Genomic DNA, 57,504 nt, shown 5'->3' with positions numbered 1-57,504 from the left:
CTCGCCGAAGCAGTACAAGCCTTCGATCTGGTTCACGGCGCTGCGCACGTAGTCGGCGAAATCGAGCGCGCGTTCGGCCATTGCGTAGCCGTTCAGCGCAAGCTGGCGGCGCGCCGTATCGAGCGACGCGAGCAGGATATACGAGGTGGACGTCGTCGTCAGCATGCTGATGACCGTCTGCACCCGTTTGGGGTTGATGTACCCGTTTCTCGTGTTCACGTTCAGCACGGAACTTTGCGTCATCGAGCCGCCGAGCTTGTGCACGCTCGTCGCGGCCATGTCCGCGCCCGCCTGCATGGCCGACAGCGGCAGCTGGTCGTGGAAATGGATCAGCACGCCGTGCGCTTCGTCGACGAGCACCGGTACGCCGTAGCTGTGCGACAGCGCCACGATCTGCTGCAGGTCGGCGCAGACGCCGTAATACGTCGGATTGATGACGAGCAGCGCTTTGGCGTCGGCATGCAGCTTCAGCGCTTTGCGCACGGAGCTTGTGGTGATGCCGTGGTCGATACCGAGGTTGGTATCGCGTTCCGGCGCGATGAACACCGGCTTGGCGCCGGCGTAGATGATTGCGCCGAGAATCGATTTGTGCACGTTGCGCGGCACGATGATCTTGTCGCCCGGCCCGCAGACAGACAGGATCATCGTGATGATCGCGCTGCTCGTGCCCTGGACGGAGAAGAAGGTGTGGGTAGCGCCGAAGGCGTCCGCAGCCAACTGCTGAGCTTCTTCGATCACGCCGGTCGGCTGATGCAAATCGTCGAGGGGAGCGATATTGATCAGGTCTATGGAAAGGGCGTTTTCCCCAATAAATTCACGAAATTCCGGGTCCATCCCCATTCCTTTCTTGTGGCCTGGAATGTGAAACTGTACCGGATTTTGGTCCGCGTGCCGTTTGAGGGCGGTAAATAGCGGAGTACGAGCATGATCCATTAGGGTTGTCACAACCTTTCGTGTGCGTAGAGTATGTTGAAGCACTTATGAAAAAATCAAACAAATTGAGTATAGCAAAACGAGGCGGGATTGCAAGGATGCATTTGGCAGGACCTTCAATGCGGGGGCGGCGCGGGAAAAAGACGTCTATCGATCGGCGGGCCCGTTAGACTTCCCGAGGGTTCAGCCGATATAATGGCAGAAGATCGATAGAGACAGACCGAACAGGCGGCGCCGCTCGGGCGCCGCGCGTGGAGAGGCCGACTGCTTTAGGAAGGCGGACGGCTCGAAAGGGGAATATGATGAAAGAGCGGTTAATCGTCCCGCAGTCCAAGCCCAAATTTTTTTCGTTGTTTTCCTGCTTATTCATTATCGTCTTTTTGACCGAATTCGTAAAAGGCGCTTTGTTCGTCACCGTGCTGCCCGTCTACATGAACGATGCGCTGGGGCTTCCGGCCCTTACGATCAGCCTGGCCTTTTCGCTCCAGTACGTGGGCGAGAACGTGCTGCGCAGCCCCGCCGGCTGGATGGCCGAGCACGTCGGACTGCGCGGCACGATCGCGGCCGGGCTGCTGCTGTCGTGGGCAGCCGTCGTCGTGATCGCTTTCTCGATGACCGGCCCTTCGCTGATCGTCGCCTGCACGCTGCTCGGAATCGGCACGGCGCCGATCTGGCCGGTCGTCATGAGCACGATCAGCATGGAAGCCGAAGCGACCGGTGATACCGGCTCGCGCATGGGCATCATCCAGATCGCCACGCTTGCCGGAACAGGAGCGGGGCCGCTGATCTCGAACCTGCTGATCGGCGATTCGTACCGGGTCATCTTCTGGGTGCTGGTGTTCGTCATGGCGCTCGTCACGTCCGCCGCGCTGCTGCTGCCGCGCAGAATGCGCAGCGTCGCTCCGCGGCTCGCGCGCCGTCCGCGCATCCATCTGTCGATGCCCAGCCGCGTCCGCCGCGTCGTGAAGCGCCGGGCAATCCGCTCGGTCTATTCCGTCCGCAAAGTGATCCGGGCGCTGCTCGCGCTCAAGCTCACGCCGCTGCTGTACCCGGCGATGTTTCTCCAGTCGTTCGCAATCGGCATCCTGTCGCCGGTCATAGCGATGTATATCCGCAACGAACTCGGCATGACGGCCGGGCAGTTCAATCTGCTGCTGATCGTGGGCGGAGGCGTCGCCGTCGTCGGGCTCATTCCGGCCGGCAAGCTCGTCGACCGGTTCGGCACCCGCTGGTTTTTGCATATCGGCTTCTTGATGGCCGTGATCGCGCTGGCCGGCCTCGCTTCGACGCACACGATGTCGCTCGTCTGGTGCTTCGTCCTGACGGCCGGCGTCGGCTTCGCCATGATTCTGCCCGCCTGGAACACGCTGCTCGCGCAGCTCGTGCCGGAGAAAGAGCGCGGCGCGATCTGGGGCGTCTTCCTGACGCTGCAGGGCGCGGGCACCGTGCTCGGCCCGCTGGCCGGCGGCTGGACCTGGGACCATATCGGTCCGCAGGCGCCGTTCTGGGCGAGCGCCATTTCGATGGCGCTGCTGCTCGTTATCCATGCGCCGATCGCCTGGTCGTCGCGCCGGGCGCGGACTGTCTGAAGGCGGAGCGGGGGCGAGAGCGGACAGGGACGGATAGGCTTGGCAGCGCCGGCATTCGGCAGATCGCGCCGTCCGCGCCGGCCGCGCGGCCTAACGAATCCTCTTATCGCTATTTGCCGCTATTAGGCCTTTTTCGCGATCTAACGAATCGTCCTATCGTTATTTCCCGTTTCGGGGCCGTTTTTGGCCGATTTTGCGCCAATAGCGCTGCGACGATTCGTTAGATTGCCCAAAAGCGCCTTGGGACGCAAATAGCGTGATACGGATTCGCCCGACCCGCCGAAGCCGCCCTTTCAGGGCGGCTCAACGTGTCGAGAAAGTCCGATTCTGAACAAAGTGAGGAGGCGGAGGGAGAAATTCAGTGTAGGAGCGCCAGCGTTCGCCTTTGAAAATCAGGAAAATCCCATTCAAATTTGATCCGTTTTCCTGATTTCAACACGCGACCGGAACGAATTTCTCCCGCAGTCGACAAGCTTCTCATACGTATAGGACTTTCTCGACAGCCGAAGCCGCCCTTTCCGGGCGGCTTTTTTTGCGCGGCCCCGCGGCCCTACGGCTATGTCTCCCCGCGGCCCGCCGCGGATTAAAATCGCGCCAAACGGTTAAAGTAAGAAAGGTGAAAGCAAACACGAAGAGGAGGCAGGCGGCATGCAGTTGAATTTGCAAAACAAAGTCGTAATCGTAACGGGGGCAAGTTCGGGCATCGGCCTGGCGACGGCGAAGCTGTTTCTCGAAGAAGGAGCAAACGTAGTCGGCGCGAGCCGTCATCCCGAACGGATCCGCGAGCTGGGCGAAGAAGACCGGGTGCTGGCCGTGGAAGCGGACCTGAGCACGGCGGAAGGGCCGAAGCAGCTGGTCGAAGCGGCGATCGCGAAGTTCGGGCGCATCGACGTGCTCGTCAACAACGCGGGCATTTCCCATTCGCGGCTGGACGGGTTTCTCGGGACGACCGACGAGCAGTGGGAAGAGACGTATCTCAACAATCTGATGAGCATGGTGCGCACGTCCCGGGCGGCTATTCCGCATATGGCGCAGCAGGGCAAAGGGGTCATTCTCAGCGTCGCTTCGGAAGACGCGCGCCAGCCGCAGCCGATGTCGGTCGACTATTCCGCGTTCAAGGCGGGGCTGCTCAGCGTGGGCAAAGCGCTGTCGCTGGAATTCGGCGAACAGGGCATCCGCGTCAACACGGTCTCCCCGGGTCCGACGCACACGAACATCTGGGATCAGCCGGGCGGGATGATCGACGCGATCTCGGAAAAGTTCGACAAGCCGAAAAACGAAGTGATCGACTTTTTCGTGGACGAGGTGCGCGAGCTTCCGGTCGGCCGGATCGGGCAGCCCGAAGACATCGCGTCGATGATCGTCTTTCTGGCTTCGGACCGGGCGGAATACGCGTCGGGCGCGGAATATCCGGTCAACGGCGGTTCGTTCAAAGGCATGTAAGTTCGCGCAATAAAGCAGGGCAGCGCACGAAAAAGCGGCTTCCGTCCATGTATCCCATGAGCGGAAGCCGCGGTTCGCCGATTTTCTTTTTTATCCTATCCAAAAGGTCAAAAAGCCATCCGGTACAGCGGCAGCAGCGTCTCGAACGTGTCTTCGACCGTCCGCGCAAGGGTGCCGCCGTCTTGGAGCCTTGGATCGTCCTTTTGCAAAAAGCGGCCGCACAGCACTTCGGACTGCTTGACGGTCGCGAGGCGGTCGGCGATCAAGCGCAGTCCTTCGCGGCCGAGCTCCGAATGCTTCACGCCGCCCGGCTTCGTATGATCGACCGACCAGTAGAATTCGCTCTGCATTCCGGCCGGGACGAGGTTAAGCACTTCGCTCTCGTTCGCGGGCAGCGCCCGGGACAGCACCGTTTTGTTCGGGCTTTCGTAGATAACGGCCATGACGATGAACAGATAGTCGGCGAACAGCCCTACCTGAAAATGCGGCAGCGCTTTGTAACCCCGTTTGCTCGTCGCCCACGCGACCCACGTATCGTTCGGCGGGTGAACGGTGCGGCGGGCGTGCTTGGCGACATGCGGGTACATCTCTTCGCCGCACTGCGCGGACAGGAACGGCGCGATACCGCGGCCCAGTTCGTCCAGCTTCGGCCGCACGTTCGCGATCAGCGCGTCCATGCGGGGCTGCAGCCCCTCTATTTCGAATACGGCAAAATCTTTTTCGAGAAAACCTTGAACGTTCATGTTGTGGCTCCTTTCGTCGGACGGTTCCCGGAGGAACCCGCAAGCGATTCAACGGCCATTATAGCACGAGCTTGAAGGCTTCAAGCAAGCGGAACACATCATGAAGGCTTGATGAAGGGGAATTCCGAGGACTTCACTTTACTAAACAAAACGAGTACAATGAAAATTATTGCAACCCTATTTCATACGCAAAGGATGGAGAACCTAAAATGTCGAAACAGCAAATTGGCGTAGTCGGCCTTGCCGTCATGGGCAAAAATCTGGCGCTCAATATCGAAAGCAAAGGTTTTACCGTCTCGGTATATAACCGCTCCCCGCAGAAGACCCACGATCTGGTCGAGGAAGCCAAAGGCAAAAACCTGGTCGGTACGTTCTCGGTGGAAGAATTCGTTCAATCCCTCGAAGTGCCGCGCAAAATCCTGATCATGGTTCAAGCAGGTCCCGCGACGGACGCGACGATCGAGCAGCTGATTCCGTTCCTGGATCAGGGCGACATCATCATCGACGGCGGCAACGCCTACTTCCCGGACACGCAGCGCCGCAGCGAAGACCTTGAAGGCAAAGGCTTCCGCTTTATCGGCACGGGCGTATCGGGCGGCGAAGAAGGCGCGCTCAAGGGCCCTGCCATCATGCCGGGCGGACCAAGAAGCGCTTATGAGCTGGTCGAGCCGATTCTGACCGGAATCTCGGCCCATGTGGACGGCGAACCTTGCTGCACCTACATCGGACCGGGCGGCGCAGGCCACTACGTGAAGATGGTGCACAACGGTATCGAGTACGGCGACATGCAGCTGATCGGCGAAGCGTACCACCTGCTCAAAGACGTGGTTGGCGCCGATACGGACGAACTGCACGACATTTTCAGCGAATGGAACAAGGGCGAACTCGACAGCTACCTGATCGAGATCACGACCGACATCTTCTCGCAAAAAGATCCGGACACGGGCAAACCGATGGTTGACGTGATCCTCGACTCCGCCGGCCAAAAAGGCACGGGCAAATGGACAAGCCAAAGCGCGCTCGACCTCGGCGTTCCGCTGTCCATGATTACGGAATCCGTGTTCGCGCGTTTCCTGTCCGCCATGAAAGACGAGCGCGTAGCGGCAAGCAAAGTGCTCAGCGGACCGAAGACCGAAGCGTTCTCGGGCGATCGCGCCGAGTTTATCGAGAACGTGCGCAAAGCGCTGTTCGCGAGCAAAATCGTCTCGTACGCGCAGGGCTTCGCGCAGATGCGCGCCGCTTCCGACGAATACGGCTGGGATCTGCAGTACGGCAACATCGCCATGATCTTCCGCGGCGGCTGCATCATCCGTTCGCAGTTCCTGCAAAACATCAAGGACGCGTACGAGAAAAACGGCGAACTCGCGAACCTGCTGCTCGACGATTACTTCAAGAACATCATCGAGAACTACCAGGATTCGTGGCGTAAAGTGATCGCTTCGGCGGTCATGAACGGCATTCCGGTTCCGGGCTTCGCAAGCGCGCTGGCGTACTACGACAGCTACCGTACGGAGCGCCTGCCGGCGAACCTGCTGCAAGCGCAGCGCGACTACTTCGGCGCCCACACGTTCAAGAGAGTGGACAAAGAAGGCGTCTTCCACCACGAGTGGCTCGATCTCGACAACGGCACGCTCGACCTGCCGGGCACGAAAAACCAATAATCGTTCGCAAGCGCCCGCAAGGGCATTTGCCCGATAAACAAGCGGCGCAGGGCCGTCTCTCAAGACAGCCCTGCGCCGCTTTTGTTGTACATAAGCCCAATAAGTGTCGAACATAAACCTAATAAGGCCGTATCCGGCCAAATTGGATATTTTAACGCTGCACAGCGTCTAATTGTTGAACGACAACAAGCGACCGTGGTATAGTAGACAAAAAAGGAGCCCGAAGGCTCCTGCTGGATCGTCGATCTATTCTTCGTTCCAGGCGAGCATGCCGCCGGACATGTTGACGACCTTGTCGAATCCGGACTGCTCCAGATATTCGCAGGCGCGTTCGCTGCGGTAACCGCTGCGGCAAATAAAGACTGTCTCGCGATCGGGGTCGAGTTCGTCCAGTCGTCCGGCCAGTTGGCCGAGCGGAATATGAACGGCGCCGGGGATCATGCCCTGGGCCACCTCTTCGGGTTCTCGCACGTCGATCATCAGCGGGGCTTCGCCCCGTTCGACCCGCTCGCGAAGTTCCGAAGGTTCGATCTGTGCAATGGGATTCATGGCTTTCCTGCCTTTCGGTTGGGATATGTTCATGATAGCCAATATCAAAAACTTGTGTCAAATCCAAATAGACAAGCCCGGAGGAGAATGGTTATGGACGTGATTGTCAGACGCACCGAGAAACTGGAAGGCGCGATCGAAGCGCTGTCTTCCAAAAACTATACGACCCGTTACCTGCTCGCCGCCGCTTTGGCGGACGGCACCAGCACCGTGCGCTTTCCCGCGCACAGCGAAGACAGCGACGCGATGCGCCGCTGCATCGCGGAACTCGGAGCCGAACTGCAAGAAGACGACGAGAAGATCGTCATTACCGGCTTCGGCCGGAATCCCAAGCGGACAGCCGAACTGAACGTCGGCAACGCCGGCGCGGTGCTGCGCTTCCTGCTGGCGATCTCCGCGTTGTCGGAGGATGTACATTTCGTCAATACGTATCCCGATTCGCTCGGCAAGCGTCCGCATGACGACCTGATCGAAGCGCTGCGCCAGATGGGCGCGCAGGTCGACGATAACGGCGGCCGGCTGCCGATCACCGTCAAGGGACCGGTCCGCGGCGGCGCGATTACCGTATCGGGCGAAGTCAGCTCGCAGTATCTCAGCGCGCTGCTGTTCCTGACTCCGCTGCTCGAAGAAGACAGCGAGATTACGGTCACCGGCGACCTGAAGTCCAAAGTCGTCGTCGGCCAGACGCTCGAAGTGCTTGAGCAGTCCGGCATTACGGTCGAAGCCAACGCCGACTACTCGTTGTTCCGCGTGCCGGGCGGGCAGGCTTACCGGGCCGGCGACTATGCCGTGCAGGGCGATTACCCCGGCTCCGCCGCGATCTTGTCCGCGGCTGCCGTGCTGCCGTCCGACGTGACGGTGCGCCGCCTGGCGGTGCACAGCAAGCAGGGCGAACGCGCCGTCGTCGACGTGCTGCGCCTGATGGAAGCGCCGCTGACGCACGAGCACGATATCGCGGTCGTACGCGGCACGGGCACACTTCAAGCCGTCGAATTCGACGGCGACGCGGCTACCGACGCGGTGCTGGCGATGGTGGCGGCGGCCGTATTCGCGGAAGGCACTTCGCGCTTCTATAATGTGGAAAATTTGCGCTACAAGGAATGCGACCGTATTACCGACTACCTGAACGAGCTGCGCAAAGCGGGCGCGGACGTGGAAGAGACGCAGAGCGAGATCATCGTGCACGGACGTCCGCAGGGCGTGGCCGGCGGCGTTCGCATCGACTCGCATTACGATCACCGCGTGATTATGGCGCTGACGATCGTCGGCCTGCGCGCCGAGCAGCCGATCACGATTACCGACGCGCACCACGTCGCCAAGTCGTATCCGGGCTTCTTCGATGACATGATCGCGCTTGGCGCGAACGTGGAATGGGTAAAAGAATAAGCGAAAGCTTATCCCAGGACCCAAGGAGGACAACCCCATGCCTTTTCAAAATCCAAGCCGTGAACAGATCGGCACGCTGCTGCAAGCAGCGGGCAATATCGCGGTCGTCGGCCTGTCCGACAAGCCGGACCGGACCTCGTACATGGTGTCGCACGCGATGCAGTCGCGCGGCTACCGCATCATCCCGGTGAACCCGGCCGCCGCCGGGCAGCAAATTCTCGGCGAGACGTGCTACGCTTCGCTTGCCGACGTGCCCGATCCGATCGACATCGTCGACGTGTTCCGCCGCAGCGAGTTCTGCGCCGACGTCGCCCGCGAAGCCGTCGAAGCCGGCGCCAAGACGCTGTGGCTTCAGTCCGGCGTGTTCAGCGACGAAGCGGCCGCTATTGCCGGCGACGCCGGCCTGACCGTCATCATGGACCGCTGCATCAAGGTCGAAGACGCCGTAACCGGCGCCGGCTCCCGCCGCTGAGCTTGTTCGTTGCGGACGCGCAAGGGCGCGCAAAGTTCGGACAATGCGCCTTGGCCGCGCCCGGCAGTCTGACCTCTTCTTATGCGGCTTGTATCCAAAACGGTGCCCGGCGATCCAAGATCGCCGGGCACCGTTTTTCTCGTCTGTGCTTCATCTCTGCATGATCCGGCTTGCCGGGCGCAGCGAGCGGTCGCGGCGAACTTCTCCCCGCCGTTTGCACAAGCTTTTCCCCGAAGAGGAACGCCCGGTTCCAAAGGCTTTTCCGTTCTATCGGAAGAGCTTTTTCGCACGGCGAAAAAACGCCCCGAATCCTTTGACAAACCTTTCTTCAAAGCTTACCATTTGAAAGAAGAGAGGAGAGGGGCATCTTTGAATTGGTTAGGTTCGCTTCAACAGCTTGGACGGGCCGTGATGATCCCGACGATGGTTCTGCCCGCTGCGGCCATCCTGCTCAGCGCGGGCAGCCTTCCCTGGGGAGCATGGGGGCTTCCGGGCGTGTCCGAAGCGTTAAACGTGGCCGGATCGGGCGTACTGCTCTATCTGCCTTATCTATTCGCCGTGGGCGTGGCGCTCGGGCTCGCCAACCAGGCGGGCTATGCCGGTCTGGCGGCGCTGATGGGCATGACCATCTACGAGCGCGTCGTCGATCATTTCGCGAGCGGGCAGATTCAGCCGACGACGCTGATCGGCATCCTGCTCGGCGTAATCGCCGGGGCGCTGTACAATCGCTTCAAGGATCTCAAACTTCCCGAAACGATCCAGTTTTTCGGCGGATCGCGCTTCGTCCTGCTGTTTATGGGACTGCTGTCGGCGCTGTTCGCTTTTGCCATGCTTGCGATTGGGCCGCTGCTGCAGGCGCTGATCAATCTGATGCATCTCGAAGTCCAGTCGACGGGCGGGTTCGGCCTGTTCGTCTACGGCATCTTGTATCGGGTATTGTCGGCGTTCGGCCTGCATCATCTGCTGAATAATGTCGTCTGGTTTCAGTTCGGTTCGTACGAGACGGCATCCGGCATGGTCGTACAGGGCGATCTGCCGCGCTTTTTCGCCGGAGATCCGACCGCGGGGCTGTTCATGGCGGGCTTGTTCCCGATCATGATGTTTGCGCTGCCCGCAACCGCGATGGCCGTCATTCACGAAGCGCGCGAAGACTTGAAGCCCAAAGTGCGCAAAACGTTTGTCCGCGCCGCGCTCGTCTGTCTGCTGACCGGCGTGTCGGAACAGATCGAATTCGCGTTTCTGTTCGCTTCGCCGTTTCTGTTCGCGCTGCATGCCGTGCTTGCGGGCTTCGCCATGTGGCTGACGTACGCGCTCGATATTCATCACGGCTTCTCGTATTCGGCCGGCCTGATCGATTTCGTGCTCAATTTCCATCTGTCCACGAACGGCTGGCTGCTGATCCCGATCGGTATCGTGTACGGCCTCGGCTATTACGTGCTGTTTCGCTGGGCGATCCGCAAATTCCAGATTCCGACGCCGGGCCGGGAAGAAGGCTCGACGCTCGAAGACTGGGCCGGCAATATCCCGTACCGCGCGCCGCTCATTTTGCAGGCGCTCGGCGGCCGGGATAACATCGTGCAGGTACAGGCCTGCATCACCCGCCTGCGCCTGACGGTCAAAAGCGACCGGAAGATCGACGGACACGCGCTCAAATCGCTTGGTTCCGCGGGCTTGATCCGACTCGGCGGCGGCAACGTCCAGGTCGTGTTCGGCACTTATTCCGAGCTGATCCGCGAAGAGATCAACAAGCTGATCGACCGCGAGCTGGACCATGTGCTGTTCGCTTCGCCGGTGCAGGGCCGGATGATTCCGCTCGACGAAGTGCCGGACCAGATTTTTGCCAAAAAACTTGTCGGCGACGGCGTCGCTTTTTTCCCGGAAAAAGACGAGCTTGTCTCGCCGGTGGGGGGCACGGTGCTGCATGTGTATCCGACGCAGCACGCGCTCGGCATCCGGACGAACGAAGATATCGACGTGCTGCTGCATGTCGGCATCGATACGTCGCATATCGAAGGAGCGTTCAAAGCGTTCGTCGAAGTCGGCGACATCGTGGAACCCGGCCAGCTGCTGATCCGTTTCGATCTGCCGCTGCTGCGGGAAAAAGCGAAATCGCTCGCGACGCCGATGCTGATCACGAATCCGGACCGCGTCCGTTCCTGGAGTTTCGCGCCGTTCAAAGCGGTCAAAAAAGGCCAGGCGTCGGTCATGTCGGTCGTGCTGTACGATAAAGATAGAGAAACGGGAGGGGGAGGACGATGATTACCTGTATCGGGGCCGCGCCCGGCGTAGCGATCGGGAGAGCTTTCGTTCTGCCGACATGGGAATGGGACGTGCCGGACCAGAAAATGGACGTGGTCGATCTGACGCGCGAATTCGAACGTCTGACCGAAGGCATCCATACGTCCCGCTGCGAGATCGAAGACATGAAAAAAGAGGTCAAAGAAATGGTCGGACCGGAAGAATCGAGCATTTTCGATGCCCATCTGGCCATTCTCGAAGACCCGGTATTCATGAGCGAAATCAAAGGAATCATCGAGCGGCAGTACAAAGCGGCGGAAGTGGCGGTCAAGGAAGCGATCGACCACTTCGTCACCATGTTCGACCTGCTCGACGACGAATACATGAAAGAGCGCGCGACCGATATCAAAGACGTGGGCAACCGCCTGCTCAAGCATCTGCTCGGCGCGCCGGAGATCAAACTGCCTTCGGACACGCAGCCGTACATCCTGGTCGCCAAAGAGCTGTCCCCGTCGCAGCTCGTGCATCTCAATCCGCAGCATGTGCTCGGGATCGTGACGCTGATCGGCGGCAAAACGTCGCATTCGGCGATCATGTCGCGGGCGATGGGCATCCCGCTCGTGGCGGGCCTCGAAGGCAAGCGCGAAGAAGCGTTCCAGACGGGCGAGCTGCTCGTGATCGACGGAGACGAAGGCGTCTTGTTCATCGATCCGGACGAAGAGACGCAGCGCGTATACGCGGACAAACAGCGCAAGCTTCAGCGTAAAAAAGAGCAGCTGCAGCTGTTGGCCGAAGTCGATGCGGTAACCCGCGACGGAGAGCATCTGACGCTTGCCGCTAACATCAGCTCGCTGCGCGAACTGGAAACGTCGCTCAAGCACGGCGCCCAGGGCGTCGGGCTGTTCCGGACCGAGTTCCTCTACATGGACCGGTCGGAATTCCCGAGCGAAGACGAACAGTTCGACGTGTACCGCCGCATAGCGCAGCGGGCGTCCGGCCAGCCGGTCGTTATCCGCACGCTCGATATAGGCGGCGACAAGCAGCTCGATTATTTCGCGCTGCCGGAAGAAGACAATCCGTTTCTCGGCTACCGGGCGATCCGGATCAGCCTGGACCGGCCGGATCTGTTCCTGACGCAGCTGCGCGCGATTTTGCGCGCCAGCGCTTTCGGCGACGTGCGCGTGCTGTATCCGATGATCTCGTCGGTGGACGAAGTGCTGCAGGCCAAAGAACTGCTGAAGCGGGCGATGGGTCAGCTAGGCGACCGGGGAGAAGCGTATAACGCGGATATTCCGGTCGGGATCATGATCGAAGTGCCGGCGGCGGCCGCTATCGCGGACCTGCTGGCCGAAGAAGTCGACTTTTTCAGTATCGGCACGAACGATCTCGTGCAGTACGTGCTGGCCGTCGACCGGATGAACGAGCAGATCGCGCATATGTACCATCCGTACCATCCGGCCGTACTGCGCATGCTGCGCATGACCGTGAACGCGGCGCGCGACCGCGGCATCGAAGTGAGCGTCTGCGGCGAATTGGCCGGCGACGAGCGGGCGATCCCGATCTGGCTCGAACTCGGCGTCAGCAAGCTCAGCATGTCGCCGCAGTCGCTGCTGCGCGTGAAGCACCGCGTGCTGAACACGTCGGCCGCCGAAGCGCGCGACACGGGCCGGCAGTGTTTCCGGCTCGGCCGTTCCGGCGAGATCGAGCGCCTGCTGTCCGCGTACGTCACGCCGGTAAGGTGAAGGCCCTGCGGCGGTATTGACGCTGCGCGGCCGACACGACAAAAACCGCCCCCGATCCGGGGGCGGTTTTTTTGCATACCGAAAACCGAAAATCAAAAATTGAAAAACGAAAATCGAAAACCGGATCAGGACGAAGCGCCGCTCATTTCCCGGCTGCCGAATTCGCCAGCGCGTCGCAGAACGCGCGTCCGTAAGGCGGCAGATCCGGCGGTCTGCGGGCCGAGATAATATGGCCGTCGACGACGACCGGCTCGTCTTGCCAGATCGCGCCGGCATTTTCCATATCGTCGCGAATGCCCGGCGTCGACGTGACCGTCACGCCGTCCAGAATTTTGGCCGAGATCAGCACCCAACCGGCGTGACAGATTTGCCCGATCGGTTTTTTGGCTTCGTGCATCTCCCGAACGAGCTGGAGCACTTTCGGGTAGCGGCGCAGCTTGTCCGGCGCCCAACCGCCCGGCACGAGAATGCCGTCGTAATCGGCGCTGTCCAACTCGTCGAAGCCGTATTCCGCTTCGGCGGGAACGCCGTATTTGCCGATATACGTTTTGCCTTTTTCCGCGCCGGCCAGATGAACTTCGGCTCCTTCTTCGCGTACCCGGTAAACGGGCACCCACAATTCCAGATCCTCGAATTCTTCGTCGACCAGAGCGATCACTTTTTTTCCGTCAAGACGCATGAAGATTCACCGATCCTTTCCGTAAGGGTCTATGCGGTCCAATAACCTCTTTCATTGTAACAGGACGGAAGGTCGGCCGCAAAACGGACAAAGAAACGTAAAACGTTTTATTGAAAGCGCTTAATTAATTTGGAAAACAAGCAGGAATTTGCGTGACGCGCAGCGAATCTATTTGCAGAAGCCTTTCTTTTGCCGCCTACCGCGCATGGGCAGGCTTTTACGCCGGAATACGGTGAATATCATATCCAAGGTGGAGGGATTGTTGGATGCTGGAGCATTGCGGATGCGGACAAAGATACGACCTGGATTTTCGACTCGTCGATTACAAACAGCATGTCAGCATTGACAACGTGCCCGTTCTGATCTGCCCAAAATGCGAGCACGAAGAAGTGCTGCACTGGGTGAAGCGCGACCTGACCACGCTGCTGGAGAGCCTGCCGCTGGACGGAGACCGTTACGGATTGGACTACACGGATTTTAACGAGCTGGCCCACATCGTGTATACGATCTTTACGTGCAGCGAAGTGGATACCAAAGACGCGTTCAAGGCGGAGATTACGGAAACGTGCATGATCCGGATCAATGCGCTGCTGGATTTGTACCGCTGCGCGGCGGGAGTCGGGGACCGGTCTTGGATGACGGAGATCGAATGCAGCCTGGCCCAACTGACGGAGAAAGTCGTCGTGGACGGACAGGAGCTGCGGTTTTCGCCGGCTTGAAGGAAGCGGTATGTTTTGAGCACTTTTGACTTCGATTTCCCCTATTGATACACTGAAAATTGACACTTGTATGGACAATGACAGGTGCCCAGATTTGCAGAACCGGGAGGAGACCGCATCATGCCTACTTTTAACCAGATCACGACCAGCGAGCAGCTGGAAGCCGTTATTCGCGAGTCGCAGGAGAAGCCGGTGCTGCTGTTCAAGCACAGCACGCGCTGCCCGATCAGTGCCGGAGCCTATGCGCAAGCGCAGAGCTATTTGAAAGGTTCGCCGAATCCGGACGCTGCCTACGCGCTGATCCATGTCGTGGAAGACCGTCCGGTATCGCTTGAAGCCGCGGACCGCCTCGGGGTGGAGCATGCGTCGCCGCAGGCGATTTTGCTCAAGGAAGGCCGGGCGGTTTGGAACGTTTCGCATTCCCGCATCACTTCTTCCGCTTTGCAGGAGGCGCTGTCCTAGGACAGCCGCCTTTTTTGGAAAAAAGTGAAGCGTTAACATTGCGCACTAAGCAAATTTATCGTATCATGGTACTAATGAAAGCTTGAATGTAATTCATTGAAACATGATTGAAAAATTTACTGGCAATGGAGAGAACAGATGTGACGGTAACTATTTATGATGTGGCACGCGAAGCAGGCGTATCGATGGCCACCGTTTCGCGGGTCGTAAACAACAACCCGAACGTAAAGCCGCAGACCCGCAAGAAAGTCTACGAAGCGATCGAACGTTTGGGCTATCGCCCGAATGCGGTTGCACGCGGCCTTGCAAGCAAGAAGACGACGACGGTCGGGGTAGTCATTCCCGATATTTCCAATTCGATTTTCGCCGAGATCGCGCGCGGCATCGAAGATATCGCCAACATGTACCATTACAATATCATTTTGTGCAACGCCGATAAGAAAAAAGACAAAGAGATTCGCGTCATCAACACGCTGCTGGAGAAACAGGTCGACGGCCTGCTGTTCATGGGCGGAACGATTACCGAAGATCATGTCCAGGCTTTCCAGACAGCTTCGGTGCCGATCGTTCTTTGCGCAACCAAAGATGAAAACGGTACGATTCCGGCTGTCGACATCGACCACGAAGCGGCGGCTTTCGACGCGGTCAGCACCCTGGTCCGTCACGGGCACCGCGAAATCGCGATGATCAGCGGCACGCTGCAGGATCCGGCCAACGGTTACTCGCGCTTCCAGGGGTACAAACGCGCGCTGGAAACGGCGGGTATCGAGTACCAGGAAGATCTGGTCCGCATCGGCAACTACCGGTACGAATCGGGCGTGGAAGCGATGAAATATTTCCTCGGCCTCAAACGCAAACCGAGCGCAATCTTCGCCGCAACGGACGAGATGGCGATCGGCGCGATCCACAGCGTGCAGGACGAAGGCTATAAAGTGCCGGACGACTTCTCGATCATCAGCGTGGACAATATCCGCATGGCTTCGATGGTTCGCCCGCAGCTGACGACCGTCGCCCAGCCGATGTACGATATCGGCGCGGTCGCGATGCGCCTGCTGACGAAGCTGATGAAAAAAGAGAACGTCGAAAACGCGCAGGTCATTCTGCCGCACGAAACGATTCTCCGTCTGTCCGTCGCCCGCTTGAACGACTAGGCGCCGATGGACAACACGATCCGTCCGATCGCCCTGATGGGCGCGATGGACGAAGAAATCAGGCTTCTGCTTGACGAAATGCAGCATGCCCGCAGCCGGAAGGCGGCGGGCATTATGTATACGGAAGGCATGTTCCGCGGCCGGCACGTCGTCGTCTGCCGCAGCGGAGTCGGCAAAGTCAACGCCGCGGCCGCCGCGCAGATCCTGATCAGCGAGTTTCGCGTGCAGGCGCTGATCTTTACCGGCGTGGCGGGAGCGCTGCATCCGGAACTCCGGATCGGCGACATCGTCGTGTCTGCCGACAGCCGGCAGCACGATATGGATGTGTCGCCGCTTGGCTATGCGCCGGGCGAGATTCCGTTTCACGCCGAATCGATCTTTCCGGCCGACCGCCGGTTGATCGAGCTGGCCGAACGATCGTGCCGGGCGGAAGGCGCTTCTTTCCGGGTAGGGCGGGTGCTCTCGGGCGACCGCTTTATCGCGGATCGCGACGACGTCCGGCGTCTGCGCGACGACTTCGGCGGACTCTGCACCGAAATGGAAGGGGCGGCGGTCGGCCAGGTCTGCCGTATGAACGACCTGCCGCACGTCATTCTGCGTTCGATGTCCGATCGGGGCAACGGCGAAGCGCCCGCAAGCTTCGCCGAGTTCACCCGGACCGCTTCGGCCCGTTCGTTCGCGATCGCGGCCGGCATCCTCGAACGTTGGGAAGAGGCTTGATGCGGCGGACAAGATCGGCGGGCTGAAGAGGTAGCAATTCGATTGGACGAGAGATAGCGAGCGAATAAGGCAGTGAGCCGCCTTGCGGCCGGCAGGCGCCGGCTGCAACGCGCATAACAAAACCCCCGGATACCGCTGCTGCGGTATCCGGGGGTTTTTGCGTTCGTGTTTTTGCGTTCGTTTGGTATTCATATGAAGGGAAAGGAAGCAGGAGTGAAGCTTGCTCCTGCGGCCGGGCAATCGCAGCCGGTCCGTTACGGACTGGCCACGCTCACGGCCGCGGACTGGGCCGACTCGCCGGCTTCGTTGGAAGCCGACACTTTGAACCACGCCGCGTACGGCGCCTCCAGCGTGTAGGAGAACGAAGCCGAAGCCGTCGTTCCGATTACGTTGTACGGGCCGCCGGCCGACGTGCTGTAATACACGGTGTAGGAAGTCGCGCCTTCCGACTTCTGCCAACCGAGCCGTGCTCCGCCGGCCGAACCGTTGCCTTGAAGCTGGCGCGGTTCTACCGGAGGCGTAACAGCGGCCGGCACTTCCGGCTGCTCGGCTTCCGCAGGCGGCGTCTCGGCTTCGGCCGGCGCTTCCGCCGGCACTTCCGGTTCGGCCGTGCCGTCTCCGAGTTCGCCGATCGGCTGTTCTTCTTCGATCGGCTCTTCCGGCGTCTCGGCCGCCGGTTCTTCGATCACGTCGTTCGGCACGACGATGCCTTCGACCGCTGCGCCTTCTTCCGGCACGCTCGGTGCCGGTTCCGGCGTATCGTTCACCGGCGGAGGCGCCTGGACGGCTGCTCCGACGATCCGGCTCGGCGACGATTCGTTGCCCGAGACGTCGACTGCCGCCACGTAATGCGTAGCGGAACTTGGCGAGATACGGAACTGCAGGAATTCGCCCGTGCGCACGCTGCCCGCGCGCTGGAACGAACTGCCGCCGTCCCAGGAGCTGTACAGCCGGTAGCCGACAACGTCGTTTTCCGGATTCGCGGTGAACGCGATCTCCGTGCCGGAGTTATCCATCCAGACGTTGACCGGAGCGGAAGGGGCATAGCCGTCGTCCGTTCGCGGGTCGACTTCTTTGGGCATGTCGACGCCGGCATCGGCGGGAATATAATAATCGAGCGATTGGCCGTTGCTCATCTTGGAGAGCGCGTTCTGCAGCTCCAGAATCAGCTCGTTGATCGGCTTCTCGCGGTTTACGGTCACTTTGTCCAGCACCATATCGTCCGGCGTTTCCGCGTGCGGCACGTAGTTGACGCCGTTATAGACGATATATTGCGCCTGGACGAGACCGTCGTCGTAATCGGTCGGCACGAATTTTTCGTTGAAAATGTCCGTGACCAGTTTGCCCGACTGCACCGTCAATTCGGTCGGAAGCTTGCCGCTGAAGCCGGATACGGTCTGGGTGACGATCCCTTCGGGTTCCGCGAACGCCTTCGTCGGGAACAGCTCCGGCTTGCGCGCGTTGACTTCGTTCATGATCGTCGCCCATAGAATCCGGGCACGGCCTTTGTCGTCGTTCATCGTATTAACCGGCTGGTTGTAGCCGGCCCAGACGCCGAGCGTCAGGTCGGGCGTATAGCCCATGAACCAGACGTCGCCGTAATCCTGGGTCGAACCCGTTTTGCCGGCTACGGCGATCTCTCCGTACGAGTTGAACAGCTCGGGAATGCTTCCGTTCGAAGCGTCGCCCGTGCCGTCGCTGACGACGCTCTCCAGCATGTCGGTCATCAGATAAGCCGTCTGCTTGGAGAAGACCCGATCCGGACTGACCTGATGCTTGTAGACGATATTGCCTTTGGAGTCGACAATCTTCTCGATCATGTACGTCGGATTGAATTCGCCGCCGTTGCCGATCGCGGCGTAGGCGCCGGTCATTTCCTTGACCGTGACGCCCTGGCTCATCCCGCCGAGCACGCCGGTCTGCGCTTTGTAATCACTGTCGGCGATCGTGGTGATGCCCAGCTTCTTGGCGAAAGCCCAGGCTTCTTTGATCCCGACCTTTTCGTTGAACAGCTTGAGCGCGATCGTGTTCAGCGATTGGTTCAGCGCATAACGCGCCGTAACCAGTCCCTGATACCGCCCGTTGGCGTTTTTCGGAATATGGAACGTCGAGCCGGTCGCCAAAATGATCGGCGCGTCGTCGACGACGCTCGCTGGCTGGATCGTGCCGTTGTCGAGCGCCGGCAGATAAGCCGCGATCGGCTTCATGGCCGAACCCGGCTGCCGCTTCATCTGCGTGGAGAGGTTCATCTCCAGCGTGTCGAAGCTGCGGCCTTCGATCATGCCGAGCACCGCGCCGGTCTTCTGGTCGACGAGGCTGGCCGCGAGCTGCTGCGGCAGCCCGCCCGGATCGGCGGCGCCGAAGTTGGCCGGATTCTCCGCCACGCCGCGCATCGTTTTGTAGATGTCTTTGTCGATCGTCGTGTAGACGCGGTAGCCTCCGGTCAGCAGCAGTTGGTTCGCCGTCTCGTAGGAAGAACTGCTCTCGCCCGACGAAGCGTCCCCGCCCGGATTTTGCAGCGTCATGATGATCTTCGTCGCTTCGCGTTCGACTTCGGCCATCAGGTACGGATACGTCGCGTACGCTTTCGGCATTTTGCCCGACAGCGAGCCCTGCAGATCGAAAGCGAGCGCTTCGTCGTATTCGCCCTGCGTGATCTTGCCGTCTTCGAGCATGTTCGCCAGTACCCGATGCTGGCGGCTGACGGCGTTATTGAACCCTTTTTCGTTGAATCCGCCCCGGCTGTCAAAAGCGGAATACGTCGTCGGCAGCTGCGGCAGCCCCGACAGGTAAGCGGCCTGGGCCAGATTCAGCTGCGACGGATCGCTGAGGCCGAAGATGCCTTTGGCCGCCGCCTTGATGCCGAACAGATTGTAGCCGGCGGACCCTTTGCCGAACGGCATCTTGTTCAGGTAAGCCGTCATGATCTCTTCTTTGGACAGGAAACGTTCCATCCGCAGGGAGAGCAGAATTTCCTTGATCTTGCGGTCGTTCGTTTTGTCGAGACTCAAAAACACGCGCCGCGCGAGCTGCTGCGTCAGCGTACTGCCGCCGGTTTGGACCGACTCGTTCAGCAATTTTTGCTTGACTGCGCGCAGCGTGCTTTTGGTATCGATACCGGGATGTTCATAGAAACTTTTGTCTTCGATCGAGACCAGCGCGTCGATCGCGCTCTGCGGAATCTGTTCGTACACGACCGGCCTGCGGTCTTCGTCGGTACGCAGCTGGCCGATCGGCGCGCTGTCCCGGAAATAAGCGAAGCCCGTGATGGCGTTCTCGTCGATCGCTTGTTCGATCGAAGCTCGGGAGCGAACAGGCTCATCTTTGAGAATGGAGGTCACATACCCCGCTGCCGCGCCTCCGCCAAACAAAAGGATCGCAAATCCGAGAATGACGACCCACTTGAAAAAGGTCAGCGTTTTGCGGAAAAACGATCTTTTCTTGACGGAAGGTTTATTTTCGGGCGTTTTGTTTTCGTCTGCCATTGGCGTATCTTCCTCCTTTGAACAGGGCTTATTATAGCATAAAAACAAGAAAAACAGCACAAAAAATGGGGAGGAGGGCCAAGGAAGAGGAGGTGCTGCGGCCGGAGAGAACAGGGGCGAAGATCGACTTGCGCATAAAAAAATACCCGCAAGCTGCAAAGCTTGCGGGTATTGGGGCCGGACTTCCGATTAACGGTTGTAGAATTCGACGATTTGCTTCTCGTCGATTTCTTGCGACAGTTCGGCACGCTCAGGCAAACGGATGTATTTGCCTTCTTGAGCGGCTTCGTTGTACTCGACGTAAGCAACGAGGTGCGAACGGTTTTCGACAGCTTCTTTGATCGAAGCCATACCGCGGCTTTTCTCGCGAAGACCGATTACGTCGCCGAGGCTTACCGCGTAAGACGCGATGTCGACTTTTTTGCCGTTAACCGTTACGTGGCCGTGAGCAACCAGCTGACGCGCGCCTGCGCGGGAGTTGGCGAAGCCCAGACGGTACACGAGGTTGTCCAGACGGCTTTCCAGCAGGAACATGAAGTTCTCGCCGGCGATGCCTTGCATTTTTTGTGCTTTTGCGAACAGCGTGCGGAACTGCTTCTCGCCCAGGCCGTACATGTGGCGCAGCTTTTGCTTTTCTTGGAGCTGCATGCCGTAGTTGCTTTGTTTTCTGCGTTGGTTAGCGCCGTGCTGACCCGGAGGGAAGTTGCGCTTGAGATCTTTGCCGTTACCGCTCAGGGAAATACCGAGGCGGCGGCTGAGTTTGAATTTTGGGCCTGTATAACGTGCCATATTGGAAAAACTCCTTTGTCATGTGTAATGGCCGGGGAACCGTGTGCGCCGTATTTTGTTTCGCGTACGCAGGCCGGAGACGTTCTTCTCTATATAGAGAGAAACGAATCAACGTACTCATATCGGGAGAGTTCAGCCGCTGTCCCGATAGCAACAAAACGCGTGAGGGTGACGCACCGTTACACCCGGATACGTAGGTATCCGGCGTTCATACATCACTAAATTCTAAAGGATAACTCTTTAACCGTCAAGCTTAAAAAGCAAATAAATCCACACTATTTTCAAACAAAAAAAGGCTTGAGCCGAAAGACCCAATAAAAGGCGGAAATTCAAGAAAAATAGGATGCAAAACTGGGGCGAAAAGAGTAGTATAGGAGGAAGGTATTTGGAAGAAGCGAATAGGCCCGGCTTTTGCATGCGCTACGTATTCGGTTTGCGGAACCCGGGCTTTGCAATGCGGCAGGTATTGTTTTCGGCAAAGGAGAGAAATTATGTCCGAGCACGCAGGGAAGAACCCGGTGGAAGAAATTCGGCGCGACGAGGTCGGAGAAGCGCTGTTTCCCGTCGTATCCCGCGGCGACCAGTCGTTCTGGATTCAGTCCGTGGATATAGGCACGGCCGATTTCCCTTATATAGAACCTTTGCTCAAAGAAAGTTTTGCCGAATGGCAGGCCCAGAGCGCCGGATCGGCGCCGGGAGCGGAATGGTTTTTGTTCAGTCACGAAGGCGAAGCGGCCGCGGGCAGTCCCGAGCTGATTCTCCGTCTCAAGGAACAATCGGAGCATGCCGGCTGGATGTCGCTTGCGCGCCGGGAACCGGTGCAGGTGTCCGGCGATCGCCATCAAGGCGCCTATATGCGGGAACAAGCCTGTTTTGCCGTTCCGGTGTTTACGCGCAGCGGCGGCGAAGTGTTCGCCGTGCTCGGCTGCGCGGTACCGCAAAACGAAGCCGCCGGCATGCTGCGGGTCGTCGAAATGGCGGCCGCCCATTTTCGGACATGCTTTTACCAGCGGCTGGAGTATTCGTTCATCTACGACACGCTGTACACGCGGCAGGCCGGAGCGTCGGAGCTTGGCGGGGATTCGGCACTGTTTCGCATGGTTCGCAGGCTGTACGACAAATTTAACGTCGACGGCGTGCTGGAGGAACTGCTGCGCATCGTGCTCGTTCTGCATCCCGCCGCCCGCTGCAAGCTGCTCATGACCCAGGATTACCAGAGTTCGAATCCGCAGCTGCAGGCGTTTTTGCTCAATCAGCACGACTCGGACATTTGCACCAAAGCGTTCATGAAAGGCAGCGTGGAAGTGGCCCGTATTCCCGCGCCGAACTATTCGGAGCGGATCGAAGCGGCGCTCCCGCTTGCCGGGCATCAGGGCATTTACGGCGTGTTTCATTTTACGCTCGATTTCCCGCCCGACCGGCTCGATACGCGCCTGCTCGGCATGATCGCGGATACCGCGGGCAAAGCGTTCGAGAACGCCAAGCTGTACGAACAGTCGAATCTGCTCATCCGGGAACTGCTGCTGATCAACGAATTGACCAAGCGGCTTAACCAGAATCTCCAGCTCAGCGACGTGTTTTCTTTTGCGATTCAGGAATTGGTCGGCATCTTCCGCGCGGAGTACTGCTGCATCATCAAGGACAATCCGGCGGAGCAGCGCTTCGACGTCGTGGCCTGCAGCCTGCCCGAGCTTGAAGGCGCCTCGTTCAGCCGGGATTACGGCTTCGGGGGCACGGTGCTTCGCACCCAGGAACCGCTGATTATCTCGGACTACCTGGAATCGGATATGCCGTCGCGCTTCATGGAGCTGGTCGAAGCGCGTTCGATGATCGCCGCTCCGCTGATCTCCAACGGCAAGGCAATGGGCGCGGTGCTGCTGGCCCAGCGGGAACACCATTATTTTTCGTACGAAAATTTCAAGCTGCTGCAAATGCTGTCGACGCATATCGGCCTCGCCGTCAGCAACGCGACGCTGCATGCCGAGCTTCAGCGCATGGCCAACCGCGACGCGCTGACCGGCCTGCACGTGCGGCGGCATCTGGACGAGCGCATTCATGCGCATCAGCTCGAAGGGTCCAAAGGTTCGCTGCTCGTAATCGATATCGACCGCTTCAAGCAGGTGAACGATACGTACGGCCACCAGATCGGCGATTCCATTCTCCAACAGGTGAGCGGCATCGTCGTGCATTCGATCCGCGAGACCGACGTTTCGGCGCGCTGGGGAGGCGAGGAACTCGCCGTGTACTTCCCCGAGACGGCGCTTGAAGAAGCGCTGATCGTGGCCGAGCGGATTCGCTGTACGGTGGAAGAAGAGACCCGGCCGGGCGTGACCGTATCTTGCGGCGTCGCCGAATGGGCGCGCGAAGATGCGACGATCAGCGTCGAGTCGCTGTTCTACCGGGCGGACATGGCGTTGTATCAAGCCAAGAACAGCGGCCGCAACCGGATTCGCACCGCCGTGGCCGAATAAAGTTTCCGGCTCCATGCACGAAAATGTCCCGTACGGCTGCCGCCGCTCGGGGCTTTTTTGTGCCGAAAAGAAAACGAGCGCGATGACTTCAAGCGGGGGAAGTGCTACAATGGGAGTGCTATCGGCGGCGCTTTTGTTGACCGTCGTTCAATTCAAGCGGGCTGCGGGTGTTACGCCCGTCCCCGATCCCCGGGAGGAACAGACAGCATGCGTGATCCTAGAGTACAGAAATTGGCGAAAACGCTGGCGGGCTATTCCGTCAACGTCCAGCCCGGAGAGAACATCCTGGTCGAGATGATCGGCCCCGAACGCGACCTGCTTCAGGCGGTGGTCGAAGAGATCAGCGCTTTGGGCGGCAACCCGTTCGTGCAGCTGACGGACAAAAGGGTGCAGCGCACGCTGCTCATGAACGCGACCGAAGAGATGATCCGCACGTGGGCGGATACGGACCTGAACCGGATGAAGCAGATGCAGGGCTATATCGGAATCCGCTCGGGCGAAAACGTCAACGAATTGGCGGACGTGCCGGAAGAGAAGATGAAGATGTACAACGCGCTCTACAACCATCCGGTCCATAGCGAGCAGCGCGTCAAGCGCACCAAGTGGGTCGTCATGCGTTATCCGAGCGCCAGCATGGCCCAGTTGGCCAATATGAGCACGCAGGCGTTCGAAGACTTCTACTTCGACGTATGCAACCTCGATTACGCCAAAATGGACCGCGCGCAGGATTCCCTGCAGAAGCTCATGAACGAGACGTCGAACGTCCGCATCGTCGGGCCGGGCACGGACCTGAGCTTCTCGATCGAGAACATCCCCGCGATCAAATGTTCCGGTACGGCGAACATTCCGGACGGCGAGGTGTATACGGCGCCGGTACGCAATTCCGTCAACGGAACGATTGCCTATAACGCGGCAAGCGTCTATAATGGCATCACGTTCGAGAACGTCACGTTCCGCTTCGAGAACGGCCGTATCGTGGAAGCGACCGCGAACGACACGGACAAGCTGAACAACATTCTCGACTCGGACGAAGGGGCACGCCATATCGGCGAGTTCGCGATCGGATTCAATCCGTATATCCTGACCCCGATGAAGGACACGCTGTTCGACGAGAAGATCGCGGGCAGCCTGCATTTTACGCCGGGACAAGCGTACGAAGTGGCCGACAACGGCAACCGTTCGTCGATCCATTGGGATCTTGTGCTGATCCAGCGGCCGGAGTACGGCGGCGGCGAAATTTATTTCGACGACCGTTTGATCCGCAAAGACGGCATCTTTGTCGTGCCCGAACTGGAATGCCTTAATCCTGAAAATTTGAAGTAAGTTTCAAAAGTGTGGAAAACGGTTGATAAGAAAGCGGATACAAGTTATCATGAAACATGTGAGAACCAAGCATTCATTCAGATTTGGACGGAGGGATACAAATGGCCAAGAACAACGCAGCAGTTGTCGAAATCGCGCAGACCGCATCCCGCTTCTCTTCTTCGATCGTTCTGCAGGCAGAGAACAAGTACATCGACGTTAAGAGCATCCTCGGACTGTTCACGACTCTCGTGAGCAACCAACAGTATGAGCTTCACGTAATCGGCCCCGACGCCGAAGAAGCCAAGGCGGCAATGATCGAAGTGTTCGAGAGACACGGACTGAACGTCGTCATCGCTCCGGAATAATTCAAGCGAGCGACAAGCCGGGCACCGCACTTCCTAACGGATGCGGTGCTTTTCCGCGTGCTCGTTTACATTTTGTTAGCCGCTTCTTGTATTACCTTTTAAATTCGTCTAATATTAGAGTAGAAACGCCGGCCACACTTTCAGGCATAGGGGGGAGAAAATATGACTTCATCTGATGTGCAAGAGCAATTTCAAATCAAGGCAGCCAATCTTCTTCAAGAAGATGCAGATAAAATCGAGAAGTTGATAGAAGTACAGATGGAGAATCTGGCGACCCGCTACTGTCCTCTCTATGAGGAAGTGCTGGATACGCAAATGTACGGGTTTTCCAGACAGGTCGATTTTGCGATTCGGGCGGGCCTCGTCGGCGAGTCCGAAGGCAAGCAGATCGTAAGCAAGCTGGAACGCAATTTGGCGGTTCTCTACGAAGCCCTGAACAACAAGGAATAGCGGACCTGCCGCCCCTTTCGGGCTTCGACATAACAAAAGCGCGCACGGAGCTTTCGCTCCGTACGCGCTTTTTTTTGCGTCCTGCCAAGTTCTTGCGCCAAGTGCTTAATGGACCATGAAGAACGACACGCCGAGAATAATATAGACGGCGATCAGCAGCAGGCCTTCGTACCAGTTGGTCTCGCCGTCCTGAATGATGGACTTGGCGACGAACACGGATACGGCGATCGCGACGATCTCGATCGTCGAGAACACGATATTCATCGTGCCGCTCAGGCCGCCCATGAAGAAGCTGATAAAGATCAGCACCGGCGCGACGAACAGCGAAATTTGCAGGCTGCTGCCGACGGCGATTTCGACCGACGTGCCGATCTTGTTCTTCATCGCGAGCATGATCGCGGCGCTGTGCTCGGCGGCGTTGCCGACGATCGCGACGACGAAAGCACCGACGAACAATTCGCTCAGCCCGAACTGCGTCGTGAACGTCTCAAGCGTGCCGACGAGCCATTCGCTGACGAACGCTACCATGACGGTCGCGACGACGAGGTACAAAATGGAACGCTTTTTCGACCAGGCCGGCGCATGTTCGTCAGGCTCGCCGGCATGCGGCGCGGAAGCCGGAGCTGCCTGGGCGCTGCCTGCCGGAAGACCGCTTCCGACCGTGGCCGCCGAAGCGGCAGGCGATTCCGAAGGTTCGGACAGATACTCTTTGTGCGTGATCATCGAGAAGACGAGCCACGCGAGATAAGCGGCGATCAGGATGCCCGCCACGATCAGACTCAGCGTATTGATCTGGAGCCCTTCGATCGAATGGGTGTTGAGGAATACGGCCGGCACGAACAGCGCGATAACGGCTACGATCATCAGCGATCCGTTCATGCCCGCAAGCGGCACGTTGAAGCGCTGCACCTTGAACTTCACGCCGCCCGCGAACAGGCTGAGACCCAGCACGAGCAGCAGGTTGCCGATGATCGAGCCGGTCAGGCTCGCTTTGACCATGTCGAACAATCCTTCTTTGACGAGCAGGATGGCGATAATCAATTCGGCCGCGTTGCCGAACGTCGCGTTCAGGAAGCCGCCGAGCCTCTGCCCGGCGTAATGGGCGACGCTTTCGGTGGCGCGTCCGAGAAATCCGGCCACGAAAATGACCGAGATCGCGGAAAGCACGAACTCGAGCGTCGAATTCCAATGCAGCAGATGTCCGGCCGCGCTGAGCAGGAACGTGACGATCAAGAGGATGGGGGACAGCATTTTTTTCATACGATCAGGCCTCCGTTGAGAAATTCGGCTTCATTCGTTCAGTTATGTAAAGATGAAGATAAGAAGTCCATTCTCAATATACGCCACTTCGGGCATCCTTGAAACGATTTACCGATCACGGAGCGAAAAAAAGACAAAATCGGCATTTGCGCTGCAAGGGGGTTAGCCCTTAAAATAGAGGTATGAAGTAAGGAGGGATGGTCATGTCCGAACAAGTTCAACTGGACAATGGGAATGTACGAATCGCAAACGAGGTCGTAGCCAAAATAGCGGGAATGGCCGCGCTCGAAACGCCGGGAATCGCTGCGATGTCCGGCGGATTGTCGGAAGGCTGGGCCAAGCGTCTGAGCGGGAAAAACGTGCAAAAAGGCGTCATCGTCGAAGTCGGCCAGCTGGAGACGGCGATCGACCTGCGCATTATCGTGCTGTACGAGACGCCGATTCACGAAGTCTGCCGCATGCTGCAGCAAAACGTGCGCGAAGCGGTGGAGAACATGACCGGCCTGAAAGTGATCGAAGTCAACGTCAAAGTCGAAGGCGTCGCCTTCAAAGACGACATTTCGATCGAAGAGCCGTCCCGCATTCGATAAAGCGAGCTGCGGCGCACGCGGCCGATCCGCCGCGCCGCACGCAAAAAGGTTCTCCCGGACATACCGGGAGAACCTTTTTTGTCGTGCGGCAACTTGGCCTTCGCGCATCAGCGGGAACGGTACAATGCTGGGCGGCGTTCCGATAAGCTGACCGTCTCGGTCGTCTGTCCTTTGACGGCCGGCGCGGCTTTTTTGGAATCGCGCGAGATGCTGAGCAGGATGCCCATGCTGAACAGCGTGATCAGCAGCGACGTGCCGCCGTGGCTGATAAACGGCAGCGTGACGCCGGTCAGCGGAATCGTGTTCGTGACGCCGCCGATATTGACGAATGCCTGGATACCGATCAGCCCGACGATGCCGACGCCGGTCAGCGTGCCGAAAATGTCCGGGCAGCGCAGCGAAATGAGCAGTCCTCTCCACAGGAAGTAGAGGTAGAGCAGCAGGAACGCGGCCGTGCCGATAAAGCCGAATTCTTCGCCGATAATGGCGAAAATGAAGTCGTTGTGCGGGTTGGACAGGTAGGACAATTTCTGCACGCTTTGTCCGTAGCCCGCGCCGGTCGCCCCGCCTTCGCCGATCGCGATCAGCGAGTTCAGCAGGTTCTGCGTCGACCCTTTCGGATCGGCGAACGGATCGAGGTAAGCTTCGATCCGGTCGGCTTTGTAGCTGGAGCTTGCGCTGGCTTCATCCGCGCTTTTGGGTGTCAGCAGCTCCCGTCCGCCGAGGAACAGCGCGAGTACCGTGACGAGGATCAGCGCCGATCCGAGCAGATGCTTGACGCTGGCCCCGCCGGCATAAATGACGAGCATGCAGGCGGAGACGAGCACGAGGCAGGAGCCCAGGTCCGGCTGCAGCATGACGAGTCCGGCGATGACCGCGACGATGACGATGACCGGCATGAAGCCGGAACGCAGGTCGCGGAAACGGTCGCCTTTTTTGGAGATGAGCGCCGCCAGATACAGAATCGTGCTGATCTTCGCCAGTTCGGTCGGCTGAAGCGTGAGCGGGCCAATCCTGATCCAACTGTGCGCCCCGTTGATCGCGGGCGTGAACAGCACGACGATCAGCAGCAGGAAGGTCAGTAGGAACAGCGGAACGAACAATCGCTTGAAATTTTTGTACGGGATATTCATGACGACCAGCATGACGACGATGCCGAGCAGCGCGTATTGAAACTGGGGCAGCGCAAAATAAAACGGATCGTTGTCGAATTTACTGCCCAGCAGCGTAAAGCTGGAACTGGCGCTGAAGACCATCAGCAGGCCGAAGCCGGTCAGGATCAGGGTCAGGATCAAAAGTTGAAAATCGGGCGGCGCTTTGGGCGATCTTGTCTGCGTCTTGGTGCCGGTACGGCCTGTCCCATTCTTTTTTACTGTGCTCATGTAAGTTCAATCCTTCGGCGGACGCTGCAAGAGCGCCGTTTATGTGTGCAAAGAGTCGGGCAAGGCGCAAGGCCGGCTGCGGTGTTCGAACAGGCGTCAAAACTTCATCTTTCATCATAGTCGCTTTGAAAGGGAGGTGCAAGACCTCTCATAACGATGGGCTTCGCTTTTGTTTTTTGCTACAATGACGAACAGGCGGGACAAGCAGGCGGTCCCCATTTATAAACGGGCGAGCTTGAGGCCACACGGAAAGGACCTGAAAAGATGAACGAAACGGTGGAACACGGATTCGCGGAGATGGTGGAATGGCGCAGGCACCTGCACCGCCATCCGGAATTGTCTTATAAGGAACAGGAAACGGCGGACTTCGTCGCCGGCAAGCTGGAGGCGTTCGGGGTCGAAGTCCGGCGCGATCTCGGCGGGCACGGACTGATCGGCACGGTGCGGGGCGCGCTGCCGGGGCGCACTGTGGCGCTGCGCGCGGACATGGACGCGCTGCCGATCGAAGAAGAAGGCGGCGCGGACTACGCGTCGACGCGCAGCGGCGTCATGCACGCCTGCGGCCATGACGGGCATACGGCGGCGCTGCTCGGCGTCGCGCGCTATTTCGCGCAGCGCCGCGCGGCGCTGCGCGGGGAAGTGCGGCTGCTGTTCCAGGCTTCCGAGGAAGTGTGCCCGGGCGGCGCCAGGCCGCTGATCGAGCACGGCGCGCTGGATGGCGTGGACGCGGTATACGGCGTGCATCTGTGGACGCCGCTTCCGGTCGGAACGGTCGCGTCGACCGGGGGACCGATGATGGCGTCAACAGACGAATTTTTTATCGACATTACGGGACGCGGCGGCCACGGCGGCATGCCGCACGAGACGGTGGACAGCATCGTCGCCGCTTCGGCGCTCGTCATGCAGCTGCAGACGGTCGTCAGCCGTTCGGTCGATCCGCTGCGGCCCGCGGTGCTCAGTATCGGAACGATCAACGGCGGCTTCGCGCAGAACGTCGTGGCGGAGAAGACGCGGATCACCGGCACGGTGCGCACGTTCGACGAAGCGACGAGAGCGCTGATTCGCCGGCGGATCGAAGACATGAGCCGGCAGGTGGCCGAGACGTACGGCGCTTCGGCGGAAGTGGATTATTTGGTCGGGTATCCGGCCCTTGTGAACCACGAGTCCGAAGCGGAGCGGTTTTTCCGGGTTGCACCCGCGGCGCTGCCCGGCTTTGCGGTCGAAAAGGCGGTTCCGCTCATGCCGGCCGAAGATTTCGCCTATTACGTACGCGAGCGTCCGGGCTGCTTCATGCTCGTCGGAGCGGGCAATACCGAAAAGGGATTCGTGTATCCGCATCATCACCCGAAATTCGATTTCGACGAATCGGCGATGAAAGCGTCGGCTGCCCTGCTGATCGCTATGGCCGAATCGGCGCTGGCCGACGAATCGTAAACAAACGGCGGATTCGGCGAGTTCGGGAGAGACTTTTTGTAACTCATCCTCTTCTGTTAAAGGCTTACATCCTGTACGGGGTTATGCTATGATATTCGTACCTGCCCTTCCCGGGTGGGAACGGGCAGAGTTTGCGTATAGAAGCGAGATGACCTAATGAGCGTATCGGAGATTGAGACAGTCGACATGGCCCGCGTGCTCATGAACGCATATGATTTGGGCGATATGATCAACGGTTCCGTCGAAGTTGCTGATTATTTATATTGGCGCGAACGGATGCAGGAGCATCCCGAAGTGCGGCGGCTCATCGTGGAGTTGAACGCCAGAAAAGAATTGTTCGAAGAAACGCAGCGGTTCGGGCATTTCCATCCGAACTACCACGCGGCAAAAGAAGAAGTCGAACAAGTGGAGCGGGCGATGGAAGAGATCGAAGCCGTAGCCCGGTTCCAGGCCGCCGAAAAAGCGCTGGACGATCTGCTCTTTGAAATGTCGGAGACGATCGCGTATTCCGTGTCTTCGAGCATCAAGGTGCCGGGCAACAACCCGCTGCCGAAATCCGGCTGCGGAAGCGGCGGCTCGTGCGGCTGCGGCTGAGAAGCGGTACCGTTTTATTTACAGAAAGAAGGTGCAGCATGATGGTTCCCGAACGAATCGGCTATATCGTATGGGTCAACGACCTCAAAGCGGCACGCAATTTGGAGAAGTACGGAACGCTCCATTACGTATCGCGCCGGATGCATTACGCCGTCGTCTACCTCAACGCCGACCGGGCGGAGGAGACGGCCAAACATATGCGGAGACTCTCTTATGTGCGCAAGATCGAAAGATCGCATCGCACAGACCTCAAGACGGATTACGGCAGCAAGATTCCGGAAGAGCTGGAGACGGACCTTCCCGATTCCGAAGCGTTGACGAGCTGAGTACGGGCTCCGCGCGCAGGCAAAAAGAAAAAGCGGCCCCAAGCGGGCCGCTTCTTCTATAGCTTGTATCCAAAGCTGGTCTCCGATTCATTGGCTTTTTTTGAATCGCTTGTATAAATTAGAGGCATGATGTAGTATACCGGGTATATATACATAGATATAAAGACCTACGGCCTATCCGGCCGACTCTTCGGCTGCCTGAACCCCGGTTAAGCCGAAGCTTGCCGGATAGGTCCAAAACAGACCAAGTCGAGTCTCTGGAGAGTGATAAACGGTGCGGGATAAGGCGACGGAACGATGGAGCACTTACGAACCTTTTTTCATCGCTCTCGGTGACAAAAAGGTGGCGGATATCGTCATTACGAATCATGCCAAAGGCCGCTACGGCGATCGCGTGGACAGCGGGCATGAAGATGCGGAAGAGATCGCGGCCTGGTTGTGGGAATGTCTCCAGACCGAGCGGATCGTTCCGTATTATCGCAAAGAAGAAGACGTCTACCTGATCGACGACGACATCGTCATGGTGGCGGAATTCGGCGAGCTGACCGGACCTTATCCGGTCGAAAGCGGACCGCTGCACAAGATGATCGTAGTGACTTTTCTGGGCCGAATGTCGGAAACTATCGAACTGCGCGATTTGAAATCGTACTATTCGTGGCTGCGGCATTCGCGAAGAATGACGTTGATGAAGAACAACCGCAAGAAACGGTAGCGCGCCCGGGTACAAAGCGGGGCGCTGCCGTCAACCGAATACGAAGAAAGCCTGGCATGGAAATTTATTTTCATGCTTTTTTTTGCGAGGAGGATTCCGATGGCGCTCAATTTCCACCAGCTTCATATTTTTCATACCGTCGCCGAAAAAGGCAGTTTTTCCGCGGCGGCCGTCGCGATGCACATGACGCAGCCGGCGGTGACGATGCAGGTCCAGACGCTGGAAGAATATTTCGGCACCAAGCTGCTTGACCGTTCCACCAAAAAGATCGCGCTGACCGAGTCCGGCCGCATGCTGCTGCCGTTCGCGCGGCGCAGCATCGAATTGATGCGCGAGACGGAGAGCGAGATGACGCGGTTCACGCACAAGCTCGAAGGCCGTCTGCAGCTCGGAGCCAGCAACACGATCGGCGAATACGTGCTGCCGCCCCTGCTGGTCCCGTTCGGCCGCCAGCACCCGGATATCACGATCTCGCTCAAAGTGATGAACACGACGCAAATTTTGGACGAAATCGCCCGGCATACGCTGAATTTCGGCCTGGTCGAAGCGCCGGTCGTCCATCCCGATATCATCAGCGAATCGGTCATGCACGACGAACTTCGGCTGATCATACCGGCCGGCCATCCGCTCGAAGGCCGCCAGACGGTCACACTGGAAGAAGCTTCGGCGTATCCGTTCGTGCTGCGCGAAGAAGGTTCGGGTACAAGGCAGGTGATGGAAGACGAATGGAGAGCCAAAGGCATGGACCCGCGCGCGCTGCAAACGGTCATGGAACTGGGCAGCACCGGAGCGGTCAAATCGGCGGTGGAAGCGGGACTCGGCCTGACGATGCTGTCGCCTTCGTCGGTCAAGCATGAATTGGCGCTCGGTCTGCTGCATGCGGTTCCGATCGAAAATGCCTCGTTCAAACGGCAGTTTTATTCGGTTCGGCTCAAATCGACGCTGCTGCCGCTGGCTGCGGTCGCTTTTTTGAATTTTTTGCGGGAAAGAACGCTTGGCGAGAGCGGAGAAGGGAGCGGGACGTTATGACGAATCCGGAAAAAGAAAACGGACGGTACGACCTGCATATGCACAGCACGTCGTCCGACGGGATGAATACGCCGTCGGAGCTTGTCGGACTTGCCGCCGGGCGCGGTCTGGCGGGGATCGCGCTGACGGATCACGACACCGTCGCGGGCGTTGGCGAAGCGGCGGAGGCGGCCGCGCGCGCCGGGCTCGACTTCGTGCCGGGCGTGGAGATCAGCACCCGCGCGGGCAGCCGGGACATCCATATGCTCGGCTATTTCTTCGATCCGGCGGACGCGCGGCTGCGGCAGCGCCTGGCCGGCCTGCGCGACGTGCGCGATGTACGCAACGACCGCATCCTGGAGCGGCTGCGCGAACTCGGCGTAGACATTACGCTGGCGGAAGTGAAAGACCGCGGCGGGCGCCCGCTGCAGCCGGGCGAGAGCGTGGGCCGTCCGCATATGGCGGACGTGCTCGTGCGCAAAGGCTATGCCGTCGACCTGCGCGACGCGTTCGACAAGTATTTGGCGGAAGGCGCGGCGGCGTATGTCTCGCCGCCGCGCGTCTCGCCGGTCGAAGCCGCGGCTTGGATCCGGGAAGCGGGCGGCGTGCCGGTGCTCGCGCATCCGGGCCTGTACGGCGACGACGCGCTCGTGCGGCAGGTGCTCGCCGAAGCGAAGCCTGCCGGAATCGAAGTCCGGCACCCGGACCACGATCCGGCAGCGGAAAAGCGTTACCGCCGCTTGGCCGCGGAATACGGGCTGCTGACGACGGCCGGGTCGGATTACCACGGGATTCGCCAGGGGAAAGTCTTCCACGGGGAACTCGGCGGGTATACGGTGGAAGAAACCCGGGTAGCGGCTCTGCGCGCCGCCGCTTCGGCTCCGAAATCCGGTTAACGGTTCGGGATTGGGGTCCGACGATTCGACCGGACCCGATTTGACCCAATCCGATTCGACCCAAACCGATTCGACGCGGCCCGGTTCAATCCGGCCAGATCCGACCTGCGGCAGCAGCGTCAAAAAGCCGGCTTTCCCATTCGCGGGAAAGCCGGCTTTTGGCGTATACAGGTTTATAAGAAACTTGTTCGATCGGGCATTCGCCGCCGCGAGCTGCGCCGGGATTCAGCCGTTCTTGACCGCGCTCGGCAGCGCCTTGATCAGGTCTTCGTCGGGCGTGACGAACAGCGTCTTCTGGTGATCGTAGATAACGAAGCCGGGCTTGGAGCCGCTCGGCTTGCGCACATGCCGGATCTGCGTCGTGTCGACCGGCACGCTGCTGGAATGTTTGGCCTGACTGAAGTAGGCGGCGAGCTGGGCCGCTTCGTTCAGCGTCGCTTCGCCGTATTCGGCGCTGCGGATCACGACGTGCGAACCCGGAATGTCTTTGGTATGCAGCCACGTGTCGCTGGAATGCGCCAGACGGTTCGTGATGAACTCGTTTTGCAGATTGTTTTTGCCGACGTAGATCTCGATGCCTTCCGACGACGTGTACAGATGCAGCGTCGGTTTGTCGTTCTTTTTTTTCTTTTTGGCACCGCGGGGAACCCGGCTGCGGACATAACCCTGTTCCGCCAGCTCCGCCCGAATCTCGTCGACGTCGCGCAGCGAAGCGTCGTTCAGCTGCTGGAGCAGGCTGTCCATGTAGGCGATCTCTTCGTGCGTCTTCTTGATCTGTTCGTCGATAACGACCAGGCTGTTTTTGTATTTGTTGTACTTTTTAAAATAGCGCTGGGCGTTATCGGACGGGTTGATCAGCGGATCGAGCGCAATCTTGATCTCGCGCTGTTCCTCGTCGTAGAAATTGACGACCTCGATTTCCTTCATGCCTTTTTTCAGCAGATGGAGCGAAGCGAAAAGCAGTTCGCCCTTGATCCGGTACTGCTCGGCATCCTGCGCTTCTTCGAGGTCTTTGTCCAGGTGAACGAGCTTTTTGACGTTTTTGCCGCGCTCGTTCTGCAGGAACTTGATCAGGTCGCCGACTTTTTGCTTGACCGTGTCGCGGTCGGCTTTGTCGCCGTAATAATGCTCCATGCAGAAGCTGATCGAATCGAACGTGCGGCGCTCGTCTACGATCAGCTTCAGCGGAACGGCCGAGAAGACCAGCTTGCCGCGCGCGTTGAGTCCGGTGCACGGAGCGAAGCGCCCTTCGCGCACATCGGTCATCAGGGCGTCGAACGCCTGCCAGATCGCGGACACGTCCGGCTCGCCGGCCGAATGGTCCGTATCCGCGGACCCGCTCGCCCGGTGCAGCACTTCCTGGGCGATCAGCGGGCTGAGGCCGGTATACGCTTCGACCAGCCGGTTCACGGGCGTGTCCACGACATTCTCGTTCCATTTTTGCTTGAACAATTCTTCGCCCGTCTCCAGCGGATTCAGCTTGTGCTGCTGCGGCGGCTCCTGGTATTGGAAACCGGGCATGATGATGCGGTAGCTGCTGATCGCCGGCGTGACGTGGTGGATGCCGTCGAGGATGGCGTCCGTCGCGGCGTCCAGCAGGATGATGTTGCTGTGGCGGCCCATCAGCTCGATGACGAGTTTTTTGAGCGACACGTCGCCCACTTCGTCGCGCTGCCGGATCCAGAAATGCAGGATGCGTTCCATGCCGACCTGTTCGATCTTCTCGATCACGCCGCCTTCGCAGTGTTTGCGCAGCAGCATGCAGAACATCGGCGCTTCCGGCGGATTCATGTACGATTGTTCCGTGAATTGAATCCGCGGATACGTCAGGCTGGCGGACAACAGCAGTTTTTTGTTGCCGGCGCGGGAGCGAATCTGGAAAATGATATCGCTGCCCGAAGGTTGGTGGATTTTGCCGATCCGGGCACCTTGAAGCGATGCCAGTTCGTCGGCGATTGCGCGTGTGACGATTCCGTCCAATGCCATCTATAACGACCTTCTTTCTGTATGCGTCCGGGTGGATTACGGTTCGCCGCGCGGAAAAACACAAAGTTTCACGCAGAAAATCAATAGCAATCGCGCGGAGGTTCGGGTATCTTAGTTAATGTAGCTTTCGCGGAGAATCCGCGCTAAAGCCCGATACCCGAGGCTGCCGCGGGCGGGCTTCCGCAAACGGACGCGGCAAGATCTATATTGAGCGAAACCGGCCCTTTCGTCAACTTTTCGCGGCGCGGGAAGCGGGCGAAGCGCCGGTCTCGAAACCGATAAGGAGTGGAATGCGTGATGGAATTTACGAAAATGCACGGCTTGGGCAACGACTTTGTTATCGTGTACGGAGAACAGGAACTGCCGGCGAATGCGGCCGAGCTTGCGATACGGGTATGCGACCGCTTTTTCGGCGTGGGGGCGGACGGGCTTGTCTATATTCTGCCTTCGGAAAAAGCGGACTTTAAAATGCGCATCATGAACTCGGACGGATCGGAAGCGGAGCAGTGCGGCAACGCGATCCGCTGCGTCGCCAAATACGTCTACGACCACAAGCTCGCCGAAGGCGAAAGCTTGACGATCGAAACGATCGGCGCGGGCGTGCAGCCGCTGACGATCCGCGCGGAGAACGGCGTCGCCCGGACGGTACGGGTCGACATGGGCGCCCCGATTCTCGAAGGCGCCAAAATTCCGGTCGCGGTAGACGGCGAACCGGTCGTCGACCAGCCGATCGAAGCGCTGGGCGAACAGTTCCGCTTCACCGCCGTGTCGATGGGCAATCCGCACTGCGTCATCTACGTGGACGACGCGGTCAACTTCGACCTCGCCACATGGGGACCGGTGCTCGAGAAGCATCCGCTGTTCCCCAAAAAGGTCAACGTCGAGTTCGCGACGGTGAACAGCGCGGAGCAGATCGATATGCGCGTCTGGGAACGCGGAGCCGGCCCGACGCTGGCCTGCGGAACGGGCGCCTGCGCGACGCTCGTCTCGTCGGTGCTGAACGGCCTGAGCGGACGCGAAGCGACCGTCTCGCTCAAAGGCGGCGACCTGTTCATCGAATGGAACGAAGCCGATAACCACGTCTACATGACGGGGCCGGCCGCCTTTGTCTACACCGGCCGTCTGACCGACTGACCGGCCGCGGCCCGGCGCCGCCGCTTCTTCCGAATCGCCAATCAACCGACCGCAGCCGCGCGAAGCCGCCGCTTGCGTTCGTCACGGGTGCGTGACGACGCAGGGGGCAGCCGCGCCGCTGCGGTTTTTGCTTGCGCCTGCGGCTAGGCTCCTTATTAGGCATTAGGCATTAGGCGCCTGCCGGCACGCGGCACGCGCGTCGGAGACTGAGCCGGAACCGGAGCGCAGCAAAGCCGCCTTTCCGTAAGGAAAAGCGGCTTGAAGGGGACCGAAAGCGCAAAGCTTGAACCCGCGTCCCGCGTCGGGCAGCGCGTCGGGCCGCACTGCCCGGGAAGTCTGACGCCGCCCGGAAGTCTGCCTTAGAGCGCGAGCGGACGAAGCTTCGCTTCGATCTCGGCGCGGCGCGGTTCGAGGAACGAAGGCAGGCCCAGCTTCTCGCCGAGCGATTCGATCGGTTCGTCGATATCGAATCCCGGCGTATCCGTCGACAGTTCGAACAGGATGCCGTTCGGCTCGCGGAAATACAGGGCGCGGAAGTAGTCGCGGTCGACGCGGCCCGAGTTCGGCAGGCCGCTCGCGGCCAGACGGTCGATCCACTTGGCGTATTCTTCTTCGTTCGGGATGCGGAACGCGACATGGTGCACGCCGCCGCGGCCGAGCCGGAACTTCGGCAGGTCGGGCCGCGCTTCCAGATGCACTTCGGCACCGGAGCCGCCTTCGCCGGTCGCGAACACTTCGATCTCGGCGAAGTCGCCGGCCGGCGAAGGATAGGCGCCGATCCGGCGGAAGCCCATCAGCTGCGTCAGTACGAGCGCGGTCGGCTTCGGATCGGCGACGGTCAGCGTCACCGGGCCGAGGCCGACGATTGCGTGTTCGAGCGGAATGTCTGCCGCGGCCCACGGTTCGCCCGGCGCGACGCCGGCTTCGCCGTTATCGGCGACAAGCACCAGCTGCGTGCCTTCGAAGTCTTCGAACGCCAGCACGTCGCGTCCGGCGCGAGCGGAGAGGCCCGCATGGTGGATGCCGAGCGCGTCCAGCCGTTCGGCCCAGAACTTCAGCGAAGCGGTCGTCGGCACGCGCAGCGAAGTGGACGAAATGCTGGAGACGCCGGGATAGGACGGGCCGATGCCCGGATAATCGAAGTAGGTGACTTCGGTGCCGGGATTGGCCACCGCGTCGCCGTAGAAGAGATGGTAGGAAGTCGTGTTATCCTGGTTCACCGATTTTTTGACCAAACGCATGCCGAGCACGCGGGTGAAGAAATCGAAGTTTTTTTCGGCCTGGCCGGTCATGATCGAAACGTGGTGCTGTCCGAGAAGCTGCATGGAGATCGTCTCCTTCATTCATTAATTTATTATTAAAAATAAAGCTGCTTTATTAATTTCAGTATATATCTTTAATTGAAGATATGCAAGGGCGAATTCCGAATTTGCAAACACTTGCGATTCCCCTTGTTTCGGTATGCATAATCCATTAAAATAGGGTAACGGATGTGATGACGATGTCTTTCAGTATGACCGGCTATGGTCAATCCGCCATGCAGCGGGGCGGATACAAAATTCAATTTGAGGTCAAATCCGTCAATCATCGCTACTGCGAAGTTGTGCTGCGGATGCCGCGGGAATGGAACGTTTTTGAAGACGTTCTCCGGCGGCTCGTCCAGCAGCATGTGAAGCGCGGACGGATTGACGTGTACGTGACCAGGGAAAGCGAATCGCAGGGGAATTCGATGGTGCTGAACCGCGCGGCGGCGGAGTCCTATATCCGGGCCGCCCGCGAATTGGAACAGGCTTACGGAATCGACGGACGCATTCGGGCAGCCGAGCTGCTGGCGCTTCCGGACTTGATGATTCCCGCGGAATCGCCTCTTCCCGAGACCGAAGACGAAGATTGGGAGCGCGTGCTGCGGGAAGGGCTCGGCGAAGCGCTCGGCCAGCTGCTCTCGATGCGAAGCGCGGAAGGCGGCCATCTGATCCGCGACTGCCGGCTTCGGCTCGCCAACCTGACCGCGGCCCGGGAGCAGCTCGTTCGCCTGGCTCCGACGGTCGTCGAAGACTACCGGACGAAGCTGCGCCAGCGGCTTGCCGAGCTCGGCGAGGGCAGTTTCGGGCTCGACGAGCACCGGCTCGGCATGGAGGTGGCGCTGTTTGCCGACCGATGCAGCATCGACGAAGAACTGGCGAGGCTCGGCAGCCACTTCGACCAATGCGCCGAACTGCTCGGCAGCGGCGACGCCAAAGGGCGCAAACTGGACTTTCTGATCCAGGAAATGAATAGGGAAGTCAATACGATCGGCTCGAAGGCGAATCATCTGGCGCTCGGAGGCCATGTCGTCGAGATGAAGGCGGAGCTCGAGAAGATGCGCGAGCAGGCCGCCAATCTCGAATAACGGCCGGGCGCCGGCCCGACTTACAGAAAAAGAACCGAACTTACTTAGGGGGAAAACCTGGACATGGCAATCAAGCTCATCAATATCGGCTTCGGGAACATTGTATCGGCTAACCGAATCATTTCCATCGTAAGCCCGGAATCCGCTCCGATCAAGCGGATCATTCAGGAAGCGCGGGACAGGCATATGCTGATCGACGCGACGTACGGACGCCGAACGCGTGCCGTCATCATTACCGACAGCGATCATGTCATTTTGTCCGCGGTACAACCGGAGACGGTCGCGCACCGCCTGTCCACCAAAGACGACGATAACGACGAATAAATGGAGAGAACTATGTCTAAAGGGTTATTGATTGTATTGTCCGGACCATCGGGAGTCGGAAAAGGAACCGTATGCAGCGCGCTGCGCAAAAGATTGCCGGGACTCGTGTATTCGGTGTCGGCGACGACCCGTTCGCCCCGTTCGGGCGAGCAGCACGGCGTCAATTATTTTTTCAAAAGCCAGGAAGAGTTCCGTGACATGATCGCAAACGACCAACTGCTCGAATACGCGCAGTACGTCGAGAACTTTTACGGAACGCCGCGCGATTTCGTCGAACAGACGATCGAAGCGGGGAACGACATTATTTTGGAGATCGAAGTGCAGGGAGCGCTCAAGGTGAAGCAGACGTTCCCGGACGGCGTATTCATTTTCCTCACTCCGCCTTCGCTCAAGGAACTGAAAGATCGCATCGTCGGACGCGGAACGGAGACGGAATCGGTTATTCACGATCGCTTGTCGATTGCCGAAGAAGAGATAGCGCTTATGCGCCATTACGATTACGCCGTCGTGAACGACGAAGTGGACCGGGCCTGCATGCGGATCGAATCGATCATCGTGGCGGAACACTGCCGCATCGCGAAGTAGGCCGCCCTTTTTTGCCCATAGATTGCCGGAGAACCGGACCGCCTCCTTCCAATGCCGCGCCCGCGCGGACGACGGAGGCACAGAGAGGACGATAAACATGTTATATCCTTCCATCGACAAAATCATGACCAAAGTAGACAGCAAGTATTCCCTGGTTGTAGCCGCAAGCAGACGGGCCAGACAGCTGCGCGAAGGTTCCGAATCGGACATGCCCAACCCAAGATCGCACAAGCAGGTCGGCGTCGCTCTCGAAGAGATCTACAACGATTACCTGAAGATCGAAGCGCGCGACGAGAACGAAGTGGTCGAAGAACAAAAAGGCAAACGGAACCTGTAAAGGTCCGTTCGGCGCATTCCGCGCACATCATCTTGCCCAAATAGACAAAATACGCCGCAAGGCTCCGTCTTTAACAACCGATAAGGTTGTTATTTTTTTTCAGAAGGGGGAATAAGGCATGTTGAAAGGGAAAAAAATTCTGCTTGGCGTAACCGGAGGCATCGCCGCTTACAAAGCCGCGACGCTGTGCAGTCAGCTGGTCAAAGCGGGCGCGGACGTTCAGGTGATCATGACCGCGTCGGCGCAGGCGTTTATTCCGGCGCTTACGCTGCAGGTGCTGACCCGCAATCCGGTGCATACGGACACTTTCGAAGAAATCAACCCGAAAGTCGTCAATCATATCGATCTGGCCGACTGGGCCGATCTGGTACTGATCGCGCCGGCGACGGCCAACAGCATCGGCAAGCTGGCCCACGGGCTGGCCGACGACATGCTGTCCACGACGCTGCTCGCGGTCACCGCTCCGGTCATGGTCGCTCCGGCGATGAACGTGCATATGTACACGCATCCGGCCGTCATGCATAATCTGCAGACGCTCGCGGATCGCGGCGTTCTGATGATCGAACCCGGCAGCGGCATGCTCGCCTGCGGATACGTGGGCAAAGGGCGGATGGAAGAGCCGGAGACGATCGTCGACGTGCTGCGGCACTTTTTCGCCGAGCGCGAACATCCGGCTTCTGCCGGCAGCGAGGCGCAGGCGATTGTCGGCGGCGTTTCGGACGAGCCCGCCTTTCTCGATCCGGGTCCGGAATCGTTCCCGACCTCGCTGGATGAACGCGCGGCCGGCCGGGGCGAAACGCTGTTCGCTACGGCGGGCGGCGTCTCCGAGCTTGGTCTGGCCGGCGGGGAAGCGGCTCTGCCCGCATTCGCCGCGCCGGAAGAAGCAGCGGCTTCGAAGCCTGGCAACGGAAGTCTTCCGTTAGCGGGCAAAAAAGTCGTCGTCACGGCGGGCGGCACGATCGAACGTATCGATCCGGTCCGCTACATCACGAACGATTCGTCCGGCAAAATGGGCGCGGCGCTGGCGCAGGCCGCGCGCGACCTCGGCGCCGACGTGAAGCTGATCGCGGGCAAAGTGCAAATTCCGCTTCCGCCCGGCATGGACATTATCCGGATCGAGTCGGCCGAAGACATGTACGAAGCGTGTCTGAACGAGTGGGCCGATACCGATATGCTGATCATGGCGGCCGCGATCGCGGATTACCGCCCGAAATCGAGTTCGCCGCGCAAAATCAAAAAAGGCGGCGAGCATATGGCGCTTGAACTGGTTAAAACGGTGGATGTGCTGCAAACGCTCGGTTCGCAAAAAGAACATCAATTTCTGGTCGGCTTCGCGGCGGAGACGAACGATATCGACGTCTACGCCGCCGAAAAGCTTCAGCGCAAAAACTGCGACCTGCTCGTGGCGAACGACGTTACGCAGGCGGGCGCGGGCTTCGGAACCGACACGAACATCGTGCGGCTGTTCGGACGGGAAGGCAAGATCGCCGATCTGCCGAAACAGTCCAAAGCCGACACGGCGCGCGACATTCTGCTTGAAGCTTCGCGGCGCATGGCGGAGGGAGCGAAGCGATGAATTTTGCACGGGTTATTGTGGACGTGCCGGTACGGGCGGTCAGCCGGCCGTTCGACTACCGGATTCCGCCCGAGATGCAGGACTGGATCGCTGTCGGCAGCCGCGTCGGCGTGCCGTTCGGCGGACGTACCGTGCAGGGGTTCGTCGTCGGCCTGACGGACGAAAGCGAATATAAGCACGGACGGATCAAAGCGATTCGGGATCTGCTCGATCTCGTGCCTCCGCTGCCGCCGGATCTGGTCGAACTGGGCGGCTGGATCGCCGAGAAATACGCCTGCCACGAGACGACGGCGCTGCAGGCGATGATTCCTTCGGCGCTCAAAGGCAAAGCGGAGCGGTTCATCCATGCGGCGAATACGGAGCAGACCGAAGGCGAGAGCCAGGAAATCGGCCGGCTGCTGGAGAACCTGCCGGAAGAGACTGACGAATTGTCCCTGTTCGGCGGACCGTCCTCGGCCGACGTGCCTTCGGCGCAGGAGATTCTCGACTACGTCAGAAGCCGGGGACAGGTCAAAGCCGAACAGCTGCGCCAGAGCTTCCCCGGCCGGGAAAAAACGGTGCAGGCGCTGATCCGCGGCGGCCTGCTGTTCGAAAGCCAGGAGATCCGCGACCGGATGGGCCGCAAAACGGTCAAAACGGTCGTATTGAACGTCGACGCGCAGCAGGCGGCCGAGCAGCTCGAACAGTTCCCGGCCAGAGCCAAAAAGCAGAAGGAAGTGTTTGCTTTCCTGATGCAGCTCGGCGTGCCGATGGCGCTCAAGGAAGTGATGAGCGTGCTCGGCGTGACGTCGAGCGCGGTGAAGTCGCTTGAGGAAAAAGGGCTGGTGCGGTTCGAGGACGTGGAAGTGTTCCGCGATCCGTATGCGGGGCGCAGCTTCAAGCCGAGCGAAGCGCCCAAGCTGACCGGCGAACAGCAGCAGGTGTACGACGCCGTCGTCGGCCGGCTGAACGAGCACCGGGAAGGCGTATTCCTGCTGCACGGCATTACCGGCAGCGGCAAGACGGAAGTGTATCTGCAATCGATCGAACGCTGCATCGAGCAGGGCCGCCAGGCGATCGTGCTCGTGCCCGAAATTTCGCTGACGCCGCAGATGGTGGAACGGTTCAAAAGCCGCTTCGGAGCCAAAGTCGCCGTCATGCACAGCCGCCTGTCCGGCGGCGAACGCTACGACGAATGGCGCAAAATCCGCGAAGGCCGGGTCCAGGTAGCGATCGGCGCGCGGTCGGCCATTTTCGCCCCGTTCAAGGACATCGGGCTGATCGTTATGGACGAAGAACACGAATCGTCCTACAAGCAGGAAGAAAGCCCGAAATATCACGCCCGGAACGTCGCCGTCAAGCGGGCCGAGCAGCACGACGCCGTCGTCATTCTCGGTTCGGCCACGCCGTCGCTGGAGACGTATCACGCGGCGCGCTCGCAGAGCGACCCGCATTTCTCGCCGGTGCTGACCGAAATTTCGCTGCGCGCGCTCGGAAGCGAACTGCCGGGCGTCACCATCGTCGATATGCGCGAAGAGTTAAAAGAAGGCAACCGCTCGATGTTCAGCCGCGATCTGCACAAAGCGATCGAGCAGCGCCTGGAGCGCGGCGAGCAGACGGTGCTGCTGCTCAACCGGCGCGGCTATTCGACGTTCGTCATGTGCCGCACATGCGGCTACGTCGCGGAATGCCCGAACTGCGACATCTCGCTGACGTTTCATCAGCGCTCCAACAATTTGCGCTGCCATTACTGCGGCCATGCCGAGACGGTGCCGGAGACGTGCCCGGAATGCGGCAGCGAGCATATCCGCTATTTCGGCACCGGCACGCAGCGGGTCGAAGAAGAACTCGCCAAGCTGTTCCCGGCTATTCGGGTCGTGCGCATGGACGTCGACACGACGAGCGAAAAAGGCTCGCACGAAAAGCTGCTGCAGCAGTTCCGCGACAAAAAAGCGGACGTGCTGCTCGGCACGCAGATGGTCGCGAAAGGGCTCGACTTCCCCGACGTGACGCTGGTCGGGGTCATCGCGGCCGATTCGGCCTTGAACCTGCCCGATTTCCGGGCGGCCGAAAAAACGTTCCAACTGCTCACGCAGGTCGCCGGACGGGCAGGGCGGCATCATCTGCCCGGCGAAGTATTTATTCAATCGTACAACCCGGATCATTATTCGGTGCTGCACGCTTCGAAGCACGATTACCACTCGTTCGTGCGCGAGGAACTCGGGCATCGGCGCAAGCTCGGCTATCCGCCGTACTGCCGGCTCATTCTCGTGACGTTCTCGCATGAACAGCTGCCGGTCGTCGTGCGCATGGCGGAGAACTACGCCGCCCTGGTCAAAGAAAAAGCGCGCGCCCGCGGCTGGCTGGCCCGGATGGACAAGCTTGTGCCGAACGTGCTTGACCTGCTCGGACCGATCGCGTCGCCGATTCCCCGGATCAAAAATAGATACCGGTTTCAATGTATGATAAAATGGCGTGGAGAAATGGACGCCGCTCTGCTGGCGCGGGAAATCGCGGATGAACTGGAAGACACGGCGAAGGAGCAGGACCTGCTCATCAGCATCGACGTCGACCCTCAGGTCATGATGTGACGCGGTTCCCCGCGTTTTTTGCATGGGACGAAGACGGGCCCGACGACTACTACGGATTCAAGGAAGGTGCTTGACATGGCTATTCGACTGATCGTAAAACAACCCGACGAGGTTTTGCGCAAAAAAGCAAAAGAAGTGACGAAGATAACGCCGAACGTTCAGAAACTGATGGCCGACATGGCGGAGACGATGTACGATGCGCAGGGCGTCGGCCTCGCCGCGCCGCAGGTAGGCATCCTGAAGCGCGTTATCGTGATCGACGTCGGCGACGAACACGGGTTGATCGCGATGATCAATCCCGAAATCGTGGAGCGCGAAGGCGAACAGTTCGGAGCGGAAGGCTGCCTGAGCATCCCGGGACTGAACGGCGACGTGCGCCGTGCGCAGACCGTGACGGTTCGCGGACTGGATCGGGACGGCCAAAGCCTGAGCGTTACCGGCAGCGGGCTGCTGGCCCGCGCGCTGCAGCACGAAATCGACCATTTGGACGGCATTCTGTTTACGGATGTGGCGGACAAAATTTATGAATGGGGTCAGGAAAGCGAGGCAAACCAATGAGTGAAAAGAAAAGAATCGTATTTATGGGCACGCCGCAGTTTGCGGTGTCCTGCCTGGAAGCGCTGCTGGAAAGCGACTGCAATGTCGTGGCGGTCGTGACCCAACCCGACCGGCCGCAGGGCCGCAAAAAGGTGCTGACGCCGTCGCCCGTCAAGGAAGCGGCGCTGAAGCATCATCTGCCCGTGCTGCAGCCCGAGCGCATGCGCAGCAAGGAAGCGGTCGAAGAACTGGCTTCGTTCCATCCCGACCTGATCGTCACGGCCGCCTACGGCCAGATCCTGCCGAAGTCGCTGCTCGAAGTGCCGGAACTCGGCTGCGTCAACGTGCACGGCTCGCTGCTGCCCGCTTACCGGGGCGGCGCTCCGATCCAGCGTTCGATCATGAACGGCGAACCGAAAACGGGCATTACGCTCATGTATATGGCTGAAGGGCTCGATACGGGCGACATGATATCCGTCACCGAAGTGGACATTACGGACCGGGACGATTCCGGGTCGCTGTTCGAGAAAATGGCGGAAGCCGGCGCGGCGCTGCTCAAGCGCGAACTGCCCCGCCTGCTGAACGGCCGCGTTGCGGCCCGGGCGCAGGACGAGTCGCTTGCGACGTACGCGCCGAACCTGTCGCGCGAAGACGAACGGATCGACTGGACCCGTTCGCCGCGCGAGATCTTCAATCAGGTGCGCGGCTTGTCGCCGTTCTCCGGCGGCTATACGCTGTGGAACGAAGAAGTGTTCAAGATTTGGCAGGTGGAACCGCCCGAAGAGAACGGACCCGAAGCGGGAGCCGCTCCCGGAACGGTGCTTGACGTGAACAGCCAGGCGATCGTCGTCGCCTGCGGCAGCGGAGCCGTCCGGCTGACCAAAGTGCAGCCTGCCGGCAAAAAAGCGATGCCGGTGTCCGAATTCGTGCGCGGAACGTCGATGCAAGCAGGGACGGTGCTCGGATGAACGGAAACAAAGAGAACGGAAACAAACAAAACGGCAAACGTCCCGAAGGAACAGGGATCCGCATGTTCGGCACGGGAGCCAAGCCGTCCGGCGGCTTCGATCCGAACAAGCCCGCGGCTTCCCCGAAAAGCGCCGACGGCAAAAAGCCGACCGACCGCAAAAAAGTAGATGACCGTAAAAAAACGGACGATCGCAAAAAAGCGGACGATCGCAAAAAGGCCAAAGAACTCGGCCGCAACGCAAGCGGCGCGCTCAAGCGGATCGAAGCCAAAGCGGCGGGCAAATCCGCGGGCGGGTCCGACTCGAACAATGGGAACGCCGCGAAGCCGGCGGCCCGGCAGACCGCCAAGCCTGCCGCGCGGCCGTCGTCCAGACCGGCAGCCGCGCAGACAGCCGGGCCGCGCTCACAATCCGCGCCATCCTCGCAATCCGGAGCAGCCAGACCGGCAGCCTCGGTAGAAGCCAAGCCGGCAGCCGTGCATGAATCGGCATCTCGCTCGACAGCCGGTTCGAAGTCCGATGCCAGATCCAAGTCTGCATTCAAAGCCGCACCGGCAGACCGCCGTCCGGCGGCGTCGGCCTCCGATCGGCCGCGCTCCGGCGGAACCGGTCCTGCGGGCGCAGCCCCGAAGCCGGCGTCCGCCGCAGCGCAGCCGGCCAAGCCGAAGCCCGGCCCGAACGGCGGCTATCCGCGCCGGAGCCGCGAAGCTTCGACCGCGCGCGAAGTGGCGCTCAACGTGCTCACCGGCGTCGACGAGAACGCCGCGTACAGCAATTTGCTGCTGAACCGCGCGCTGCAGCAGGCGGAGTTGAGCCCGGCGGACGCGGGCCTTGCGACCGAGCTCGTCTACGGGACGATCTCGCGCCAGGCGACGCTGGATTATTTCCTTGATCGGTTTATCAAGAGCGGCGTCAAGCGCCTGAACCCGTGGGTGCGCAGCCTGATGCGGATGTCGCTGTACCAGATCCGCTACCTGGACCGGGTTCCCGCTCACGCGGCGGTGAACGAAGCGGTCGAGATTGCCAAGAAAAGAGGCCATTCCGGCATCGCCGCGATGATCAACGGCGTGCTGCGCAGCGTGCTGCGCGAAGGAGACGCGCTGTCGATTCCGGATGACCTGCCGACGGCGGAGCGGATCGCCCTGCAGCATTCGCACCCGCAGTGGCTCGTCGAGCGCTGGATTGCCCAATACGGCGAAGAAACGGCGGAAGCCGTCTGCGCGTCGAACAACGAAGCGCCGAAGGCGAGCCTGCGCGTCAACACGCTGCGAATGGATCGCGCGGAACTGCTGCGCGAACTGGAAGCCGAAGGCCGCAGCGTTCGCGCTTCGGACCTTGCGCCGCAGGGCGTCATCGTCGAGAGCGGCGGCAATCTGGCGAACGACCGTCTGTACCGGGACGGCCGCTTCAGTATTCAGGACGAGAGTTCGATGCTCGTGGCCGAAGCGCTGGCGCCGGAACCGGGCATGAGCGTGCTGGACTGCTGCGCCGCGCCGGGCGGCAAAACGGCGCATATCGCCGAGAAGATGGGCAACCGCGGGCGCATCGTGGCCAACGATCTGCATGAACACAAGCAGGGGTTGATCGCGGAGCAGGCCGAGCGGCTGGGCCTGTCGTGCATCGAGACGAGCGTGGGCGACGCCCTGACGCTCAAAGATCGCTTCGAACCGGCTTCGTTCGACCGCGTCCTGCTGGATGCGCCGTGTTCGGGCTTCGGCGTAATCCGGCGCAAACCGGATCTGCGCTGGGCCAAGACGCCGGAAGACGCCGCTTCGATCGCGAAGCTGCAGCGGCAGATGCTGGGCGCCGTGGCCGGTTTGGTGAAGCCGGGCGGCATCCTCGTCTACAGCACGTGCACGATCGAGCGCGAAGAAAACCAGCGCGCGGTCGCCGAATTCCTGCGCGACCACGCGGAATACGTCTCGGAGCCGTTCGACGCGCCTACGCTCGACGATCTGCCGCAGGCCGGCGGAGCGGGTGTACAAATCCTGCCGAACCAGTTCGGTTCGGACGGCTTCTATATCGCCAGACTGCGCCGCAGAGACTAAAGTTCCCGTACTTTTTTACCGAAAAAAAGGATTGAAAAGACGTCTGCGTCCGATAAGAAAGAGGGACCTTCGCCAGACCCGCCAGAGGGATGGTCGGGGTTCCTCTTTAGCATGAACGCCTTTTGTGCTAATATAGATAAGATGAAAACCGATAAAGTCAACGCATTCGATAAAATCAACGAACAGGGGATAACCGACAACATGAAACCTTTCATATACGATTACAATCTTGACGCTCTGCGAGAGTGGGTTAAGGAAAACGGAGAAGCGGCTTTCCGCGCCGACCAGATCTTCGATTGGATCTACGTCAAGCGCGTATCGAGCTTCGAGGAAATGACCAACCTGTCCAAAAGCCTGCGCGAGAAGCTGGACGGTCAGTTCGCTTTTGTCACACTCAAAGAAATTACCAAATTCCAGTCCAAAGACGGCACCGTGAAGTTCCTGTTCGGCCTGCATGACGAACATGCGATCGAGACGGTCATCATGAAGCACAACTACGGCAACAGCGTCTGCGTAACGACCCAGGTCGGCTGCCGGATCGGCTGCACATTCTGCGCGTCCACGCTCGGCGGACTGAAGCGCAACCTGACGGCGGGCGAGATCGTCGCGCAGGTCGTCGAAGCGCAGAAGATGCTCGACAAAGACGGCGAGCGCGTCAGCAGCATCGTGATCATGGGCTCCGGCGAGCCGTTCGAGAACTACGAAGCGACGATGACGTTCCTGCGCATCATGATCCACGAAAAAGGACTGAATATCGGACAGCGCCACATTACCGTCTCGACGAGCGGCATCGTGCCGAACATTTACAAATTCGCCGACGAAGACACGCAGATCAACCTGGCGATTTCCATCCATGCGCCGAACGACAAGCTGCGTTCCAAGCTGATGCCGGTCAACCGCCGTTATCCGTTCGACGACGTGATCGCTTCGCTCGATTATTATTTCGAAAAAACGGGCCGACGCCTCACGTTCGAATACGCGCTGATCGGCGGGGTGAACGACCAGGCCGAGCACGCGCAGGAATTGGCGGACGTGCTGAAGACGCGCATGGCGCACGTTAACCTGATTCCGGTCAACCACGTGCCGGAGCGCAAATACGTCCGTACGTCGCGCAGCGACATTTTCAACTTCCAGCGCATCCTGACCGAGAACGGCATCAATGCGACGATCCGCCGCGAGCAGGGTCACGACATCGCCGCGGCCTGCGGCCAGCTGCGCGCCCAACATATGCAAAAAGGACAGGAAAAGGCTGCGAGGTGAGCTAGGATGGCGATTCATACCGTTCATGCAACGCATATCGGAAACGTACGCAGCGTCAACGAAGACTTGTCGTGGGTCGGCCGGATCAAACCGGGCGGCTACACGCTCGGCATCGTGGCGGACGGAATGGGCGGCCACCTGGCCGGCGACACGGCGAGCCGCCTGACGGTGGAGACGATCGTCGCCGATCTCGGCGGACTGGAGCCCGGCTTGTCGATCGAAGCGTGCGAAGCGGCGCTCGGCGATGCGATCCTGCATGCGAACGAAGTCGTGTACCGCAAAGGCGAATCGGATATTCGCTACCATAACATGGGCACGACGGTCGTCGCGGTGCTGCTCAGCGGAACCGAAGGCATCGTCGCGCATATCGGCGACAGCCGGGCGTACCGGATAGATTCCGGCGGCATCGAGCGTCTGACCGACGATCATACGCTGGTCAACGAACTGCTCAAAAGCGGACAGATCACGCCGCAGGAAGCGGGAGCCCATCCGCGGCGCAACGTGCTGACGCGGGCGCTCGGCACCGACGCCGAAGTCAAGGTCGACGTGCGCCGCATCTCGCTGAATCCGGGCGAAGGGCTGCTGCTGTGCAGCGACGGCTTGAGCAATTTCGTGGCCGAGGCCGAAATGCTGCGCACGGTGCTCAAGCCGGGCGCGGCGCTCGAAGACCGCGCGCACAAGCTGGTCCGCATGGCGCTGGGTTCAGGGGGCGACGACAACATCACCGTCGCCCTGTTCGAAAACGGGCGCGCCGGCCAGGATCCGGCGACGAAGGAGTGGGTACAATGATCGGTCAGGTGTTCAGCGGCCGCTACGAAATTATGGAGCGCGTCGGCGGCGGGGGCATGGCGCTGGTGTACAAAGCGCTCGACCTGCTGTTGAATCGTCACGTGGCGGTCAAGGTGCTGCGCCAGCAGTTCATACACGACGACGAGTTTATCCGGCGTTTCCGCAGGGAAGCGCAGTCGGCGGCGTCGTTGTCCCACCCGAACATCGTCAGCATCTACGACGTGGGGCAGGAAGGCGAGACCCCGTATATCGTCATGGAATATATCGAAGGCCAGGATTTGGATCAGGTGATCAAGGAACGCGCCCCTCTTCCGGTCGAAGAAGCGGTTCGCTTCGCGTCCCAGATCTGCGACGCGCTCGACCACGCCCATACGAACCAGATCATTCACCGGGATATCAAACCCCACAATATTTTGATCGGCCGGGGCGGACGGGTCAAAGTGACGGACTTCGGGATCGCCCGCGCCGTCACGTCGACGACGATTACCCAGACGGGTTCGGTCGTCGGTTCCGTCCATTATTTCTCTCCGGAGCATGCCAAAGGCGTAAACGCCGGCGAAAAGTCCGACCTGTATTCGCTCGGCATCGTCATCTACCAGATGCTGACCGGCGCGCTGCCGTTCGAGGGCGAAAGCCCGATCAGCGTGGCGCTCAAGCATTTGCAGGACGAGTTCGAAGAACCGCGCAAGCTGAATCCGATGATTCCGCAGAGCGTGGAGAACATTATCGTCCGGGCGATGCGCAAAAATCCGTCCGAACGGTATGCGTCCGCGGCCGAGATGCAGAGCGATCTCGATACGTGCCTGCTGCCTTCGCGGCGCGACGAGCAGAAGATGCTGTTCGACGAAAAAGACGACGTGGACCGGACGCTGGTTGTGCCGGCGATCCGTTCTTCGTATACGTCCGCGCCGGATATGCAGCGCAGCGATTCGGCGGACAAAGGCAAAGGCAAAACCAAGCCTGCCGGCAAAAAAAGCTGGAAAAAGCCGGCGATCATCATCGGCTCGACGCTGCTGTTCCTGGCGATCGTGTTTATCGCGGTCATGCTGTGGAGCCGTCAGTTCGTCGTGCCGGAGACGACGGTGCCGAACGTGATCGGCCTGACCGAAGACGAAGCGCGCACGACGCTCGCCGCACGCAAGCTGGAAGTGGAAGGGGTCAAGTACGAATACGATCCGTCCACGGAAGCGGGCATTGTTTTCAGGCAGAGCAAGCTTGAAGGGCTCAGCGTCAAGGAAGGGGCGGCGCTGATCCTGACCGTCGGTTCCGAAAAACCGCTGACCGAGATGCCGAAGCTGACCGAGTCGAGCTACGACGAAGCGCGCCGGGATCTGGTGGCGCTCGGCGTGACCGAAGACCGGATCGTGCGCGAAGAGCAGTTCGACGATTCCGATCCGGAAACGGTCATCGCGCAGCAGCCGCAGGCCAGCGAAGATTTCGATCCCGAGCAGGCGACCGTCACGCTGACCGTCAGCATGGGCGTCGAAGAAAAAGAAGTGCCGGAAGTGGTCGGCAAGACGCGCCAGGAAGCGCTCGACGCCATTAACGGCCAGGCGCTTGCGCCTTCGTCGTCGGAAGAGCCGAGCTTCACGGTGGAAAAAGGCAAGGTCATTAGCCAGGAACCGCAGGCCGGGACCGAACTCAAGCCAAGCGAAGTCGTCAAGTTCGTCGTCAGCTCCGGCGTTCCGCCCGAAGCGCTGAACTTTACCGTTCAGGTGCCGGTCGAGCCTTCCGCGGAAGGCGTGGCGACCAAAGTCCGTATCGAATACAGCGATGCGCGCGGCGACCGGATCGAATGGGGCCGCGATACGATCTCGTCGGTGCGAATCTTCCCCGTGGCACTCGTGCTGGCTCCGAACCGAAACGGAGTCGTCATGGTCTACCGCGACAATCAGCTGATCTCGTCGTATCCGGTCGATTATACCGAAGCGAGCCGCGGGACGTTCCAGCAGCCGGAAGTTCCGGCCGAGGAACCGGAAGTCACGCCGCCGCCCGAGCCGCAGCCTGCCGACCCTCCGGCCGATAACGCCGGCGAACAGCCGGTCGAAGGAGAAGAGGCGCCGGAAGAAGGCGCCGCTCCTTCGGGCGAAGGTTCGACGGAAAATGCGCCGGAGGAGACCGCTCCCGAAGAACCGGCCCAAGAAGGTACGGACGAGGAAGTCACGGAAGAAGAGCCGACCGGCGATCCTTCCGCGCTCGCTCCGCCGGGGCAGGCCGTATCCGCCGGCAAAGTGGAGAAAGCCGCGCTCAAAAGCAACGGGAACAGCAGCAGTAACGGCAAAGGTAACGGCAATGGGAATGGTAACGGCAACGGCAAAAACAAAGAAAACCCCAACGGGAAATAAAAAGCTTCAACAATCAAACGGGCACCCGACGGGCCGGACGCAAGTCCGGCTCTCTCCCGTTACGGAAAAAGGAAGGTGAAGCATGCCAGAAGGATTAATCGTCAAAGCTTTAAGCGGCTATTACTACGTCAAGGATAACGAAGCGTCTCCCGGAGATAAAGCGATCCAGTGCCGGGCCCGGGGACTGTTCCGGCTCAAAGGCAAATCGCCGCTCGTCGGAGACCGCGTCGTCTACGAACTCACCGAGAACGGAGAAGGCACCGTCACCGAACTCAAGCCGCGAACGTCCGAACTGGTGCGTCCGCAGGTGGCCAACGTCAACGTGGCCGTTCTCGTCTTCTCGGTCAAGGAACCCGATCTGAGCCTCAATCTGCTGGACAAGTTCCTCGTACATATCGAGAACGAAGGACTCGAAGCGATCATCTGCTTCACGAAGATGGACCTGATCGCGGAAGACGACGTGCAGACCCGCGAAGAGGTAGAACAGGCGCGAGCGCTGTACACGTCGATCGGGTACGAGGTGCTGGAGACGAGCTCTCCGCAGGGACTCGGAGCCGATCGGCTGCGCGAGCGCCTGGCGGGCGAGATCAGCGTATTCTCCGGCCAATCGGGCGTCGGCAAATCGTCGCTGCTCAACGCGATGTTCGCCGATCTGGACCTGCTGACGAGCGAGATCAGCCTGCGCCTCGGCCGCGGACGGCATACGACGCGTCACGTGGAACTGGTCGATCTGGGCAGCGGAGGCTATATTGCCGATACGCCGGGCTTCAGCCAGCTCGATTTCCTGGAACTCGGCGTCGATGAACTGCCGAGCTGTTTCCGGGAATTCGCGGCGCTGGCCGACGGCTGCAAATTCCGCGGCTGTACGCATCTCCACGAGCCGCAGTGCAAAGTGCGCGAAGCGCTGGAACGCGGAGAGATCGCCGAGAGCCGCTACAAGCACTACAAAGCGTTTTACCAGGAAATGAAAGATAAAAAACGGAGGTACTGAACTATGGTATGGATTGCTCCTTCGATATTGTCCGCGGATTTCTCGAAGCTCGGAGCCGATGTCGCCGAAGTGGAACAAGGCGGGGCGGATTGGCTGCACGTTGATGTCATGGACGGGCACTTCGTGCCGAACATTTCGTTCGGCGCGCCGATCATGCGCTCGATCGCGCCGCTGACGAAGCTGCCGCTCGACGTGCATCTCATGATCGAGAACCCGGAAGATTATATAGCGGAATTCGCCAAAGCCGGCGCTTCCGTCATTACGGTGCATGCGGAAGCCTGCGTGCATCTGCACCGCGTCGTGCACCTGATCAAAGAACACGGAGTCCAGGCCGGCGTGGCGCTGAATCCCGGCACGCCGGTGTCGGCGATCCGCGAAGTGCTGGAAGATCTGGATCTCGTCTTGATCATGACGGTGAATCCCGGCTTCGGCGGACAGGCGTTTATCGAACGTACCGTGCACAAGATTCGCGAGACGCGCGAGCTGGCCGATTCGCTCGGCATGCACGATCTGCGCATCGAAGTCGACGGCGGGATCTCGGCCGACACGGCGGGCAAAGTGGTCGCTGCGGGCGCCGACGTGCTCGTGGCCGGCAGCGCCGTGTACGGCGCGAGCGATCGCGCCGAAGCGATCCGCGTCATCCGCGAAAGCGCGGAGCGTGGCGAATGAACCTCAAATCGACGCTGATGCTGGCTCTGGTCACTTCGGTGACCGGCCTGTTGATCGCGCTGTTCGCTTTTCTGCCGACGCCGTTTAACGCGCTCGTCGGCTTGTTGACCGCGGGACTCGTCATCTGGTACTTCCGCAAGCTGGAAGGGCGGGGGCCCAAGATCGGTTTCATCATCTGGACGGTGGTCTACTTCCTGTTCTTCACCGTGCTGATCGCGATGGTCCGCTATCAAATGGGCTTGATCTGATTACCCGGTAGGACGGGTCGGTCCGGCTCGATCAGACAAAGCTCGAATGGTAAAAAAGAACGCACGAAAAAAGCCGAAGTCCCGCTCCGGAAAGAGCGGACTTCGGCTTTTTTTGCCGTTCGGTCATACCTGACTTGCGGCTGTCGCCGCGATTAAACTAAAAAACACCCTCTGACGAAGGTGCTTTCCGGTCTATGTCTGGATTAAACGCGGGTCAATTTACCGGATTTGAGCGCCCGGGTGCTGACGTATACGCGTTTCGGTTTGCCGTTTACGAGGATGCGAACCTTTTGGACGTTAACTCCCCAAGTACGACGGTTGCGGTTGTTAGCGTGGGAAACGTGATTGCCGGAGCTTGGTTTTTTACCCGATACAAAACATCTGCGAGCCATGAATGACACCTCCTTGCTTAGATAAAACATACATAAGCAACACTTAGAACATCATAACACAACAAAAAAAGCTCCGTCAACGGTTCTAAAAACTTTATTTATTTATACGTGCGCTTATAGTACAATATTAGGTGGGGCCTTTTGCAAAATCTGCTTCAAAATTTTGCCCGGATTTTGCAAGAGGCTCATGGGGATGTGACCGCAAGCCCAGTTCATCCGTATAAGGCAGGAGCGGACCGCGCAATCGGCCGCCAAAGTCCCGTATGGGTCGCGGGGGACGGAAACCCGGTTTCCGGCGTGCTCCTGACCGGCAGAGCGGCAGGGGCGCGCAGAGCGAGCAGCATACGGGCTTAACATCCAAATAGAGCGGACGCTTCGGTTTGCGGCGTTTGCGTATCCAGTAGGTGTGGGAAGGGGAATTTTCATTGAGCAGGCGTTCGATTAACGGAACTGATTTTACAGGCATGGTATTGGCCGGGGCGGAGAGACTTTCCCGTCAGGCGGAACATGTCAATGCGCTGAACGTATTCCCGGTGCCGGACGGCGACACGGGCACAAACATGAATTTGACGATGACGGCGGGCGTGACCGAGCTGCGGGAACGTTCTTCCGCATCGCTCGGCCAGTCGGCCACGGTGTTGTCAAAAGGACTGCTGATGGGAGCGCGCGGCAATTCGGGCGTCATCTTGTCGCAGCTGTTCCGGGGCTTCGGCCGGTACGCGGCTTCGCATCCCGAGTTGAACGCGATCCAATTTGCGGCCGCGCTTCAGGTCGGCGTCGATACCGCTTACAAAGCGGTCGTCAAGCCGGTCGAAGGCACGATCCTTACCGTTGCCCGCGAAGCGGCCAAACACGCGGCCGCTTACTCGCGCCGGACGACGGACGTCGTCGAGCTGATGCGCGAAGTGCTGGCCAAAGCCCAATACGCGCTCGACCGCACGCCGGACCAGCTTCCGGTACTCAAGCAGGTCGGCGTGGTCGATTCGGGCGGTCAGGGCCTTGTCTACATCTATGAAGGCTTCCTCGACTACCTGGAGAACGGGTCTTCCGCGGACGCGGCCAATCCGATCGGCGCCGCCGCGCAGCAGGCCGGCAAGCCGGCCGCGGCTCCGAAAGTGCCGAACGTTCAGGCTTCCGCCCAGGCGCAGCTGGAGACCGAAAATATTGAATTCCTGTACGATATGGAATTTTTCGTGAATCTCGGGCTCGGCGACGGTTCGAGAAGCGCGTTCGACGAAGAAGCGTTCCGCAAAGCGCTCGCCGTCAACGGGGATTCGATCATTATTATCGCCGATGAAGACATCGTCAAAGTGCATGTGCATTCCAAGACGCCGGGCGAAGTGATGACGCTTGCGCTGCGCTACGGAGAGATCACGCAGATTCATATCCTAAACATGCGCGAGCAGCACCGCGACCTGCTGAACGCCGGCATGGACGGAGCGGCGCCGCCGGAGCTGTTCGCCGATATGCCGACGCTTGAACCCGCGGCGGAAGAACAGGCCGCGCTGCCGGCCGACGAAGTGGCGCCTTACGGCTTTATCGCCGTCGCCAGCGGATCGGGCATCGAAGAAATCTTCAAAAGCCTCGGGATCGATATCGTACTGTCCGGCGGACAGACGATGAACCCGAGCACGGAAGATTTCGTCAAAGCGATCGGACAGGTGTCCGCGCAGCATATATTCCTGCTGCCGAACAACTCCAACATCGTGCTCGCCGCCCAGCAGGCGCGCGATCTGCTCGAAGGCGAACGCCAGGTCACGGTCGTTCCGTGCAAGAGCATTCCGCAGGGCATCGCCGCGGCGCTCGCTTTCCAGGAAGACGAAGACGCGCAGGTCAACGAAGCGCAGATGAACGAGGCGATCAAGCGGGTCAAGACCGGCCAGATCACCCACGCCGTGCGCGATACGACGTTCGACGGACTGGACATCAAGGCCGGCGACTATATCGGCATCTTCAATTCCAAGATCGTCGCGACGGCCGCCGATCGCCTGACGACCAGCCGCACGCTGCTGTCGGCCATGATCGACAGCGGCGACGAAGTCGTCACCCTGCTGGCCGGGGAAGACGCTTCGCAGGAAGACACGGCCCAACTGGCCGAGTGGCTCACGTCCGAATATCCGGACGCCGAAGTGGAATTCCATACCGGCGGACAGCCGGTGTACGACTACATGTTCTCGGTGGAAGCCTGAGCTTCTCCCGCTCGAACAGGCGAAAAGCCGGCCGAGGCCGGCTTTTCCCTTAACCCAAAGGACGGTGACAGATGAATCCGATTATCGTAACCGACAGCACGTCGGACATTCCCGAGAATTTGATCGAACGTCTCGGCATTCGCGTCGTGCCGCTCAAAGTCATGTTCGGCGGCGAAGCGCTGCTCGACGGCGTCGATATCCAGGCGCAGGAATTTTACCGCCGGCTCGCTGCCGCGGATAAGCTGCCGACGACTTCGCAGCCTTCGCCGGCGGACTTCACCGCCGAATATCAGCGTATTCTGGACGAGCACCCCGGCGTTCCGATCGTCTCGCTCCATATCTCGACCGGCATGAGCGGCACGTTCCAATCCGCGACGCTCGGCAGGTCGATGCTGGAGAACGACGCGGCGGACATCACGCTGATCGATTCGCTGTCCGCCTCCTACGGCTTCGGCCTGATGGTGGTGCGGGCCGCGGAACTTGCGCGGGCCGGCGCTTCGACCGCGGAGATCGTGGCCGAAGTGGAACGGCTCAAATCCGTCCGCAAGCTGTATTTTCTCGTCGACACGCTCGAATATTTACAAAAAGGCGGCCGGATCGGCCGCGCGGCGGC

The 57,504-nt window shown here is 59.8% G+C and carries 51 protein-coding genes (2 of these 51 cut by a window edge); 40 read left to right on the top strand and 11 right to left on the bottom strand.

What is annotated here, in order from left to right; genetic code table 11:
• Nucleotides 1–933 carry the 5' portion of an aminotransferase class I/II-fold pyridoxal phosphate-dependent enzyme gene (locus FFV09_RS02140; RefSeq protein ID WP_141446156.1) on the bottom strand. 546 nt of this gene lie to the left of the window's left edge, so 933 of the gene's 1,479 nt are visible here — the first part of the coding sequence; the start codon lies at nt 931–933; its stop codon lies beyond the left edge, outside the window.
• 302 nt (nt 934–1,235) lie between these two features.
• On the opposite strand from FFV09_RS02140, the gene FFV09_RS02135 reads away from it, so the two are divergent.
• Nucleotides 1,236–2,522: an MFS transporter gene (locus FFV09_RS02135; protein ID WP_141446155.1), complete on the top strand. Its 1,287-nt coding sequence runs from the start codon at nt 1,236–1,238 to the stop codon at nt 2,520–2,522.
• A gap of 648 nt (nt 2,523–3,170) precedes the next feature.
• A complete protein-coding gene (locus FFV09_RS02130) occupies nt 3,171–3,965 on the top strand; it encodes an SDR family NAD(P)-dependent oxidoreductase (RefSeq protein ID WP_141446154.1) in 795 nt (264 codons plus the stop codon).
• 107 nt (nt 3,966–4,072) lie between these two features.
• Here the strand turns inward: FFV09_RS02130 and FFV09_RS02125 are convergent, their stop codons facing one another.
• On the bottom strand, nt 4,073–4,708 hold the full coding sequence (locus tag FFV09_RS02125) for a DUF1054 domain-containing protein (RefSeq protein ID WP_141446153.1): 636 nt from the start codon (nt 4,706–4,708) through the stop codon (nt 4,073–4,075).
• A gap of 209 nt (nt 4,709–4,917) precedes the next feature.
• Here FFV09_RS02125 and gndA point away from each other — a divergent pair, with 209 nt between their 5' ends.
• Nucleotides 4,918–6,369, top strand: a complete 1,452-nt coding sequence (gene gndA, locus FFV09_RS02120) for an NADP-dependent phosphogluconate dehydrogenase (RefSeq protein WP_141446152.1) — start codon at nt 4,918–4,920, stop codon at nt 6,367–6,369.
• A 246-nt stretch (nt 6,370–6,615) separates the two neighbouring features.
• On the opposite strand, the gene FFV09_RS02115 is transcribed toward gndA, so the two are convergent.
• Complete coding sequence (locus FFV09_RS02115) at nt 6,616–6,918, bottom strand: rhodanese-like domain-containing protein (protein WP_141446151.1); 303 nt, start codon at nt 6,916–6,918, stop codon at nt 6,616–6,618.
• Nucleotides 6,919–7,011: 93 nt separating this feature from the next.
• Between FFV09_RS02115 and aroA the strand changes: the two genes are divergently transcribed.
• The 4 genes from aroA to ptsP all read left to right on the top strand — a co-directional run bounded on the left by aroA (nt 7,012) and on the right by ptsP (nt 12,756).
• Complete coding sequence (aroA, locus tag FFV09_RS02110; RefSeq protein WP_141446150.1) at nt 7,012–8,304, top strand: 3-phosphoshikimate 1-carboxyvinyltransferase; 1,293 nt, start codon at nt 7,012–7,014, stop codon at nt 8,302–8,304.
• Nucleotides 8,305–8,341: 37 nt separating this feature from the next.
• Nucleotides 8,342–8,776 (top strand): CoA-binding protein, encoded by a 435-nt coding sequence (locus FFV09_RS02105; protein ID WP_141446149.1) that lies wholly within the window; start codon nt 8,342–8,344, stop codon nt 8,774–8,776.
• A gap of 369 nt (nt 8,777–9,145) precedes the next feature.
• Complete coding sequence (locus FFV09_RS02100; RefSeq protein ID WP_141446148.1) at nt 9,146–11,035, top strand: glucose PTS transporter subunit IIA; 1,890 nt, start codon at nt 9,146–9,148, stop codon at nt 11,033–11,035.
• Nucleotides 11,032–12,756 carry a phosphoenolpyruvate--protein phosphotransferase gene (gene ptsP / locus FFV09_RS02095; RefSeq protein ID WP_141446147.1) on the top strand — a complete coding sequence of 575 codons (1,725 nt, stop codon included), beginning with the start codon at nt 11,032–11,034 and terminating at the stop codon, nt 12,754–12,756. Before FFV09_RS02100 ends, ptsP begins: the two co-directional genes overlap by 4 nt.
• A 142-nt stretch (nt 12,757–12,898) precedes the next feature.
• Here the strand turns inward: ptsP and FFV09_RS02090 are convergent, their stop codons facing one another.
• Nucleotides 12,899–13,435, bottom strand: coding sequence for a type 1 glutamine amidotransferase domain-containing protein (locus FFV09_RS02090; protein WP_141446146.1), 537 nt, complete (start codon nt 13,433–13,435; stop codon nt 12,899–12,901).
• A 266-nt stretch (nt 13,436–13,701) separates the two neighbouring features.
• Here FFV09_RS02090 and FFV09_RS02085 point away from each other — a divergent pair, with 266 nt between their 5' ends.
• The 4 genes from FFV09_RS02085 (at nt 13,702) to FFV09_RS02070 (ending at nt 16,487) form a co-directional block, all read left to right on the top strand.
• The gene (locus FFV09_RS02085) at nt 13,702–14,154 is read left to right on the top strand and encodes a hypothetical protein (RefSeq protein ID WP_141446145.1); all 453 of its coding nucleotides are present in this window, start codon (nt 13,702–13,704) and stop codon (nt 14,152–14,154) included.
• A gap of 120 nt (nt 14,155–14,274) precedes the next feature.
• Nucleotides 14,275–14,616, top strand: a complete 342-nt coding sequence (gene ytxJ / locus FFV09_RS02080) for a bacillithiol system redox-active protein YtxJ (RefSeq protein WP_141446144.1) — start codon at nt 14,275–14,277, stop codon at nt 14,614–14,616.
• Between the two features lie 140 nt (nt 14,617–14,756).
• The gene (ccpA, locus tag FFV09_RS02075) at nt 14,757–15,767 is read left to right on the top strand and encodes a catabolite control protein A (protein ID WP_141446143.1); all 1,011 of its coding nucleotides are present in this window, start codon (nt 14,757–14,759) and stop codon (nt 15,765–15,767) included.
• Nucleotides 15,768–15,773: 6 nt separating this feature from the next.
• Entirely contained in the window at nt 15,774–16,487 is a 714-nt protein-coding gene (locus tag FFV09_RS02070; RefSeq protein WP_141446142.1) for a 5'-methylthioadenosine/adenosylhomocysteine nucleosidase, read from the top strand.
• 254 nt (nt 16,488–16,741) lie between these two features.
• Here the strand turns inward: FFV09_RS02070 and FFV09_RS02065 are convergent, their stop codons facing one another.
• Nucleotides 16,742–19,972 (bottom strand): transglycosylase domain-containing protein, encoded by a 3,231-nt coding sequence (locus FFV09_RS02065; protein ID WP_141446141.1) that lies wholly within the window; start codon nt 19,970–19,972, stop codon nt 16,742–16,744.
• A gap of 189 nt (nt 19,973–20,161) precedes the next feature.
• Entirely contained in the window at nt 20,162–20,761 is a 600-nt protein-coding gene (gene rpsD / locus FFV09_RS02060) for a 30S ribosomal protein S4 (protein ID WP_141446140.1), read from the bottom strand.
• 491 nt (nt 20,762–21,252) lie between these two features.
• On the opposite strand from rpsD, the gene FFV09_RS02055 reads away from it, so the two are divergent.
• The 4 genes from FFV09_RS02055 (at nt 21,253) to FFV09_RS02040 (ending at nt 25,352) form a co-directional block, all read left to right on the top strand.
• On the top strand, nt 21,253–23,232 hold the full coding sequence (locus tag FFV09_RS02055; protein WP_141446139.1) for a sensor domain-containing diguanylate cyclase: 1,980 nt from the start codon (nt 21,253–21,255) through the stop codon (nt 23,230–23,232).
• 207 nt (nt 23,233–23,439) lie between these two features.
• Entirely contained in the window at nt 23,440–24,555 is a 1,116-nt protein-coding gene (locus FFV09_RS02050; protein WP_141446138.1) for an aminopeptidase, read from the top strand.
• A gap of 101 nt (nt 24,556–24,656) precedes the next feature.
• Nucleotides 24,657–24,902 carry an HPr family phosphocarrier protein gene (locus tag FFV09_RS02045; protein WP_141446137.1) on the top strand — a complete coding sequence of 82 codons (246 nt, stop codon included), beginning with the start codon at nt 24,657–24,659 and terminating at the stop codon, nt 24,900–24,902.
• A gap of 162 nt (nt 24,903–25,064) precedes the next feature.
• Complete coding sequence (locus FFV09_RS02040; RefSeq protein ID WP_037289645.1) at nt 25,065–25,352, top strand: Fpa/YlaN family protein; 288 nt, start codon at nt 25,065–25,067, stop codon at nt 25,350–25,352.
• Between the two features lie 105 nt (nt 25,353–25,457).
• Here FFV09_RS02040 and cax read toward each other — a convergent pair whose 3' ends face one another.
• Nucleotides 25,458–26,612, bottom strand: coding sequence for a calcium/proton exchanger (gene cax / locus FFV09_RS02035; RefSeq protein ID WP_141446136.1), 1,155 nt, complete (start codon nt 26,610–26,612; stop codon nt 25,458–25,460).
• A 203-nt stretch (nt 26,613–26,815) separates the two neighbouring features.
• Here cax and FFV09_RS02030 point away from each other — a divergent pair, with 203 nt between their 5' ends.
• A complete protein-coding gene (locus FFV09_RS02030) occupies nt 26,816–27,202 on the top strand; it encodes an Asp23/Gls24 family envelope stress response protein (protein ID WP_141446135.1) in 387 nt (128 codons plus the stop codon).
• 107 nt (nt 27,203–27,309) lie between these two features.
• Here FFV09_RS02030 and ftsW read toward each other — a convergent pair whose 3' ends face one another.
• Nucleotides 27,310–28,584 (bottom strand): putative lipid II flippase FtsW, encoded by a 1,275-nt coding sequence (gene ftsW / locus FFV09_RS02025; protein ID WP_141446134.1) that lies wholly within the window; start codon nt 28,582–28,584, stop codon nt 27,310–27,312.
• A gap of 264 nt (nt 28,585–28,848) precedes the next feature.
• On the opposite strand from ftsW, the gene FFV09_RS02020 reads away from it, so the two are divergent.
• The 6 genes from FFV09_RS02020 to FFV09_RS01995 all read left to right on the top strand — a co-directional run bounded on the left by FFV09_RS02020 (nt 28,849) and on the right by FFV09_RS01995 (nt 33,554).
• On the top strand, nt 28,849–30,018 hold the full coding sequence (locus FFV09_RS02020; RefSeq protein WP_141446133.1) for an amidohydrolase: 1,170 nt from the start codon (nt 28,849–28,851) through the stop codon (nt 30,016–30,018).
• 156 nt (nt 30,019–30,174) lie between these two features.
• Nucleotides 30,175–30,612, top strand: coding sequence for a YlbF/YmcA family competence regulator (locus FFV09_RS02015; RefSeq protein ID WP_141446132.1), 438 nt, complete (start codon nt 30,175–30,177; stop codon nt 30,610–30,612).
• Between the two features lie 41 nt (nt 30,613–30,653).
• Nucleotides 30,654–30,938, top strand: coding sequence for a YlbG family protein (locus tag FFV09_RS02010; RefSeq protein ID WP_141450282.1), 285 nt, complete (start codon nt 30,654–30,656; stop codon nt 30,936–30,938).
• Between the two features lie 274 nt (nt 30,939–31,212).
• A complete protein-coding gene (locus FFV09_RS02005) occupies nt 31,213–31,650 on the top strand; it encodes a hypothetical protein (protein ID WP_141446131.1) in 438 nt (145 codons plus the stop codon).
• Nucleotides 31,651–31,749: 99 nt separating this feature from the next.
• Entirely contained in the window at nt 31,750–32,679 is a 930-nt protein-coding gene (locus FFV09_RS02000; protein WP_141446130.1) for a LysR family transcriptional regulator, read from the top strand.
• Nucleotides 32,676–33,554 (top strand): PHP domain-containing protein, encoded by an 879-nt coding sequence (locus FFV09_RS01995; protein WP_141446129.1) that lies wholly within the window; start codon nt 32,676–32,678, stop codon nt 33,552–33,554. The genes FFV09_RS02000 and FFV09_RS01995 overlap by 4 nt, the downstream gene beginning before the upstream one ends.
• Before the next feature lie 225 nt (nt 33,555–33,779).
• Here the strand turns inward: FFV09_RS01995 and FFV09_RS01990 are convergent, their stop codons facing one another.
• Nucleotides 33,780–35,540: an Rqc2 family fibronectin-binding protein gene (locus FFV09_RS01990; RefSeq protein ID WP_141446128.1), complete on the bottom strand. Its 1,761-nt coding sequence runs from the start codon at nt 35,538–35,540 to the stop codon at nt 33,780–33,782.
• Between the two features lie 297 nt (nt 35,541–35,837).
• Between FFV09_RS01990 and dapF the strand changes: the two genes are divergently transcribed.
• Entirely contained in the window at nt 35,838–36,674 is an 837-nt protein-coding gene (gene dapF, locus FFV09_RS01985; RefSeq protein WP_141446127.1) for a diaminopimelate epimerase, read from the top strand.
• Between the two features lie 359 nt (nt 36,675–37,033).
• On the opposite strand, the gene FFV09_RS01980 is transcribed toward dapF, so the two are convergent.
• Nucleotides 37,034–37,999, bottom strand: a complete 966-nt coding sequence (locus FFV09_RS01980; protein WP_141446126.1) for a ring-cleaving dioxygenase — start codon at nt 37,997–37,999, stop codon at nt 37,034–37,036.
• 176 nt (nt 38,000–38,175) lie between these two features.
• Between FFV09_RS01980 and FFV09_RS01975 the strand changes: the two genes are divergently transcribed.
• From FFV09_RS01975 to FFV09_RS01900, 15 genes are all read left to right on the top strand, one after another.
• Nucleotides 38,176–39,063: a YicC/YloC family endoribonuclease gene (locus tag FFV09_RS01975; RefSeq protein WP_141446125.1), complete on the top strand. Its 888-nt coding sequence runs from the start codon at nt 38,176–38,178 to the stop codon at nt 39,061–39,063.
• 63 nt (nt 39,064–39,126) lie between these two features.
• Complete coding sequence (gene remA, locus FFV09_RS01970) at nt 39,127–39,387, top strand: extracellular matrix/biofilm regulator RemA (protein WP_005548256.1); 261 nt, start codon at nt 39,127–39,129, stop codon at nt 39,385–39,387.
• Between the two features lie 12 nt (nt 39,388–39,399).
• Nucleotides 39,400–39,972 carry a guanylate kinase gene (gene gmk / locus FFV09_RS01965; RefSeq protein WP_141446124.1) on the top strand — a complete coding sequence of 191 codons (573 nt, stop codon included), beginning with the start codon at nt 39,400–39,402 and terminating at the stop codon, nt 39,970–39,972.
• A 97-nt stretch (nt 39,973–40,069) separates the two neighbouring features.
• Nucleotides 40,070–40,309, top strand: coding sequence for a DNA-directed RNA polymerase subunit omega (rpoZ, locus tag FFV09_RS01960; RefSeq protein WP_141446123.1), 240 nt, complete (start codon nt 40,070–40,072; stop codon nt 40,307–40,309).
• 118 nt (nt 40,310–40,427) lie between these two features.
• Entirely contained in the window at nt 40,428–41,885 is a 1,458-nt protein-coding gene (coaBC, locus tag FFV09_RS24045; protein ID WP_246098451.1) for a bifunctional phosphopantothenoylcysteine decarboxylase/phosphopantothenate--cysteine ligase CoaBC, read from the top strand.
• Nucleotides 41,882–44,455: a primosomal protein N' gene (priA, locus tag FFV09_RS01945; RefSeq protein ID WP_141446122.1), complete on the top strand. Its 2,574-nt coding sequence runs from the start codon at nt 41,882–41,884 to the stop codon at nt 44,453–44,455. The genes coaBC and priA overlap by 4 nt, the downstream gene beginning before the upstream one ends.
• A 75-nt stretch (nt 44,456–44,530) precedes the next feature.
• On the top strand, nt 44,531–45,013 hold the full coding sequence (gene def / locus FFV09_RS01940) for a peptide deformylase (protein ID WP_141446121.1): 483 nt from the start codon (nt 44,531–44,533) through the stop codon (nt 45,011–45,013).
• On the top strand, nt 45,010–45,960 hold the full coding sequence (gene fmt, locus FFV09_RS01935; protein WP_141446120.1) for a methionyl-tRNA formyltransferase: 951 nt from the start codon (nt 45,010–45,012) through the stop codon (nt 45,958–45,960). Before def ends, fmt begins: the two co-directional genes overlap by 4 nt.
• Before the next feature lie 725 nt (nt 45,961–46,685).
• Nucleotides 46,686–48,008: a 16S rRNA (cytosine(967)-C(5))-methyltransferase RsmB gene (rsmB, locus tag FFV09_RS01930; RefSeq protein WP_246098538.1), complete on the top strand. Its 1,323-nt coding sequence runs from the start codon at nt 46,686–46,688 to the stop codon at nt 48,006–48,008.
• 201 nt (nt 48,009–48,209) lie between these two features.
• Entirely contained in the window at nt 48,210–49,268 is a 1,059-nt protein-coding gene (rlmN, locus tag FFV09_RS01925) for a dual-specificity RNA methyltransferase RlmN (RefSeq protein WP_141446119.1), read from the top strand.
• A 6-nt stretch (nt 49,269–49,274) separates the two neighbouring features.
• Nucleotides 49,275–50,057: a Stp1/IreP family PP2C-type Ser/Thr phosphatase gene (locus FFV09_RS01920; protein WP_141446118.1), complete on the top strand. Its 783-nt coding sequence runs from the start codon at nt 49,275–49,277 to the stop codon at nt 50,055–50,057.
• Complete coding sequence (gene pknB / locus FFV09_RS01915; protein WP_141446117.1) at nt 50,054–52,402, top strand: Stk1 family PASTA domain-containing Ser/Thr kinase; 2,349 nt, start codon at nt 50,054–50,056, stop codon at nt 52,400–52,402. Before FFV09_RS01920 ends, pknB begins: the two co-directional genes overlap by 4 nt.
• Before the next feature lie 82 nt (nt 52,403–52,484).
• Nucleotides 52,485–53,393, top strand: a complete 909-nt coding sequence (rsgA, locus tag FFV09_RS01910; RefSeq protein WP_141446116.1) for a ribosome small subunit-dependent GTPase A — start codon at nt 52,485–52,487, stop codon at nt 53,391–53,393.
• 3 nt (nt 53,394–53,396) lie between these two features.
• Entirely contained in the window at nt 53,397–54,062 is a 666-nt protein-coding gene (rpe, locus tag FFV09_RS01905; RefSeq protein ID WP_141446115.1) for a ribulose-phosphate 3-epimerase, read from the top strand.
• On the top strand, nt 54,059–54,310 hold the full coding sequence (locus tag FFV09_RS01900) for a hypothetical protein (RefSeq protein WP_141446114.1): 252 nt from the start codon (nt 54,059–54,061) through the stop codon (nt 54,308–54,310). Before rpe ends, FFV09_RS01900 begins: the two co-directional genes overlap by 4 nt.
• A gap of 203 nt (nt 54,311–54,513) precedes the next feature.
• Here the strand turns inward: FFV09_RS01900 and rpmB are convergent, their stop codons facing one another.
• Entirely contained in the window at nt 54,514–54,702 is a 189-nt protein-coding gene (rpmB, locus tag FFV09_RS01895; RefSeq protein WP_141446113.1) for a 50S ribosomal protein L28, read from the bottom strand.
• Between the two features lie 425 nt (nt 54,703–55,127).
• Between rpmB and FFV09_RS01890 the strand changes: the two genes are divergently transcribed.
• The gene (locus tag FFV09_RS01890; RefSeq protein WP_141446112.1) at nt 55,128–56,891 is read left to right on the top strand and encodes a DAK2 domain-containing protein; all 1,764 of its coding nucleotides are present in this window, start codon (nt 55,128–55,130) and stop codon (nt 56,889–56,891) included.
• Nucleotides 56,892–56,962: 71 nt separating this feature from the next.
• On the top strand, nt 56,963–57,504 hold the 5' portion of the coding sequence (locus tag FFV09_RS01885) for a DegV family protein (RefSeq protein ID WP_141446111.1). 322 nt of this gene lie beyond the right edge of the window; the window shows 542 of its 864 coding nt (coding positions 1–542); its start codon is at nt 56,963–56,965; the stop codon falls past the right edge of the window.

This window comes from Saccharibacillus brassicae, from assembly GCF_006542275.1.
GTDB classification, from domain to species: domain Bacteria; phylum Bacillota; class Bacilli; order Paenibacillales; family Paenibacillaceae; genus Saccharibacillus; species Saccharibacillus brassicae.
This window is presented reverse-complemented; position numbering and strand designations above follow the sequence as displayed.

Excerpts from the sequence above, each read along its gene's own strand:
- FFV09_RS02135 (WP_141446155.1), top strand. The coding sequence starts at position 1,236 with ATGAAAGAGCGGTTAATCGTCCCGCAGTCCAAGCCCAAATTTTTTTCG.
- FFV09_RS02130 (WP_141446154.1), top strand. The coding sequence starts at position 3,171 with ATGCAGTTGAATTTGCAAAACAAAGTCGTAATCGTAACGGGGGCAAGT.
- FFV09_RS02125 (WP_141446153.1), bottom strand. The coding sequence starts at position 4,708 with ATGAACGTTCAAGGTTTTCTCGAAAAAGATTTTGCCGTATTCGAAATA.
- gndA (WP_141446152.1), top strand. The coding sequence starts at position 4,918 with ATGTCGAAACAGCAAATTGGCGTAGTCGGCCTTGCCGTCATGGGCAAA.
- FFV09_RS02115 (WP_141446151.1), bottom strand. The coding sequence starts at position 6,918 with ATGAATCCCATTGCACAGATCGAACCTTCGGAACTTCGCGAGCGGGTC.
- aroA (WP_141446150.1), top strand. The coding sequence starts at position 7,012 with ATGGACGTGATTGTCAGACGCACCGAGAAACTGGAAGGCGCGATCGAA.
- FFV09_RS02105 (WP_141446149.1), top strand. The coding sequence starts at position 8,342 with ATGCCTTTTCAAAATCCAAGCCGTGAACAGATCGGCACGCTGCTGCAA.
- ptsP (WP_141446147.1), top strand. The coding sequence starts at position 11,032 with ATGATTACCTGTATCGGGGCCGCGCCCGGCGTAGCGATCGGGAGAGCT.
- FFV09_RS02090 (WP_141446146.1), bottom strand. The coding sequence starts at position 13,435 with ATGCGTCTTGACGGAAAAAAAGTGATCGCTCTGGTCGACGAAGAATTC.
- FFV09_RS02085 (WP_141446145.1), top strand. The coding sequence starts at position 13,702 with ATGCTGGAGCATTGCGGATGCGGACAAAGATACGACCTGGATTTTCGA.
- ytxJ (WP_141446144.1), top strand. The coding sequence starts at position 14,275 with ATGCCTACTTTTAACCAGATCACGACCAGCGAGCAGCTGGAAGCCGTT.
- FFV09_RS02070 (WP_141446142.1), top strand. The coding sequence starts at position 15,774 with ATGGACAACACGATCCGTCCGATCGCCCTGATGGGCGCGATGGACGAA.
- FFV09_RS02065 (WP_141446141.1), bottom strand. The coding sequence starts at position 19,972 with ATGGCAGACGAAAACAAAACGCCCGAAAATAAACCTTCCGTCAAGAAA.
- rpsD (WP_141446140.1), bottom strand. The coding sequence starts at position 20,761 with ATGGCACGTTATACAGGCCCAAAATTCAAACTCAGCCGCCGCCTCGGT.
- FFV09_RS02055 (WP_141446139.1), top strand. The coding sequence starts at position 21,253 with ATGTCCGAGCACGCAGGGAAGAACCCGGTGGAAGAAATTCGGCGCGAC.
- FFV09_RS02050 (WP_141446138.1), top strand. The coding sequence starts at position 23,440 with ATGCGTGATCCTAGAGTACAGAAATTGGCGAAAACGCTGGCGGGCTAT.
- FFV09_RS02045 (WP_141446137.1), top strand. The coding sequence starts at position 24,657 with ATGGCCAAGAACAACGCAGCAGTTGTCGAAATCGCGCAGACCGCATCC.
- FFV09_RS02040 (WP_037289645.1), top strand. The coding sequence starts at position 25,065 with ATGACTTCATCTGATGTGCAAGAGCAATTTCAAATCAAGGCAGCCAAT.
- cax (WP_141446136.1), bottom strand. The coding sequence starts at position 26,612 with ATGAAAAAAATGCTGTCCCCCATCCTCTTGATCGTCACGTTCCTGCTC.
- FFV09_RS02030 (WP_141446135.1), top strand. The coding sequence starts at position 26,816 with ATGTCCGAACAAGTTCAACTGGACAATGGGAATGTACGAATCGCAAAC.
- ftsW (WP_141446134.1), bottom strand. The coding sequence starts at position 28,584 with ATGAGCACAGTAAAAAAGAATGGGACAGGCCGTACCGGCACCAAGACG.
- FFV09_RS02020 (WP_141446133.1), top strand. The coding sequence starts at position 28,849 with ATGAACGAAACGGTGGAACACGGATTCGCGGAGATGGTGGAATGGCGC.
- FFV09_RS02015 (WP_141446132.1), top strand. The coding sequence starts at position 30,175 with ATGAGCGTATCGGAGATTGAGACAGTCGACATGGCCCGCGTGCTCATG.
- FFV09_RS02010 (WP_141450282.1), top strand. The coding sequence starts at position 30,654 with ATGGTTCCCGAACGAATCGGCTATATCGTATGGGTCAACGACCTCAAA.
- FFV09_RS02000 (WP_141446130.1), top strand. The coding sequence starts at position 31,750 with ATGGCGCTCAATTTCCACCAGCTTCATATTTTTCATACCGTCGCCGAA.
- FFV09_RS01995 (WP_141446129.1), top strand. The coding sequence starts at position 32,676 with ATGACGAATCCGGAAAAAGAAAACGGACGGTACGACCTGCATATGCAC.
- FFV09_RS01990 (WP_141446128.1), bottom strand. The coding sequence starts at position 35,540 with ATGGCATTGGACGGAATCGTCACACGCGCAATCGCCGACGAACTGGCA.
- dapF (WP_141446127.1), top strand. The coding sequence starts at position 35,838 with ATGGAATTTACGAAAATGCACGGCTTGGGCAACGACTTTGTTATCGTG.
- FFV09_RS01980 (WP_141446126.1), bottom strand. The coding sequence starts at position 37,999 with ATGCAGCTTCTCGGACAGCACCACGTTTCGATCATGACCGGCCAGGCC.
- FFV09_RS01975 (WP_141446125.1), top strand. The coding sequence starts at position 38,176 with ATGTCTTTCAGTATGACCGGCTATGGTCAATCCGCCATGCAGCGGGGC.
- remA (WP_005548256.1), top strand. The coding sequence starts at position 39,127 with ATGGCAATCAAGCTCATCAATATCGGCTTCGGGAACATTGTATCGGCT.
- gmk (WP_141446124.1), top strand. The coding sequence starts at position 39,400 with ATGTCTAAAGGGTTATTGATTGTATTGTCCGGACCATCGGGAGTCGGA.
- rpoZ (WP_141446123.1), top strand. The coding sequence starts at position 40,070 with ATGTTATATCCTTCCATCGACAAAATCATGACCAAAGTAGACAGCAAG.
- coaBC (WP_246098451.1), top strand. The coding sequence starts at position 40,428 with ATGTTGAAAGGGAAAAAAATTCTGCTTGGCGTAACCGGAGGCATCGCC.
- priA (WP_141446122.1), top strand. The coding sequence starts at position 41,882 with ATGAATTTTGCACGGGTTATTGTGGACGTGCCGGTACGGGCGGTCAGC.
- def (WP_141446121.1), top strand. The coding sequence starts at position 44,531 with ATGGCTATTCGACTGATCGTAAAACAACCCGACGAGGTTTTGCGCAAA.
- fmt (WP_141446120.1), top strand. The coding sequence starts at position 45,010 with ATGAGTGAAAAGAAAAGAATCGTATTTATGGGCACGCCGCAGTTTGCG.
- rlmN (WP_141446119.1), top strand. The coding sequence starts at position 48,210 with ATGAAACCTTTCATATACGATTACAATCTTGACGCTCTGCGAGAGTGG.
- FFV09_RS01920 (WP_141446118.1), top strand. The coding sequence starts at position 49,275 with ATGGCGATTCATACCGTTCATGCAACGCATATCGGAAACGTACGCAGC.
- pknB (WP_141446117.1), top strand. The coding sequence starts at position 50,054 with ATGATCGGTCAGGTGTTCAGCGGCCGCTACGAAATTATGGAGCGCGTC.
- rsgA (WP_141446116.1), top strand. The coding sequence starts at position 52,485 with ATGCCAGAAGGATTAATCGTCAAAGCTTTAAGCGGCTATTACTACGTC.
- rpe (WP_141446115.1), top strand. The coding sequence starts at position 53,397 with ATGGTATGGATTGCTCCTTCGATATTGTCCGCGGATTTCTCGAAGCTC.
- FFV09_RS01900 (WP_141446114.1), top strand. The coding sequence starts at position 54,059 with ATGAACCTCAAATCGACGCTGATGCTGGCTCTGGTCACTTCGGTGACC.
- rpmB (WP_141446113.1), bottom strand. The coding sequence starts at position 54,702 with ATGGCTCGCAGATGTTTTGTATCGGGTAAAAAACCAAGCTCCGGCAAT.